Below are 55,982 nucleotides of genomic sequence, written 5' to 3'. Positions count from 1 at the left end.
GTGTTACGCACGAAAAGTGCCTTTCCTTGGTGGTACGACCCCTTGGGGCAAGGGGCGCGGCGCGAAGCGCCGTCGTTCTGGGGGTGGGGGTGGCCCGGGTCAGGCGACCTTGCTGATGTCGGCGGCGGCGGGTTCGCCGGCCTTCAGCAGGCGCAGCCTGGGTCCGGGTCCGGAGCGGGCTCCCCGGCGGTGCAGGGAGCGGGCCGCGTAGTCGCCGGCGAACTGGATCAGGGAGATGACGACGGCGAGCAGGGCCACGGTGACCCACATCAGGCCGGACTCGAAGCGCTGGTAGCCGTAGCGGACGGCGAGGTCGCCGAGTCCGCCGCCGCCGACGGTGCCCGCCATGGCGGAGTAGCCGATGAGGGCGATGACCGTGGTCGTGGTGCTGGCGATCAGCGAGGGCAGCGCCTCGGGGACGAGGACCTTGCGGACGATCGTCCAGGTGCTGCCGCCCATCGACTGGACCGCCTCGACGAGCCCGTGGTCGACCTCGCGCACGGCGGTCTCGACGAGCCGGGCGAAGAAGGGGATGCCGCCGATGGCGAGGGGCACGATGGCGGCCTCGCTGCCGATGGTGGTGCCGGTGACCCAGCGGGTGAAGCTCATCAGGGCGACCATCAGGATGATGAACGGCATGGAGCGGCCGACGTTCACGATCTGGCCGGTCACCTTGTTCACGACCGTGTTCTGGATCAGGCCGCCCTTGTCGGTGAGGACGAGGAGCACGCCGATCGGCAGGCCGACGACGACGGAGATCGCGGTGGACCAGCCGACCATGATCAGCGTCTCGACGGACGCCTGCTCCAGCAGCGGCTGCATCTCGGACCAGGTCACTTGGCGCCCTCCTTGACGAGTTCGGGCCGGTCCTGGCCGATGACGTCGATGTGCAGGCCCTGTTCGCGCAGGAAGCCGACCGGGACGACGTTGTCCTCGTAGCGGCCGGGCAGTTCGATGCGCATCCGGCCGACCTGGAGACCGCCCACGGTGTCGATGGCGGCACCCAGGATCGATATGTCGATGTTGTAGGTGCGGGACAGCTGGGAGATGACCGGCTGGGTGGCGCTCTCGCCCTGGAAGGTCACGTCGACGACGGTGCGTTCCTCGCCGGTCGCCTCGCCGCCGAGCGGGAACAGTGCGGCGGCCAGTTCGGAGCCGGGGGTGGCGAGCAGGTCGGTGACCGTGCCGGACTCCACGATGCGGCCGCGGTCCATGAGGGCGGCCGAGTCGCAGATGGACTTCACCACGTCCATCTCGTGCGTGATGAGCAGGACGGTCAGACCGAGCTGGCGGTTGAGGTCGCGCAGCAGGGCCAGGATGGAGCGGGTGGTCTCCGGGTCGAGCGCGCTGGTCGCCTCGTCGGAGAGCAGCACCTTGGGGTCGCCGGCCAGGGCGCGGGCGATGCCGACGCGCTGCTTCTGGCCGCCGGAGAGCTGGGCCGGGTAGGCCTTGGCCTTGTCGGCGAGGCCGACCAGGTCGAGCAGTTCCAGGGCCCTGCGGGAACGTTCCTTCCCCGACTTCCCGAGGATCTCCAGGGGCAGTTCGACGTTGTCCTGCACGGTGCGCGAGGACAGCAGGTTGAAGTGCTGGAAGACCATGCCGATGCGGCTGCGGGCCCGGCGCAGCTCCCGGCCCGCACGGGGGCCGCGGCCGGCGAGGGCGGTGAGGTCCTGCCCGGCGACGGTCACGGTGCCGGAGGTGGGGCGCTCCAGCAGGTTGACGCAGCGGATCAGCGAGGACTTGCCGGCGCCGGACTGGCCGATGACGCCGTAGACCTCGCCTTCACGGACGTGCAGGTCGACGCCGTCCAGGGCGGTGACCTCGCGACCGCGTGAGCGGTAGACCTTGGTCAGGCCGGAGGTGGTGATCACGTGGGTATCCGTCACTCTCGAGTGCGCGGCGCGTCGCGGGCACCGGGCACGTGGCGTTCGGGGATCGGGGGCGGCCGGGGCGCGGCAGGGTGCTCCCGGGCGGGCCGGAGGGATCCGGGGCGCGGAAGGATGCGCGCGGGCGTGGCTCGGGCGGGCATGCGGGGCATGCGGCCGGACGCGAGCCGGCTCTCGCTTCGGGGCGCGAGGCTCAGGTGGTGCGGGGGCCCTCTAGAAGGCGCACATTCGGAGCGGACACATACAACGAGCACCGGGCGGCTGATGCGCCTCGGTCGCAGGAGTGCGGTCGCTCGTCGTGGTCATACGAGCAGTAAACCAGACGTCTGCTCCTGACCCGCCCCCGCTGTCCAGCATGTGGACCCACGTGGACACGCATCCGCGCACTTCAGTGGCCTGCCGTGATCTCCATGCCCGCGCCGGTGACCTGTACGGACACGGCCGACAGGTCGGGGACCACCAGGTCGGCGGTGAGTTCGCCGGCCTCGTGGGTTGTGGCCAAGGCCACGGTCCGCATTCCGGCGGCGCGGCCGGCCCGCAGCCCGGCGGGCGCGTCCTCGAAGACGACGCAGTGCTGCGGCTCCACCCCGAGGGTGCGCGCGGCCAGCAGGTAGGGCTCGGGGTCGGGCTTGCCCCGGGTGACGTCGTCGGCGGCGAGTGTCTTGGGCAGGATGCCGACCGCGTCCAGACGGGCCTCGGCCAGCCGCCGGGTGGCGGAGGTGACCACGGCCCAGCGCTCCGCGGGCAGGGCGGCGAGCAGCTCACGGGTGCCGGGCAGCAGCCGCACTCCCCCGTGGGGGACGTCCTCCACCTCGAGGTCCTCGATGCGCGCGACGGCCTCCGGGACGACGTCGGCGGGCAGCAGGTCGGCGGCTATCTCGGCGGCGGTCCGCCCGTGCAGCTCGACGGCGCCGAACCGCTGCGCCGTGATCCCGTACTCCGCGGCCCACCGGGTCCAGCAGCGGCGCACGGATTCCAGGGTGGACACCAGGGTTCCGTCGTTGTCGAACAGGAGGGCTTGCGCATGGATGGTCATGCCATCGACCTTACGGGTTCGAGGGGTGGCGACCTCGAACGGCGACGCCCTCCCGCACCCCCGGCACCCGGCGGCCGGGCCCTTGCGGCGCCCCGGGCCGGGGCCGGGCACGGCGGGGGTTTTCGGGCGTAATAAGGTCGCTGCCATGCTTGATGTCCTGACGCTGGTGACCGGCGTCGCCGCGCTGCTGCTGGCCGCCTGGTGCGGCTGGGCCGCCTACCGCGACCAGCCGACCAAGGACTGGCACTTCATCGGCATGGCCGTGGTCACGCTGCTGGCGCTGGTGCAGCTGATCGCCGGGATCGTGCTGCTGGCCCGGGGCGAGAAGCCGGAGCAGGGGACGACGATCTTCGTCGCGTATCTGCTGGGCGCCTTCGCGTGCGTGCCCGCGGCCGGCTTCATGTCGCTGGGCGAGCGCACCCGGTGGGGGTCGGTGACGGTCGCGGCGAGCGGCTTCGTGCTGGCCGTGCTGGAGGTCAGGCTCTATGACATCTGGGGAGGCTGAGGTGACCGTGACGCGGGAGAAGCCCGCCCGGGCGCGTCTGATCGGCGGCCCCGGCATGCTGCTGGTGTGGCTGTACGGCGTGATGGTGGTCGGCGCGGTCTCGCGCTCGGTGTACCAGATCGCCACCGAGTTCGACCGGGCACCGCTCGCCTACACGCTGTCGGCGGTGGCCGGCGTGGTCTACGGGTTCATCACCTACACGCTGGTCCGCGGCGGGGAGACCGCCCGCAGGGCGGCGCTGGTGTGCTGCGCCGCCGAACTGGTGGGCGTCCTGACGGTGGGCACCTGGACCCTGGCCGACCCGTCCGCCTTCCCCGACGCGACCGTGTGGTCGGACTACGGCATGGGCTACCTGTTCATCCCCGTGCTGCTGCCGCTCACGGCGATGTACTGGCTGCGCCGGGCCCGCACCCCGTAACCCGCCGCGGCCCCGGCCCGGGACCGACGAGGCGTCAGGACCCGGGCGTCGCAGGCCGACGGGGCGTCAGGCCGTGGTCGCGTACGACTCGGCCGTCTTCTCCAGGACGATCATCGGTACGCCGTCGGCACCCTGGGAGGTGCCCACCCGCTGGTAGCCGACCTTGCTGTACAGCCGCAGGTTGCTCTCGCTGCGGTGTCCGGTGTGCAGGCGGAAGGTGCGGGCGCCGCGCTCCTCGGCGAGGGCAGCTTCGGCCGCTCGCAGCAGCCGGGCACCGATGCCGTGGCCCTGGAGGCGGGGGTGGACGCAGAGCTTGCCGATGGCGGCGGCGCCCTCCTCGGTGATCGTGCCGCGCACCGAGCCGACCACCTCCTCGCCGAGGCGGGCGACGTAGACGCAGTCGGCGGCGACCTCCGCGCGGACCGATTCGAGGGTCTGCACCAGCGGGTCGATGCGGTAGTTGCCGTAGAGGGCCGCTTCGCTCTGGAAGCACAGGTACTGCAGCCTGAAGATCTGCTCCGCGTCCTGCTCGGTCGCCGCAGAGATGGTCACGCTCATGCCCATGTGCGCACGCCTCCCGCTCACCTGATCACCTGTTGTCCCCCACTCCTATCCCCCACGTCCGCCCCCCGCAACCTCCGGCGCAAGCAAACGACGCAGACATCCCAGGCATCGGGAACGTTCCGGCCCAAGACTGCCCTGTGACATAGCCAACTCGCCTGCGATTTCCTGATATGTCAGGTCCTGCGGTGACAGCAGCGCCTCCAGCAGCCGGGGACAGCGGCCGGGGAGCCGGCGCACGGCGTCCCGCAGCGCCCGGCCGCGGGCCGCGCTGAGCGCGAGCCGTTCCGGTCCGGGGTCCGCCGGGTCGGCGGGGTCCGTGCCGAGCGGTGCTTCGCGGCGGGCGGTGCGGCGGCTGCGGCGGGCCTCGGCGCGGACGGCCCGGCGGAGCCAGCCGCCGGGGTCGGGCGGCGGGCCGTCGGTGTCGAGGCGTTCCAGCAGCCGCAGCCACACGGCCTGTTCCAGGTCGGCCGGTTCGCCGCCGGAGGCGTGGGCCTCGGCGGACGCCTCCGCGGTGAGCAGCGGACGCAGGGAGGTGACGAGGTCGTGCGTCATGTCACCGACGACGCGGCCGTCCCGGGCGGGGTTGCCCGTGACGGCCGCACCTCACCCCGACGGGGAGGACACCGGTCAGCGGTTGACGAAGTCCTCGCGGGCCAGGATCCCGGTGTCCGGCTGGTCGGTGAAGACACCGTCGATGCCGGTGGCGAAGTAGGCGCGGTAGGCGCCGAAGACGTCTCCGTAGGCGTCCGGCTCGGAGCCCTTGCGGAAGTCGGCGGGCAGGAAGGGGTTCTCGTTGCGCAGCGTGTAGGGGTGCAGGACGAGGCCCGCCCGGTGGGCGTCGCGGACCAGGGTGGTGGGCTCGGTGAGCCGGCCCGCCGAGTCGCGCGGGATGACGAGGTCCAGGGTGGGGCCGATGCCCTGGGCGTAGGAGGCGATCTCCTCCAGGCCCCGGCGGGTGATCAGGTCGGCGACGGTGCGCGGGTCGCCGGACTGGACGAAGTCCCAGGGGCGGGTGTCGGCGCCGGACAGGAGCACCACGAGCGGATTGTCCACCAGTCCGTCCAGGCGCTGGATGCTGGTCGGTTCGAAGGACTGGAGGATGACCGGGGAGTTCCTGCGGTCCTTGCGGTGCCTGCGCAGCAGCCGGGCGACCCGTTCCTCCAGGCCCAGGCCGAGCGCCCGGAAGTAGGTGGGGTGCTTGATCTCGGGGTAGATCCACACCTGCTTGCCCCGCCTGCGGGTCTGCTCGTCCTGCCAGCGCAGCACCTCCTCGAAGGTGGGGATCTCCCAGCGGCCGTTGTAGAGGGTGTTGTGCGGACGGTTGGCCGGGATGCGCTCGACCGCGCGCAGCCGCTTCAGCTCGGCGAGCGTGAAGTCCTCGGTGAACCAGCCGGTGACGGACACGCCGTCCAGGGTCTTGGTGGTGCGCCGGCCGGCGAACTCGGGGTGGTCGGCGACGTCCGTCGTGCCGCCGATCTCCGGTTCGTGGCGGCAGACGAGGTGACCGTCCCGGGTGGGGACCAGGTCCCCGGCCTCGACGATGTCGGCGCCCAGGTCGAGGGCGAGCTGGTAGGCGCCGAAGGTGTGTTCGGGCCGGTAGCCGCTGGCACCCCGGTGCCCGATGACGGTCGGTACGGGCAGGTCCTTCAGCCCTCTGCCGCGTCCGCCGCGGTGCGCCCCGCCGGCCGCCGCCGCGGTGCCGCCGGCTCCGAGGACCGTCGCCCCGGCGCCGGCCACAGCCGCGCCGAGGAGCGCCCGCCGTCCGGTTCCGCCCGCCTGCTCGTTCGACTCCCGCGTTGTCATGAGCGCTCTCTCCTGCCGTCGGCTGGTCCGGTGCGGGGCCGATCGTAGGTGGGGGCGCGTGACCGGCGGGAGACCCCGGGCCGAACACATGGGTGATGTCGCGTGTCGTCTTCTGTCGTAGGTCCGCCGTACGGACTCAGGGGACATGACGTCTCGTCCGATTCGGCGGGGCGGATCGGGGAACGCGTCCGGATACAGGGGTGCGGGCGAATTCCGTCACACGGTGACAGGAGTGTTGCCGCCGGGCCGCGGGGAGCACCGCAGGTAAAGCAGTGTCAATAGTGAGTAAGACCTCGGTGAACCCCATGAGCCCGATGTGCGCAACCCCCTGGGCCGCGAGTAATGTCCTCACCTGCACAGACTCGTACGCATCGACATACCGTTCCCACCGGAGGGCCCGTTGTCCCGCTTCGCGCTCATCAAGGCAGTGCTCGGACCGATCATGCGCCTGATGTTCCGCCCACGGGTGGAGGGCGCGGAGCACATTCCGTCCGACGGTCCGGTGATTCTCGCCGGTAACCACCTGACGTTCATCGATTCGATCGTCCTTCCCATCGTCTGCGACCGGCAGGTCTTCTTCATCGGCAAGGACGAGTACGTCACCGGCAAAGGGCTCAAGGGCCGGCTCATGGCGTGGTTCTTCACCGGCGTCGGCATGATCCCGGTCGACCGCGACGGCGGGCGGGGCGGGGTCGCGGCGCTGATGACCGGCCACCGGGTGCTGGAGGAGGGCAACGTCTTCGGCATCTACCCGGAGGGCACGCGCTCCCCCGACGGCCGCCTCTACCGGGGCCGCACGGGCATCGCCCGGCTGACGCTGATGACTGGTGCGCCCGTCGTGCCGTTCGCCATGATCGGCACCGACAAGCTCCAGCCGGGCGGCGCGGGTCTGCCCCGGCCGGGCCGGGTCACGGTGCGCTTCGGCGAGGCGATGGAGTTCTCCCGCTACGAGGGCATGGACCGCGACCGCTATGTGCTGCGCGCGGTGACCGACTCGGTGATGACCGAGGTGATGCGGCTTTCGGGGCAGGAGTACGTCGACATGTACGCGAGCAAGGCCAAGGCGGCCTGACGCCGCCCCCGCCGCCCGCCCGGCACCGGCCCGGGGGTCAGTGCGCGGCGTCCCCTTCGAGGCGCTGGCCCCGGAGCATGAACCAGGCCGCCACCGCCGCCGCCAGGAGGACCGTGGCGCCCACGCCCGCGGCGAGCACCAGCCCGTCCACGAAGGACTGCCGGGCCGCGTCGAGCATCGCCGCGGCCGTGTCGGGGGGCAGTGTGCCGGCCGCTTCGACGGCCCCGCCGAGCGACTCGTGGGCGGCGGCCGGCGTGCCGGGCGGGCCGGTGAAGCCGCGGTAGACGCCGGTCACGACGGATCCGAGCACGGCGATGCCGAGGGCGGCGCCGAGTTCGTAGGCCGTCTCGGACACGGCGGAGGCGGCGCCCGCCTGGTCCTTGGGCACGCTGGAGAGGATCACGTCGGCCGTCACCGTGAAGGCGAACCCGGCGCCGAGTCCGACCACCAGGAGCGCGGCCCCGAGCAGGGGGTAGCCGGTGGATCCGTCGAGGGCCGTGAGGGCGGCCAGCGACAGGCCGATGGCGGCGAGTCCCCCGGAGACGACCGCGCGCACCGACAGCCGGCGGGCCGCCCGGCCGGCGACCAGTCCGGCCGCCACCGCCCCGATCGCGGCGGGCAGTTCGGCCAGTCCGGCTTCCAACGGGCGCCTGCCCTGCACGAGTTGCAGGTACTGCGAAAGGAAGAACACCAGTCCGGACAGGCCGAGGATGGTCAGCAGGTCGGCGAGCACGGCTCCGCTGAAGCCGCGGTGCCGGAACAGTCTCATGTCCAGCAGCGGGACCGGGAGCCGGAGCTGGCGGCGGACGAAGCCGCGCAGGGCGCCCGCGCCGAGCAGTCCGGCGGCGACGGTGACCCAGCCGAAGCCGTGGGAGGCGGTCTCCTTGACCGCGTAGACCACGGCGACCATGCCCACCAGGGACAGCAGGACGCTGGCCAGGTCCCAGGGGCCGGGGTTCGCGGTGCGGGACTCGGGGAGCAGCCGGGCGCCGACGAGGACCAGGACGGCCATCACGGGCAGGTTGATCAGGAAGACCGAGCCCCACCAGAAGTGTTCGAGCAGGAACCCGCCCATGATCGGTCCGACGGCGGTGCCCGCGGAGGCGGTCGCGCCCCAGATGCCGACCGCGAGACTGCGTTCGCGCGGGTCATGGAAGAGATGGCGGATCAGCGCGAGGGTGGCCGGCATGAGCGTCGCCCCGGCGACGCCGAGGAGGGCCCGCGCGACGATCAGCATCTCGGGGCTGGTGGCGTAGGCGTTGAGCACGGAGACGGCGCCGAACGCGGTGGCGCCCACGAGCAGGATCCGCTTGCGTCCGATGCGGTCCCCGAGACTGCCCATGGAGACGAGCAGACCGGCGATGACGAACGAGTAGATGTCCCCGATCCAGAGCAGCTGGCTGCCGGAGGGTGCGAGGTCCTCACTGATGTAGGGGGTGGCGAGGCCGAGGACGGTCGCGTCGACCGCCACCAGCAGCACGGCGAGCACGAGCACGCCGAGCGCCAGCCACCGGCCCGGCCGCTGGGTCACCTCGTCGGTCCGGGGGGTGTGGACGGTGCCGGTCATGCGTGGTTCCTCGCCTGCGCGGTGTCGGGGCGCCGGACGCCGCCGAGCAGCAGTTCGACGATCATGTGGGTGAAGTCCTTGGGGGCGACCCGGCCCTCGGCCACCGCCCAGGCGGCGGAGGCGAGCAGTCCGTAGAGCGCCTCGGTGAGCCAGGCGGGGCTCAGGTCGACGCGGAACTCGCCGTTCTCCTGGCCCCGCAGGAAGAGGGCGGCGAAGGCGTCGTCGATGCGGGTCCAGCCGTCGTTCTGCTCCTCGCCCTCGAAGAGCTGGTTCTCGGTGTAGAGGAAGGCCAGCAGGCCGGCGTGCGGTTCCATCCGGGCGACCAGACGGCGCACGGCGTCGCTCGCGGAGCCCTCGTGCGTCCGGGCGGTCTCCAGCGCGGCCTCGCACTCATCGATGGCGAGTGCCTCCAGCGCCCGCACCAGCGCGTCGCGTCCGGCGAACTGCCGGTGCAGGGTGGCGCGGCTGATGCCCGCCGACCGGGCGACCTCGTCCAGGGTCGAGGTGGGTTTGCGGGTCAGCAGGGAGGCGGCGGCGCGCAGCACCTGTTCACGATCGACGGCCATGAGACGAGGTTAGCGCAACTGAGACAGTGATGTCTCACCCGGGGCATGCCTGTCTCAGGATGAGGGCAGCGTCACAGAGCGCGGGCCGTGGCAGCACCGCGCGGGGCGGGCGGGGGTGGAACGGGGGCTCAGTGCCAGGGCAGCTGTCCGCGCCGTTCCCAGTAGGTGTCCGGGTGCTCGGCGAGCGCTTCGAGACCCGCGAGGCGGTCGTCGTCGAGGTCGACCACCGGGGCGTGCAGGTTGGAGGCCAGCTGGACCACGGTCGCGGCCCCGGAGAGCACCACGCCCGCCCAGGGCCGGCGCAGCACGTAGGCGAGGGCCACCGCGTCGCACCCCAGGCCGGCCTCCTCGGCGACCGCGCGCAGCGGCTCGGGGGCGTCGGGCCCGGCCAGCCGCCCGTTGGCCATGCCCTCCTTGACGATCACGGTGAGCCCGGCGTCGTGCGCCTCGGCCAGCGCGGGCCCCGCGGACGTCTCCAGCACGTTGTACGTCGACTGGACGGTACGGAAGAGCGGCTCGCCGTCCACGGTGACCGCGAGCGCGGCGCGGATGGCGTCGGCCTGGGCCGGGCCGCTGGTGGAGAAGCCGACGGTGAGCCCGCCGGCCGCCTCCTCGGCGAGCCGGGCGTGCAGTTCCTTGTCGGTGAGGGCGGGGCTGTCGGGGGTCACCGAGTGGATCTGGTACAGGTCGAGCCGGTCGCCGAGCAGGGCCGCCGACTCGGCGCGCTGGCGTTCGAAGGCGGCGAAGGAGTGGTCCTTGACCTCGTGCCGCTCGGCGTCGGTGGACCAGTCGGCGGTGTAGGTGTAGCCCCACTTGCTGCCGATGACGACGTCGTCGTGCTCGGGGTGCGCAGCCAGCCATGCGGCGAGGAACTCCTCGGCGCGGCCGTAGGAGCGGGCCGTGTCGATGTAGCGCACGCCCTGGGCGTACGCCGCGTCGAGCAGTTCGTGGGTGCGGGCGCGCAGGTCGTCGACGGTGCGGCGGTCGCCGAGGTCATGGTCCCGCCCGAGGTTGATGTAGCCGGGGCGGCCGACCGCGGCGAGGCCGAGGCCGATGTGGCAGGTGGGGGTCGTCGCTGTGGCCAGGCGGGCGAAGGGCATCGCGGGCTCCGTCGGTCGGCTCAGGTACGGACGTCGGACCCAACGTAACCCGCGCCGCCCGTTCGCTCCGCCGGACGGAGTTGGACCGCCCGGCCGGGGGTGCGCCCTGCCCGCCCCGGGCGGCCCGGCGGGTGTCCGCCGGGCCGCCCGGTCAGCTCCGCCGCTTCGCGGTCGCCCACGCGTGCTGGGCCGCCACGTCGGCCTTGACCTCCGCCAGCTGCACGGCGACCGCGTCGGGGGCGGTGCCGCCCCGGCCGTTGCGGGAGGCCAGGGCGCCGGGGACGTCGAGGACCGAGCGCACCTGGGGGGTGAGGTGGGAGGAGATCTCCGCGAACTGCTCGTCGGTGAGCTGGTCGAGCTCCTTGCCCTCGGCCTCGGCGGCCTTGACGCACTCGCCGGCCACCTCGTGCGCGACACGGAACGGCACTCCCTGCCGGACCAGCCACTCGGCGATGTCGGTGGCCAGCGAGAAGCCGGCCGGGGCCAGTTCCTCCATGCGTTCGCGGTGCACGGTGAGGGTGGCCATCATGCCGGTGAAGGCCGGCAGCAGGATCTCCAGCTGGTCGATGGAGTCGAAGACCGGCTCCTTGTCCTCCTGCAGGTCGCGGTTGTAGGCGAGCGGGAGGGCTTTCAGGGTGGCCAGCAGGCCGGTCAGGTTGCCGATCAGGCGCCCCGACTTGCCGCGCGCGAGCTCGGCGATGTCCGGGTTCTTCTTCTGCGGCATGATCGACGACCCGGTGGAGAAGGCGTCGTGCAGGGTCACGAAGGAGAACTCCTTCGTGTTCCAGATGATGACCTCCTCGGCGATCCGGGAGAGGTTCACCCCGATCATCGCGGTGATGAAGGCGAACTCGGCGGCGAAGTCGCGGGAGGCCGTGCCGTCGATGGAGTTGGCGGCGCTGCCGTGCTCGAAGCCGAGGTCCTTCGCGACCGCCTGAGGGTCCAGCCCGAGGGAGGAGCCGGCCAGCGCGCCGGAGCCGTACGGCGAGACGGCGGTGCGCTCGTCCCACTGGCGCAGCCGCTCAGCGTCCCGGGACAGCGCCTGGACGTGGGCGAGGACGTGGTGGGCGAAGAGGACCGGCTGGGCGTGCTGGAGGTGGGTGCGGCCGGGCATGGCCACGTCCGGGTGGGCCTCGGCGAGGCCGATCAGCGCGTCCTGGAGTTCGGCGATCAGGCCGCCGATGATCCGGGCGTGGTCGCGCAGGTACATCCGGAAGAGGGTCGCCACCTGGTCGTTGCGGGAGCGGCCCGCGCGGAGCTTGCCGCCGAGGTCGGGGCCGAGACGCTCCAGCAGGCCGCGTTCCAGTGCGGTGTGCACGTCCTCGTCGGCGATGGTGCCGGTGAAGGAGCCGTCGGCGACGTCCGCCTCCAGCCGGTCGAGGCCGGCGATCATCCGGGTCAGCTCGTCCTCGGTGAGGAGTCCCGCGGTGTGCAGCACGCGCGCGTGGGCCCGCGAGCCGGCGATGTCGTACGGCGCCAGGCGCCAGTCGAAGTGGACGGACGCGGACAGTTTCGCCAGGGCCTCGGCGGGACCGTCGGCGAAACGGCCGCCCCAGAGCCGTACGTCACCGCTGTTGCTGCTCACTTGCGTTGCTCCTCGAAGGCTGTGGATGTGCCACCGCCTCCTCACGGTGGGTGAGGAGGCGGCAGTCAGGCTACTGCGGGGGAGGCCCGCCGGGCGCCTACGCCAGGTCCCGCTTCGCCGCGATCTTCGACGACAGGCTGTAGATGTCGATGAAGCCCTTGGCGGCGGACTGGTCGAAGCTGTCGCCGGTGTCGTACGTGGCCAGGTTGAAGTCGTACAGCGACGACTCGGAGCGGCGGCCCGTGACGACGGCCCGGCCGCCGTGCAGGGTCATCCGGATGTCGCCGTCGACGTGCTGGTTGGCCTCGTCGATGAAGCCGTCCAGGGCGCGCTTGAGCGGGGAGAACCACTGGCCGTCGTAGACCAGTTCGCCCCAGCGCTGCTCGACCTGCCGCTTGTAGCGGGCCAGTTCGCGCTCGACGGTGACGTTCTCCAGCTCCTGGTGGGCGGTGATCAGGGCGATGGCGCCGGGCGCCTCGTACACCTCGCGGGACTTGATGCCGACGAGGCGGTCCTCGACCATGTCGATCCGGCCGACGCCCTGGGCGCCCGCCCGCTCGTTGAGCTGCTGGATCGCCTGGAGCACGGTGACCGGCTTGCCGTCGATGGCCACCGGGACGCCCTGCTTGAAGGTGATGACGACCTCGTCGGGCTCACGGGCGAGGGCCGGGTTCTGGGTGTACTCGTAGACGTCCTCGATCGGGGCGTTCCAGATGTCCTCGAGGAAGCCGGTCTCGACGGCGCGGCCGAAGACGTTCTGGTCGATGGAGTACGGGGACTTCTTGGTGGTCGCGATGGGCAGGCCCTTGTCCTCGCAGAAGGCGATGGCCTTGTCGCGGGTCATGGCGTAGTCGCGGACCGGGGCGATGCACTTCAGGTCGGGGGCGAGGGCGACGATGCCGGCCTCGAAGCGGACCTGGTCGTTGCCCTTGCCGGTGCAGCCGTGGGCGACCGTGGTCGCGCCGTGCTTCTGCGCGGCGGCCACCAGGTGCTTGACGATGGTGGGCCGCGACAGCGCGGAGACCAGCGGGTAGCGGTCCATGTAGAGGGCGTTGGCCTTGATCGCCGGGAGGCAGTACTCGTCGGCGAACTCGTCCTTGGCGTCCGCGACCTCGGCCTCGACGGCGCCACAGGCCAGGGCGCGCTTGCGGATGACGTCCAGGTCCTCGCCGCCCTGGCCGACGTCGACCGCAACGGCGATGACCTCGGCGCCCGTCTCCTCGGCGATCCAGCCGATGGCGACGGAGGTGTCCAGACCGCCTGAGTAGGCGAGTACGACGCGCTCGGTCACGGGTTTCTCCTCACAGTGCATTCGCTGATATGCATGAGTATGCAGGAGGATGCATGATTCGTCAATCCGCCCGGCCGGAGCCCGGAATCCGAGGGCTCGCCGCCTGCGGCCCGGACGGTCGCGGCAGCAGCGGTTCCCCATCGACCCAGGACGGGCGGTGCGGTCGCCTCACGCGCCCGCATCCGTGACGGCGGGGGTTACTACGGCGGCCCGCCAGGACTCCGGCCCGCCAGACGGCCGCTCAGCGCCACGGAGCCCCCACGCCCCGCGGGACCCGCCCCGCCCGCGACTGAACACCTCCGGCCGCTCCCCCGTATGGCTCTGCGACACAGGCGCCGCGTCGGCCCCGGTCCGCACCCGGGCCTCCGCAGTGCCCGGCCCCCGGCCGCCTGCACGTCCATCGCGTGACGTGACAGGCGCCGTGGCCGCCCCGTGTACGCGCCGGCCGGGGCGGCCACGGACTTCCCGGCGGCAGGCGGACCGGGGCCGGCCGGCCCACGAATTCCTTAGACAGCCGAAAGACTTTCGCTCATACTCATGACCATGGGAAAGACCTATGAGCGCATAGACGGACGGCTGCGCACCTTCATCGAGGAGCAGCCGGTCTTCTTCACCGCCACCGCTCCCCTGTCCGCCGACGGCACGGTCAACCTCTCACCCAAGGGACTGCGCGGATCCTTCGCCGTCCTCGACGAACACACCGTCGCCTACCTCGACTTCGCCGGTTCCAACGCCGAGACCATCGCCCACCTCCGGGAGAACGGCCGGATCACCCTCATGTGGTGCGCCTTCCAGGGCCCGCCCAACATCGTGCGCGTCCACGGCCGCGGGGAACCCGTCTTCCGGGACGACCCCCGCTTCCCCGGTCTGCTCGCCCGCTTCCCCGACATCGACCACGGCTCCCACGGCCTGCGCGCCGTCATCGTCGTCACGGCCGAACTGATCCGCGACACCTGCGGGTACGCGGTGCCCTTCATGGCCTACGAGGCGGAGCGCGATCTGCACGCCAAGCGGTTCGCCCGCGAGGACGACGCCTCCCTCGACGCCTACTTCACCAAGAAGGAGCACATCGCGACGAGCATGGACGGACTTCCCGGGCTGCCGTTGCCGCTGCCCCCGTCTACCGTCTGAGCCATGCGCCCAGGTGCCGCCCCCGCCGCCGTCCTGCTCTGCCTCTCCCTCCTCGCGCTCGGCGCGGGCCGCCCGCCCGCCGGAGGGCCGGCCGCCGCACCGCTGCCGGACCGGATGGCGGACACCGGGGGCGGCACCCAGCTCATCACCGCGGTGGCCCCGGACACCTCCTCCACGTCCGGCACGCTCACCTGGTGGGACCGCCGGGACGGCCGCTGGGTGGCGGCCGGTTCCGCCCCGGCCCGCTTCGGGGCCAACGGGCTGGCCGAGGGCACCACCCGCCGCCAGGGCACCAGCACCACACCCACCGGCCTGTACCGGCTGCCGTACGCCTTCGGCATCCGCCCGGCACCGGCCGGGACCACGTACTCCTACCGGCCGGTGCGCGAGGACTCCTGGTGGTGCCAGGACAACGCCTCCCGCCACTACAACCGCTGGAGCGAACCCCGGGCCGCCGACTGCCGGGCCGCCGAGGCCGAACACCTGATCACCTACCGCGAGCAGTACGCGCACGCCCTCGTCGTCGGCTTCAACTACCGCGAGCCGGTACGCGGCCGGGGCGCCGGAATCTTCCTGCACGTCAACGGGAGCGGGGCCACCGCGGGGTGCGTGTCCGTGCCCGCGGAGGCCATGCGGCGGATCCTGCGCTGGGCCGAACCCGGGCGGCGCCCGCACCTGGCGATCGGCACCCGGGACGGGGCCACCGCGATCACCCGCCACTGACCTCGAAACAGGCTGAACGCTGCAGCGTCACGGCACGTATCTGTGGGCCAAGGGCCAAGTCCCCACGGAGGAACCGTGACCACCACGCTCGCCGGCGGCCGTGCCGCCCGCCGCCAGACGATGCGCCGCATCCGCCCGCGCCGCTCCCCCGCCGTGCCCCTGCTGCTCGCCGTGGGGGCGGGCGCGGTGGCCGTGCTGTGGCTGTGGTGGACGAACACCCCGTCCATCGCGGACACCACCGGCCGGGTGGTCGCCGCCGGCCGGATCACCGGCCTGCTCGCCGGCTACCTGATGGCCCTCGTGGTCCTGCAGATGGCGCGGGTGCCCGCCCTGGAACGCCGGGTCGGCTCCGACCGGGTCGCGCGCTGGCACGCCATGAGCGGCCGCTACACCGTCAGCCTGGTCATCGCCCACGTCTTCCTCATCATGTGGGGCTACGCCCTCCAGGCGGGCAAGACGCTCGGCGACATCGTCCAGCAGACGATCACCTCGGTGAACGAGCTGCCGGACATGGGCAAGGCGGCCATCGGCACCGGCCTGCTGTTCGTGATCGCCTTCATCTCGATCGGCCCGGTCCGGCGCCGGCTGCCGTACGACGGCTGGTACCACGTGCACCTGCTCACCTACGCGGCGGTGTACCTGACGTTCTGGCACCAGATCACCACCGGCAACGAGTTCGCCGTCGAACCGACCGCGAAGACGTTCTGGTACGGGCTCTACGGCACCGTGACCGCACTGGTCCTCTGGTACCGCGTGATCACCCCCGTCCGGCTGAACCTGCGGCACCGCATGCGGGTCGCGGCGGTCATCGAGGAGACCCCGGGCATCACGTCGGTGCTGATCAGCGGGCGCAGGCTGCACCGGATGGGCGCGGAGGCGGGCCAGTTCTTCCGCTGGCGCTTCCTGGCGCCGGGCATGCGGTTCAGCTCCCACCCGTACTCGCTGTCGGCGGCCCCCCGCCCCGACATGCTGCGCATCACCGTCAAGGCGATCGGCGACCACAGCTCCCGGCTCCGCGAACTGGAGCCCGGCACCCGGGTCTGGGCGGAGGGCCCCTACGGCGCCCTCACCGCGCAGCGCCGCAGCCGCGGCAAGGTGCTGCTGGTGGCGGGCGGCGTGGGCATCACCCCCATGCGGGCGCTGTTCGAGACCCTGCCCGGCGCGGCGGGGGACATCACCCTGCTGTACCGGGCGAACACCACCCAGGACCTGGCCCTGTGGGGTGAGCTGGCCAAGATCGCCGACGAGCGCGGCGCGCGCCTGATGTACGCGGTGAACAGCCCGGAGGGCGAGCGGCCCGACATCTCCGCGGAGAGCCTGCAGCGCAAGATCCCGGACATCGACCACCACGACGTCTTCATGTGCGGTCCGCCCGGATTCGCGCAGTCGGTCTACGAGGCACTGCGCGGCGCGGGGGTCCCCGCTCGCCGTATCCACCACGAGTCGTTCGAGATGTGAGCGACGGGCCGTCCACACCCCTTCAGGAGCTTGGAAAACGATGAGGAAGTCTCACCCCGTCCGGCGTGTCGTGCTGGCCACCGCCGCCACCGTCTCGGGCATCGTGCTGCTGCTGTCGCTGAAGCCCGGCTCCGACCCGGGCTCGGCCGACGCGGCCGGCGGCGCGGTCCCGCCCGCGGCGGCGCAGTCCCCGCAGGGCGGGGCCCGGGCCATCGGGGACGGCACGGTCACCGGCAACGCGGAGCAGACCCAGTACGGCGCGGTCCAGGTCCGGCTGACCGTGAGCGACGGCAAGATCACCAAGGCCGAGGCGGTGCAGGCCCCCAAGGGCGGCCAGAGCGACCAGATCACCGCCAACGCCGTACCCAAGCTGAACCAGGCCGCCGTCGCGGCGCAGAGCGCCGACATCGACAGCGTGTCCGGGGCGACCTACACCAGCGACGGCTACAAGAAGTCGCTGCAGTCCGCGCTCGACAAGGCGGCGAAGTCGGCGGCCGGGTCCGGGCAGGGCGGCGGCGCGCAGGCCCGCACGGTCACCGGTGACGCCGCCCAGACCCAGTACGGCGCCGTGCAGGTCCGCATCACCGTCGCCGACGGGAAGATCACCAAGGCGGAGGCGGTCCAGGCCCCCAAGGGCGGCCAGAGCGACCAGATCACCGCCAACGCCGTACCCAAGCTGAACCAGGCCGCGGTGGCCGCCGGGACCGCCGACATCGACGCCGTCTCCGGGGCCACCTACACCAGCACCGGCTACAAGAAGTCCCTCCAGTCCGCGCTCGACAAGGCGAAGAAGGAGGCGCCCCCGGCGTCCTCAGGCTCCTCGGACGCGTCGGGCTCGTCGGGCGGCGGCGCGGGCTCCTCGGGCTCGGACGGGGCGTCCGGCTCGGACGGTGCGGGGAAGCAGCAGGGCGGCGGGGCGAAGGCCCTGGAGAACGGCACCTTCACCGGGGACGCCGAGAAGACCCAGTACGGGACGGTGCAGGTCCGCATCACCGTAGCCGGCGGGAAGATCACCAGGGCCGAGGCGGTGCAGGCGCCCAAGGGCGGGCAGAGCGACCAGGTCACCTTCAACTCCGTGCCCCGTCTGAACCAGGCCGTCGTCGAGGCCGGGAGCGCCGACATCGACGCCGTCTCCGGGGCCACCTACACCAGCGCCGGCTACAAGAAGTCCCTCCAGTCGGCCCTGGACCAGGCCGGTGGCTGAGACGGTGACCGGGTCGGCACAGGCTCCCGCCGCGGTACGTCACGTGGAGGAGACGATGGGGACCGTCTTCTCCTTCGACGTCCGCGGCGGGCAACCCGACGCCGTGCGGGAGGCGTTGGCGGACGCGGTGGCCGGACTGCACCGCGTCGACGAGGTGTTCAGCACCTACCGCGACGACAGCCAGATCTCCCGGCTCGCGCGCGGTGAACTCACCGTCGAGGAGTGCGATCCCGAGGTCGCGGAGGTCCTCGCGCTGGCGGAGGAGGCGGAACGGCTCAGCGGGGGCTGGTTCAGCCCCCGCTACCGGGGCCGGCTCGACCCGACCGGCATCGTCAAGGGCTGGGCCACCGAGCGGGCCGCGCGAGCCCTCGCCGAGGCGGGGGCCGCGGGCGTGAACGTCAACGGGGGCGGCGACGTCCAGCTCCTCGGCGCGCCCGGGCCGGAGCGGCCCTGGCGGGTGGGCGTGTCCGACCCGGTACGGCCCGGCGGACTCGCGGCGGTGGTGTCCGCGGCGGGAGTGGACGAACTGGCCGTGGCGACCTCGGGCACGTCCGAGCGGGGCGACCACATCGTCGACCCGCGCACGGGGCGCTCCGCGGTGACCGACCTGGTCGCGGTGACGGTCGTCGCCCCGAGTCTTACCTGGGCGGACTGCTGGGCCACCGCGGCGTTCGCGATGGGCTCGCGGGCCGGGCTCGCCTGGCTGGAGTCGCTGCCGGGGGTGGAGGCGCTGCTCATCACTGCGGGGGACGAGGTGCGTTGTACGGCGGGGTTGGCGGGGAGGCTGGGGTGAGGTGGCCTGCGGGGCGTGGGCGGGTTTTGCGCAGTTCCCCGCGCCCCTGAGGAGCGGGGGCTGCTAGTCGTGGTGACCTGCGGGTCGTGGTGGGTCTTGCGCAGTTCCCCGCGCCCCTGGGCAGCGGGGCGCTGCCGGCCGTGGCGTCCTGCGGGTCGTGGTGGGTCTTGCGCAGTTCCCCGCGCCCCTGGGCAGCGGGGCGCTGGCGGCCGTGGCGACCCTGCGGACCGTGGGCGGTTGTCGCGGAGTTCCCCGCGCCCCTGGGGAGCGGGCGCTGCCGGTCGTGGTTCTGGGATCCGCGGGGGATGTGCCTTCCCCTGCCCCGCCCAAGGGGCGCGGGGAACTGCGCGAACAGCCAGAGCCGACCCGCACGTCACCACCCACCGAACCACCCACCCCCCTCAGGGGCGCGGGGAACTGCGCGAACCGCCGCAGCCGACCCGCAGGTCGCGACCGACGTAGCGGCCGGGGCAGCGCCGTCTTCCGCCTGACCCGCGGAGCGCTCAGTGGCCGTTCTGCGCCAGCCGCAGCAGATGGTCGGCCAGCGCCTGACCCCCCGTCGCCTCCCGGCTGATCAGCAGCAGCGTGTCGTCGCCGGCGATCGTGCCGAGGATGTCGTGGAGTTCGGCCTGGTCGATGGCCGAGGCCAGGAACTGGGCGGCGCCCGGCGGGGTGCGCAGGACCACGAGGTTGGCGGAGGCCTCCGCGGAGATCAGCAGCTCCGCCGAGAGCCTGCGCATCCGCTCCTCCTTCGCCGACTCCCCCAGCGGCGCGCGCGGCGTGCGGAAGCCGCCCTCGCTGGGCACCGCGTAGATGAGGTCGCCGTCGGTGTTGCGGATCTTCACCGCGTTCAGCTCGTCCAGGTCCCGGCTGAGCGTCGCCTGGGTGACGGTCAGCCCGTCGTCGGCGAGCAGCTTCGCCAGCTGGCTCTGGCTGCGCACGGGCTGCCGGTTGAGGATGTCCACGATCCGGCGGTGGCGTGCGGTGCGGGTCTGCGGTACGGCAGGCCCGGCGTGCGGTGCGTGGTCCCGCTCCTGGCTCATCGTCGTCTCATTCTCCGGATCGTCCTTCCCCGCCCGCCGGGTGGCCGGCCTCGTCCAGGATGCCGGGGAGTGCCCCGAGGAAGGCGTCCACCGCGTCGTCCGCGAGGGTGAGCGGCGGCATGAGCCGTACGACATCGGGGGCGGGCGCGTTCACCAGGAATCCGGCGTCCTGAGCCGCCTGTTGCGCCTGCGGCGCGAGCGGCTCGGTGAGCACGATACCCAGGAGGAGCCCGGCGCCCCGGACATGGTCGACGAGCGGGTGGCCGAGCGCCTCGATGCCGGCGCGGAGCCGTTCGCCCTGGCGCTTGACGTTCTCCAGTAGTCCGTCGCGCTCGATGGCCTCCAGGACGGCGAGGGCGGCGGCGCAGACGACGGGGTTGCCGCCGAAGGTGGTGCCGTGCCCGCCCGGTGCGAGGAGGTCGGCGGCCCGGCCGAAGGCGACGGTGGCGCCGAGCGGCAGTCCGCCGCCGAGGCCCTTGGCGAGGGTGACGACGTCGGGCAGGACGCCGTCGTGCGCCTGGTACTCGAACCAGGTGCCGGTGCGGCCGATGCCGGTCTGCACCTCGTCGAGGACGAGCAGCGCGCCGGTGGCGGCGGTGATGGCGCGGGCGGCCTTGAGGTAGCCGGGCGGCGGGACGACGACGCCGTTCTCGCCCTGGATCGGCTCGATGATCACCATGGCGGTGTCCTCGGTGACCGCGGCGGCCAGGGCCTGGGCGTCTCCGTAGGGGACGTGGGTGACGTCGCCGGGCAGCGGCAGGAACGGGTCCCGCTTGCCGGGCTGGCCGGTGAGGGCGAGGGCGCCCATGGTGCGGCCGTGGAAGGCTCCGTCGGTGGCGACGACGTGGCCGCGTCCGGTCATGCGGCCGATCTTGAAGGCGGCCTCGTTGGCCTCGGCGCCGGAGTTGCAGAAGTAGACCTTGCCGTCGCGGCCGAAGAGCTGCAGCAGCCGTTCGGCGAGGGCGACGGGCGGCTCGGCGACGTAGAGGTTGGAGATGTGGCCGAGGGTGGCGATCTGCGCGGTGACGGCCTCGACGACGGCGGGGTGGGCGTGGCCGAGCGCGTTGACGGCGATGCCGCCGACGAAGTCCGTGTAGGCGGTGCCGTCGGCGTCCCACACGGTGGCGCCCTCGCCGCGGACCAGGGGCAGGCGCGGCGTGCCGTAGTTGTTCATCAGCGCGCCCTGCCAGCGCGCCGTCAGTTCCTCGTTGCTCACGACTCCCCCTGGGTGACCGGTGTGTCCGGTGTGTCGTCGGGCACGACCATGGTGCCGATGCCCTCGTCGGTGAAGATCTCCAGCAGGATCGAGTGCTGGACCCGGCCGTCGATGACGCGGGCGGTGGTGACGCCGTTGCGCACGGCGTGCAGGCAGCCCTCCATCTTCGGCACCATGCCGGAGGAGAGCTCCGGCAGGAGTTTTTCCAGCTGGGACGCGGTGAGGCGGCTGATCACCTCGTCGGAGTGCGGCCAGTCCTCGTAGAGGCCCTCGACGTCGGTGAGGACCATGAGAGTCTCGGCGTCGAGCGCCGCAGCGAGTGCCGCAGCCGCCGTATCAGCATTGACGTTGTAGACATGTCCGTCGTCCTGGGAGCGGGCGATCGAGGAGACGACCGGGATGCGGCCGTCGGCGAGCAGCGCCTGGACGGCGCCGGTGTCGAGCTCGGTGATCTCGCCGACGCGGCCGATGTCGACACGTTCGCCGTCGATCTCGGGCCGGTGCCGGGTGGCGGTGATGGTGTGGGCGTCCTCGCCGGTGAGGCCGACGGCGAACGGGCCGTGCTGGTTGAGCAGCCCGACGAGTTCGCGCTGGACCTGGCCGGCCAGCACCATGCGGACGACGTCCATGGCGTCCTCGGTGGTGACGCGCAGCCCGGCCTTGAACTCGCTGACGATGCCGTGCCGGTCGAGGGCGGCGCTGATCTGCGGGCCGCCGCCGTGCACGACGACGGGCTTGAGTCCGGCGTGCCGCAGGAAGACGACGTCCTGGGCGAAGGCGGCCTTGAGGTCCTCGTCGACCATGGCGTTGCCGCCGAACTTGATGACGACGGTCTTGCCGTGGTGCCGGGTCAGCCAGGGCAGCGCCTCGATGAGGATCTGCGCCTTGGGCAGCGCGGTGTGCTTCCGCGTGGGTGTGTCGCTCATGAGGAGTAGGCGCTGTTCTCGTGGACGTAGTCGGCGGTGAGGTCGTTGGTCCAGATGGTGGCGGTGGCGTCGCCGGCGCCGAGGTCGGCGACGATGTGCACCTCGCGGTAGCGCATGTCGACCTTCTCGCGGTCCTCGCCGACGCCGCCGTTCTTGCACACCCAGACGCCGTTGATGGCGACGTTCAGTGCGTCGGGCTCGAAGGCGGCCTGCGTGGTGCCGATCGCGGAGAGCACCCGGCCCCAGTTGGGGTCCTCGCCGTGGATCGCGCACTTGAGGAGGTTGTTGCGGGCGATGGAGCGGCCCACCTCCACGGCGTCGTCCTCGGTGGCGGCATGGACCACCTCGACCCTGATGTCCTTGCTGGCGCCCTCGGCGTCGCGGATCAGCTGCTGCCCGAGGTCGTCGCAGACGGCCCGTACGGCCTCGGCGAAGGTGCCGTACTCGGGGGTGACGCCGGAGGCGCCGGAGGCGAGCAGCAGCACGGTGTCGTTGGTGGACATGCAGCCGTCGGAGTCGACCCGGTCGAAGGTGACCCGGGTGGCGTCGCGCAGGGCGCGGTCCAGGCTCTCGGCGTCGAGGTCGGCGTCGGTGGTGAGGACGACGAGCATGGTGGCGAGGCCGGGGGCGAGCATGCCGGCGCCCTTGGCCATGCCGCCGACGGTCCAGCCGTCGCGGGTGACGACGGACGTCTTGTGGACGGTGTCGGTGGTCTTGATGGCGATGGCGGCCTTCTCGCCGCCGTGCTCGGTGAGCTGGCCGGCGGCGGTCTCGACGCCGGGGAGCAGCTTGTCCATGGGGAGCAGGACGCCGATGAGTCCGGTGGAGCAGACGGCGATCTCGCCGGCGCCGGTGCCGAGGACCTCGGCGGCCTTCTCGGCGGTGGCGTGGGTGTCCTGGAAGCCCTTGGGTCCGGTGCAGGCGTTGGCCCCGCCGGAGTTGAGGACGACGGCGGTCAACTGCCCGCTCTTGAGGACCTGTTCGGACCAGAGCACCGGGGCGGCCTTGACGCGGTTGGAGGTGAAGACACCGGCGGCGGCGCGGCGGGGACCGTTGTTGACCACGAGGGCCAGGTCGGGGTTGCCGTTCTCCTTGATCCCGGCGGCGATGCCCGCCGCCGTGAATCCCTTCGCTGCCGTCACACTCACGGCGCAACTCCGATCGTCGTCAGCCCGGTGGTCTCGTCGAGACCCAGGGCGATGTTCATGCTCTGGACGGCACCGCCGGCGGTGCCCTTGGTCAGGTTGTCGATCGCGGCGATGGCGATGATGCGTCCCGCGTCGGCGTCGTGGGCGACCTGCACGGCCACGGTGTTGGAGCCGTACACGGAGGCCGTGGCCGGCCACTGGCCCTCGGGCAGCAGGTCGACGAAGGGTTCGTCGGCGTAGGCCTTCTCGTAGGCTGCCCGCACGGCGTCCGCGCCGACGCCGGGCCTGGCCGCGGCGGTGCAGGTGGCGAGGATGCCGCGGGGCATCGGCGCGAGGGTCGGCGTGAAGGAGACGGTGACCCGCTCCCCCGCCGCGGCGGAGAGGTTCTGGATCATCTCCGGGGTGTGCCGGTGGCCGCCTCCGACGCCGTAGGGCGACATGGAGCCCATGACCTCGCTGCCCAGCAGGTGCGGCTTGAGCGCCTTGCCGGCGCCGGACGTGCCGGAGGCGGCGACGATCACCGCCTCGGCCTCGGCGAGTCCGGCCGCGTAGGCCGGGTAGAGGGCGAGCGAGACGGCCGTTGGGTAGCAACCGGGCACCGCGATGCGCCTGGACCCCTCCAGCGCGGCGCGGCGGCCCGGCAGTTCGGGCAGGCCGTAGGGCCAGGTGCCGGCGTGCGGGGAGCCGTAGAAGCGTTCCCAGTCGGCGGCGTCGGAGAGCCGGAAGTCGGCTCCCATGTCGATCACGAGCACGTCGGGGCCGAGCTGCTCGGCGACGGCGGCGGACTGCCCGTGCGGCAGGGCGAGGAAGACCACGTCGTGCCCGGCGAGGACCTCCGCGGTCGTCGGCTCCAGGATCCGTCCGGCCAGCGGTCGCAGGTGCGGCTGCAGCGCACCGAGCGGCTGCCCGGCGTTGGAGTTGCCGGTCAGGGCGCCGATCTCGACCCCGGGGTGGGCCAGGAGCAGACGCAGCAGTTCCCCGCCCGCATATCCGCTCGCCCCGGCCACTGCCACTCGTACCGTCATGGAACCTCCTCCTGAGAGGCATGACTATACGCTTGCCCGCAGTTTTATGCAACGAAATGCGGGAGGCACAGCCGCACGGCAGTGCGACGCCGGGGCGCGCACACCGACCCCTCCAGGGCCCGGCACCGGGGCCCGCGCCCGGTCGCGGCAGGATGGTGCGCGGGAAGGAGGACCGCATGGAGGAGTTCTGGCCGGTGCCGGACGTGCTGGCGTTCCTGCGGGGGACGTGGCGGGTGGAGCGGGTCGTGCGGGACATGGCGAGCGGGGAGACCGGCACGTTCGCCGGGACCACCGCCTTCCTGCCGGATCCGGCGGGCGGGCTGCGGCACGAGGAGGCCGGCGCGTTCACCTGGCGCGGGGAGACCCGCCCGGCCGAGCGGACGCTGCACTTCCTGCCGGGGCCGCACGGCACCGCCGACGTGCGGTTCGCCGACGGCCGCCCGTTCCATCACCTGGATCTGACCGCGGGACGGCACCTGGCCGACCACCCCTGCTCGGCGGATCTCTACCGGGGCGAGTTCACCGTGCGCGATGCGGACCACTGGCGGACCGTGTGGCGGGTGCGCGGCCCCGCCAAGGACCTGGAGCTCACCACCGGCTACGCGCGCAGCGGCTGAACGGACACCGGGTCCAGGCGCAGGCTCCAGCGGCCCGCCCGTCCGGCGACGGTGGTCGTCGACAGGGAGCGGACGTCGATGCTCCAGTACGTCGCGGGCGGCGCATTCAGCACGTACACCAGGGCGGCCCGGATGACGGAGGGCTCGGCCACCGCGACGACCCGGCACCCGTCCTCGGCGGGCCGGGTGTCCAGCCAGCCGCCGACGCGGGCGATGAAGTCGAGCAGCGACTCCCCGCCGTGGGCGGTCGAGCGCGGGTCGGCGAGCCAGGCGTCCACGGCCTCCGGTTCCCGCGCCATGGCCTCGCCCAGGCTCATCCCCCGCCAGCGGCCCATGTCGCAGTCGCGCAGGGCGAGCTGCACGAGGGGGGCGTAGCCGAGGCCGTCGCCCGTGGCCCGGCTGCGCGGGTTCGGGGAGCAGTAGCGCAGGTCGGACGCGGCGAGCGGGAGCAGTTCGTGAGCCACGCGCTGCACTTCGTGCCAGCCGGCCTGGCCCAGGGGCCGGTCGTCCTGGAAACGCTCGGTGAGCAGCGAGGAGCTCCCCGCGGCGGCGACGAACGTGACCCGGACTGCCATGCCGCGATGGTCGGCCCGGGAAGTCGGCAGGTCAAGGGGCACAGCCCGGCCGTCACCCCAGGTGACAGCGACCGTACCCACCGGTCAGGACCTGTCGGGCAAAAGCCCCGAAAGTGCTGGTGGGCGCCGTGGTGCCGGCCGTTCGGGCGCGAGGGCCGTCGGCGGGGCGGGCCGGTCCGGTGGCCGGAAATCGCCGCTGACGGTCCCGGTGGCCGCGCTGGCGCCGGCGCACGAGCCCGTCCGGCTCACGGCGCACAGCGTGACCGGGCTGCTGTGGGTGGCCGCCGGTTCGCAGTTCCTGGGGCTGGTCCTCTGGTACCGGGGCATGGCCGTGATCGGCATCCCGCGGGCCAGCCGGCTGCAACTGGCGCAGCCGCTGCTGACCCTGGTGGTCGGTACTGCTGCTGGGCGAGCACCTGCCGGTGGCCGCGCCGCTGACGGCGGCGGCGGTGCTGGTGTGCATCGCCGTCACCCGGCGGGCGCGCGGGTGAGGGCCGTACCGCCTCGCGCAAGCGGCGTCCGGCCCGCTGCCGGGCGGCGGTCCCGGCCGTAGACTCGTCAGGACGGAACGCTGCTCCCGCACGTGATGAGGAGAGACCGATGCGCGCAACCGTGGGCGACCAGCTTGTCCAGCACGGCAGGGTGGTCGGTCAGCACGACAAGGTCGGCGAGATCGTCGAAGTGATGGGTCCGGAGGGCAGCCCGCCCTACCGGGTGCGCTTCGAGGACGGGCACGAGACCGTGTGCTCGCCCGGGCCCGACTCCGAGATCCGGCACAGGGTGCACCACCAGCACTAGGCTCTTTCGTTTGATCAGGCCGGGGGGTCCGCCGGCCGGCCGTAGTGGTCGGCGACCACCCGGGCCATCGCCCCGGCCGGGTCCGCCGCCACCTCCCGCGCGGCGAAGTACACGTGCCCGCGTGCCTCCGGGTGGCGGGCGGCGAGCGTGAGGTGCCGGGACAGTTCGGCCGGGTCCTGCCAGGCCGCGGGCTGGGCCGGATCGCCGGCCTTGTACAGCGCCTCGCCCACGTACAGGCGGGTGCCGGTACCGCGGACGGTCTCGGCCCACCAGGGGAGCAGCTTCGCGTAGTCGGCCGCGGGAAAGCCGATGTTCCAGTACAGCTGCGGGCAGATGTAGTCGATCCAGTTCTCGCGCGCCCACCGGCGCGTGTCCGCGTACAGGTCGTCGTAGGTCTGCACGCCCGCGGTGGTGTCCGAGCCGAGGGGGTCGGTCCCGGCGTTGCGCCACACGCCGAACGGGCTGATGCCGAACCGGGTGCCGGGCCGGATCTGCTTGATCCCGGCCGCCGTCTCACGCACCAGCCGGTCGATGTTGTCCCGCCGCCAGGCGGCCCGGGTCGGGAAGCCGCCGCCGTGGGCGTCGTAGGCGGCGGTGTCGTCGAAGATCTGGCCCGGGACGGGATACGGGTAGAAGTAGTCGTCGAAGTGCACCGCGTCGACCGGGTAGCGGCGCACCGCGTCGAGCATCGCCTCCCGGACGAACGCCCGGACCTCGGGCAGCCCCGGGTTGTAGTAGAGCCGCCCCCCGTACCGCACGACCCAGCCGGGGTGGCGGCGGGCGGGGTGCGAGGGCAGCAGCCGGCCGGGATCGGCGTGCAGGGCGACGCGGTAGGGGTTGAACCAGGCGTGCAGTTCCAGTCCCCGGGCGTGGGCCTCCTCGACGGCCGTGCCCAGCGGGTCCCAGCCGGGATCCCCGCCCTGGGTGCCGGTGAGGTACTGCGACCAGGGCTCGTGGGGCGAGGGCCACAGGGCGTCGGCGGTGGGCCGTACCTGGAGGATCACCGTGTTCAGCCGCCGGCGCACGGCGGTGTCGAGGTGGGCGATCAGCTCCGCCCGCTGGCGTGCGGCGCTCAGTCCCGGCGCGGAGGGCCAGTCGCGGTTGCTCACGGTCGCGACCCAGACGCCTCGCATCTCCCCGCCGGCGGCGCCGCCCCGCTCCGGCCCCGCGGCGGGCGCCGGCTCCCGCCGGCCGCGCGCCGTCGACGCCTCCGGCAGCATGGTCAGCACGGACAGTGCCGCCGCCGCGAACGTCCTGCGTGACACTTGTCGCATACGTACGCCCCGAAAACACAGCGGATCCGCCGGTCGCGGACCGTTCAGTGCCCCAGGATGCCCGACCCCGGCGATCGATCATCGATACCTCGGAGTAACGTGCACGAACGGAGCAGGCACCGGGACCCGGCAACCTGCCACCGCCATAACGGATGAGTCGCCCGAACAAGAGCGAAAGGGACGATGTGACCGACATCGAACGCGTCGGAGTGGTGGGCTGCGGTCAGATGGGCGCGGGAATCGCCGAGGTGTGCGCCCGGGCCGGCCTGGACGTGATGGTCGCCGAGACGACCGGCGAGGCCCTGGAGTTCGGCCGCACCCGGCTGTTCACCTCCCTGTCGAAGGCGGCCGAGCGCGGCAAGATCACCGAGGAGGAGCTGGAGGCCACGCAGGCCCGGCTGACCTTCACCACGGACCTCGGCGAGTTCGCCGACCGTGACCTGGTGATCGAGGCCGTCGTGGAGAACGAGCAGGTGAAGACCGAGATCTTCCAGGTGCTCGACCAGGTGGTGACCCGCCCGGACGCGATCCTCGCCTCCAACACCTCCTCCATCCCGCTGGTGAAGCTGGCGGTGTCCACCGCGCGGCCCGACCACGTGATCGGCATCCACTTCTTCAACCCGGCCCCGGTGCAGCGGCTGGTCGAGCTGATCCCGGCGCTGACCACGTCCGAGGGCACCCTCGGCCGCGCCCAGCTGTTCACCGAGAAGGTGCTGGGCAAGCACGCCATCCGCGCCCAGGACCGCTCCGGTTTCGTGGTGAACGCGCTGCTGATCCCCTACCTGCTCTCCGCGATCCGGATGTTCGAGTCCGGCATCGCCAGCCGTGAGGACATCGACAACGGCATGGAGATGGGCTGCGCCCACCCGATGGGCCCGCTGAAGCTGTCGGACCTGATCGGCCTGGACACGGTCGCCTCGGTCGCGTACTCGATGTACGAGGAGTACAAGGAGCCGCTGTACGCCGCTCCTCCGCTGCTCCAGCGCATGGTCGACGCGGGGCGCCTGGGCCGTAAGACCGGCTCGGGCTTCTACACCTACGACTGATCCTCCCGCCCTACGACTGACCCTCCCGCCCGGCGCGGGGAGCCTGCCCGCCGCCCCCGGGGTCCGGCACCGCGTGCATCCGGTGCCGGACCCCGGGGCGGCTGCGCCGTCGGCGCGTGCTGGGCCGGCCGCCGTCAGGGCATGGCGTCGTGGCCCAGGCGGAGGTGGTGCAGCAGCAGTAACGCCGCCGCCATCGAGCCGCCGGGGACCTCCCCGTGGGCGACCAGGTCGGGGACCAGTTTGAGGGGCACCCACTCACGGCGGTCCGACTCGAAGTCGTCGACGGGGTGGCCGACGTACTCGCCCTCGTCGGCCCAGTAGACGTGGTGCCGGGCGTCGGTGAGGCCGTTGGACGGCTCCACGGTCAGCAGGTGGCGCAGCGGGCCGGGCCGCCAGCCCGTCTCCTCCTCCAGTTCCCGCGCCGCGGCCCCGGCCACCTCCTCGCCGTCCTCGACGACGCCCGCCGCCAGCTCCCACCCCCAGCTGTCGGTGATGAAGCGGTGGCGCCAGAGGAGGAGGACCTCGTTGGCCTCGTTCACCACGGTGGCGACGGCGACGGGCCGCAGCCGAATGAGGAAGTGGTCGAGGTGCCGGCCGTCCGGGAGTTCGACGTCCGCGAGATTCACCTGGAACCAGCGGTTGGCATACACAGTTTTTTCGTTCTGCTTCGTCCACTGCACGGTTCTGCCACCTTCCGATGAGTAAGGGGCAATATCGCAGCAGGAACAACCCGGCAGCAGGCGCACGGGTGGCCGCCCGCGATGCAGTGGACAGCGCTCGGTAGGCGCACGCAGGAGCGCGCGGGGCCGGGAACGCGTCGGCCCGGCCGTGGAGGCCCGCGCCTACAGCGGCACGCGCAGGGCCCCGTCGATGAGTTCGGCGGCTTCGTCCGTGCCGGCGCAGCCGCTGCGCACCAGGTGGTCCCGGACCGCGCGCAGGCGGTCGCGCAGGCGCTGCGACTCCATCCCGCGGGCCTGCTCGGCCATCTCCACCGCGATCGCGACCGCCCTGTCGGCGTTGCCCTGGCGCAGTTCGATGGTGCTCAGCATGGCCAGCCGGTGCACCCGGCCCCGGTCGTGCGCGGGGGTGTCCACGGCGGCCGCCGCGTGCTCCCCGGCCGCCGCCAGCTCGCCCAGGCTGAGCAGCGCCTCCGCCACCTGCACGTTGACCAGGCCGGGCTGGACATACCCGGTCTCCTCGGGTTCATGACCGCGCCGGATCCGTTCGGCGGCCTGCTCGGCGCGCCGGATGCAGGCCAACGCACTGCTGCCGTCGCCGAGATGGGCGTACGCCTTCGCCTGCATCGCGTACAGGTCGGAGGCGAGCGCGGGGGTGATGTGGGTACCTGCGGCGCGCAGCGCGGCCTCCGCGAAGGCGACGGACTGGCGGAACTCCCGCATGAACAGCGACTGGTTGACGAGCAGCGCGATGACGTACGCACCCAGTCCCCGGTCCCCGCTGGCCTTGGCGAGCCGGAGCGCCTGGTGGAAGTAGCGCTGGGCGAGGCCGTGGGCGTCGGAATCGTAGGCGCAGATGCCGGCGATGGCGACCAACCCGCCGGTGGCGCGGTGCAGTTGACGGCCGGTGGAGTCGGTGTAGCTGCCGCGCAGCAGCGGCGCCGCCTCGGCGTTGAGGAAGCCGACGATGCGGGCGCGGGTCGCCACTCCCCCGGCCTTGCGGTACAGCTGCTCGTAGTGCGCGCGGGCCGCCCGCAGCATGGACAGGTCGCCGGCCGTGACCCGGTGGCGGCCGCCGCGGGAGACGTCCACGTCCTCGGGCGGGTTCTCCCACTCCCACACGGGCATGACCGCGGGCGTGCCCGTGACGGCAGGGGCGCCCATCAGATGGGGGCGCTGCTGCTGGTCGGACCGCCACAGCGCGGTGGCCCGCTCCACGAACCCGGACAGCGAACCGGTGTGCGGGGCGGACGGTTCGCCGGGGACGCCGAGACCGACGTCGTCGAGGGTGACGGGGCGGTGCAGCCGCCGGGCGAGCACCTCGCAGATCAGGTCGGGCACCTGGCCCCGGGGGCGCTGGCCCTTCAACCAGCGGGCCACCGCGGTGTGTTCGTATCTCAGGGACAGTCCCCGCGTGCGGCCCGCCTGGTTGACGTGGGCGGCCAGGCCCGCGTGGGAGATCCCCGCTTCGTCCAGGATCGCGTCGAGCAGAGTGTTGGGCTGCATGTCGGGCCCCCCGGTGACTCAGTGCCGGACAGAGTAGTGGCACCGCGTTCACACGGGGTGTGAACCGAGTGCTCGAATCCGTAGGGTGTGCGCGCTGTCGCGGAGAGTTTCCGGCCGCTTGACTGAAGGGCCTCGAAAGAGGCCGGCCGGGCCGTCGGCTCCCCCTCGTACAGTGCGACGGCCCGATCCCGCCGTCCGCCCAGCTGCCTGCCCGACATTCCGTGGCGGGGCGGACGGCGTACGGCCCTGTCCCGGACCGCGCGCGGCGGCACGGTACGCGGCACGGCCGCTCACGGCGCGGGGCGGTGCCCGGGCGAGGCGACGTCGCGGGGAGGCGGGCGCGGGCCCGACAGGTGGTGCGGCTTGCTCAGGTCCGCCGCGCACCCGGCGCGGTGCGCGGGCTGCGGCGGGCGTTCGCTGGTGAGGACGAGCAGGGCCACGTCGTCCTGGGGCGGCCCGCCGGTGTGAAGCATCAGCGCCGTCAGGACGGTACGCAGGACGCCCTGCGGGGTGAGCGGGGTGTCGCGGGCGGCGTCGGCGAGGACCCGCTCCAGCGGGAAGAACCGGCCGTCGGCGTCACGGGCGTCCTCGGCGCCGTCGGTGTGCAGCACGACGGCGGTGCCGGGGAGCAGTGGCGGGCAGCGGACGGCCGGCAGCTCGGGCGGCAGGGGGAAGAGGCCGAGCGGCGGCAGCGGGTCGGTCCGGGCGAGTGCTTCGACGCCTGTGCCGCTCAGCAGTCGGGGCCAGGGGTGGCCGCAGTTGAGGGCCCGGGTGGTGCCGTCGGGGAGGATCTCCAGCAGCAGGACGGTGACGAAGTCCTCGTCGGGCGGGTCTGCGTGGCCCGGGGCGGCGGGTTCCTCCCCCGTCCGGGCCCGGATGCGGCGGGCCATCGCCCGCTCCAGCCGGCGCAGCACTCCGGCCAGGTCCCGCTCGTCGTGGGCCGCCTCGCGGAAGCAGCCGAGGACGGTGGCGGCGGTCCCGGCGGCGTCGGGTCCGTGTCCGCGCACGTCGCCGATGACGGCGCGCACGCCGTGTTCGGTGGCGACCACCTCGTAGAGGTCGCCACCGATCCGGGCCGCGGTGTCGGCGGACAGCTGGATCGCGGCGACGGCCAGTCCGTCGACGCGGGGCGGGGGCGGCCGCAGCAGCACGCTGTGCGCGGCCTCGGTCGCCCGGCGGGCCCGGCGCAGTTCCCGCAGCAGGGTGCGGCGGACGTGCAGCACGATGCCGGTGCCGATGGCGCAGAGCACGGCGCTGCTGACGAGCCGGGCACTGAGCCGCTCGTCGTGGGCGAGGGGGCAGGTGAGCCGGTGGGCGACCGCGGCGGCGGCCCAGGCCGTGGGGACGCCGACCGCGAGCAGCCGACTCCCCCGGGTCGTCTCCGGGGTACGGGTGGCCGGGAACCGGCCGGGGCGGCGACGACGGGGCGCGCGGACGGGCACCCGTGTGGTGGTCGGGGTCCGTCCCCTGCGGGGCACCCCAGCCTTGAAGCGGATCATGCAGCCGGCCCCCCAGATAGGCCTCTGACAGCGCGCGGACCGGCCCCGTGAGGCCGGTCCGATTCTGTCGACCGCTGCACCGCATCCGGACGTATCACCCGGAATTGTCACCCGAATGAGTGAGGTGACCGGGGGGAGGGAGCAGAAGGGGCGCACATGCTCCCGAGGCAAGCCCCGGGTGCACGCGCGCCCCCCGGTGCGCTCAGGCGCGCAGGACCGCTCCGGTGCGCTCGCCCGCCAGGGCGACCGCCGACTCCCGGGCCGCCGACGCCTCGTCGACGGTCAGCGTCCGGTCGGCCGCGCGGAACCGCAGCGCGTACGCCAGGGACTTGCGGCCCTCGCCCAGCTGCTCGGCGTTCTCGTAGACGTCGAACAGGCGGATGGACTCCAGCAGTTCACCGGCGCCCTCGCGCAGCGCGGCCTCCACGTCGGCCGACGGCACGAACGCGTCCACGACGAGCGCGACGTCCTGCGTGGCGACCGGGAACGTGGAGATGGCCGGCGCCTGCGGGATGTCCTCGCCGGCACCCGCCACCGCGTCCAGATCCAGTTCCGCCGCGCAGGTGCGCTCGGGCAGCCCCAGGGTCTTCAGGACGCCCGGGTGCAGCTCACCGGCGTGGCCCACGACCCGCTCGGCGCCGTCGACGACGACCGCGAGCTCCGCGCAGCGGCCCGGGTGCCAGGGCCCGTACTGGCCCTTGCGGACGATCAGCTCGGCGCCGGCCTCGCGGGCGACGGTCCGGGCGGCCTCGACCGCGTCCGCCCAGTCGGCCGGGCGGCCCTTGCCCCACCAGCCGTCCCGCTCTCGGGCACCGGCGAGGACCACCGCGACGTGCCGCGGCTGCTCCGGCAGGGCGGCGTCCAGCCCGGCGAGTTCCTCGTCGGTGGGCCGCCGGTCCACGGGCAGCCGGACGGCCTTCCGCTGCTCGGCGCGCGGGTGGAAGACCAGGCCGGTCTCGAAGAGGGCCAGGTCGTGGGAGCCGCGGCCGTCGTTGCGCCGCAGCGCGCCGAGCAGACCCGGCAGCAGCGAGGTCCGCAGGGCGGGCTCCTCGTCGCTGAGCGGGTTGGTCAGCCGCACCACGCGGCGGGCGGGGTCGTCGGCGGCCAGGCCGAGCTGGTCGAAGACCTGCTCGCTGACGAACGGGTAGTTCGGCGCCTCGACGTATCCGGCGCCGGCCAGGGCCCGGCCGATGCGGCGGTGCAGCCGCTGCCGGCCGCTCAGGCCGCGCCCGGCGGGCGGCCGGGGCAGGGTGGCGGGCAGGTTCTCGTAGCCCTCCAGCCGGATGACCTCTTCGGCCAGGTCGTTGGGGTCGGTGAGGTCGGGCCGCCAGGACGGCACGGTCACGATCAGCTCGTCCTGGCCGTAGACGTCGCAGCCCACCTCCTGCAGCCGCCGGACGACCGTCTCCCGCCCGTAGGCGACGCCCGCCACCTTGTCCGGGTGGTTCGCCGGGAGGGTGATGGTGCGCGGCGCGCTGGGCGCGACGACCTCGGTGACCCCGGCCTCGGCGGTGCCGCCGGCCAGCAGCACGAGCAGGTCGACGGTGCGCTGCGCGGCAGCGGCGGCGGCCTGCGGGTCGACGCCCCGCTCGAAGCGCCGGGACGCCTCGGAGGACAGCCGGTGGCGCCGGGCGGTGCGGGCGACGGACACCGCGTCGAAGTGCGCGGCCTCGATGACCACGTCGGTCGACGCGCCGCCGCCTCCGTTGCCGTCGGCGATCTCCGTGTCGGCGCCGCCCATGACACCGGCGAGGCCGATCGGCCCGCGGTCGTCGGTGATCACCAGGTCCTCGGCGTCCAGGGTGCGTTCGACACCGTCGAGGGTGGTGAGCTTCTCGCCCGGCTCGGCGCGGCGCACCCCGATGGTGCCCTGGACCTGGGCGCGGTCGTAGGCGTGCAGCGGCTGGCCGAGCTCCATCATCACGTAGTTGGTGATGTCGACGGCCAGCGAGATCGGGCGCATGCCGACCTTCTGCAGGCGGCGCTGGAGCCAGATCGGGGAACGCGCCTCGGGGCTCAGACCGGTCACCGTGCGGGCCGTGAAGCGGTCGCAGCCGGCCGGGTCGGAGACCTTGACCGGGTAGCCGAAGGCGTTCGGGCCGGGCACGTCGAGCAGGGCCGGGTCGCGCAGCGGCAGACCGTAGGCGGTGGCGGTCTCACGGGCCACGCCGCGCAGCGACAGGCAGTAGCCGCGGTCGGGGGTGACGGCGATGTCGAGGACCTCGTCGACCAGTTCGAGCAGCTCGATGGCGTCCTTGCCGACCTCGGTCTCCGGCGGCAGCACGATGATGCCCTTGCTGCCGTCGTCGCCCATGCCCAGCTCGTCGCTGGAGCAGATCATGCCGTGCGAGACCTTGCCGTAGGTCTTGCGGGCGGAGATCGCGAAGCCGCCGGGCAGCACGGCGCCCGGGAGGACCACGACGACCTTGTCGCCAACGGCGAAGTTCCGGGCGCCGCAGACGATCTCCTGCGGTTCACCGGTGCCGTTGGCCGTTCCGACGTCGACGGTGCAGAAGCGGATCGGCTTCTTGAAGCCCTCCAGCTCCTCGATGGTCAGCACCTGACCGACGACCAGCGGGCCCTTGAGGTCGGCGCCGAGGTGCTCGACGGTCTCGACCTCGAGGCCCGCGGCGATCAGCTTGGCCTGTACGTCACGGCCGGTCTCGGTGGCCGGCAGGTCGACGTACTCCCGCAGCCAGGAAAGCGGGACCCGCATCAGATCTCCATCCCGAACGGCCGGGTGAACCGGACGTCACCCTCGACCATGTCTCGCATGTCCTCGACGTTGTGGCGGAACATCAGCATCCGCTCGATGCCGAACCCGAAGGCGAAGCCGCTGTACTTCTCGGGGTCGACGCCGCAGGCGGTGAGCACCCGCGGGTTGACCATGCCGCAGCCGCCCAGCTCGATCCAGCCCTCGCTGGAGCAGGTGCGGCAGGGACGGTCGGGGTTGCCGACGGACGCGCCCTTGCAGACGTAGCAGAGCATGTCCATCTCGGCGCTCGGCTCGGTGAAGGGGAAGAAGTTCGGCCGCAGCCGGGTCGTCATGCCCTCGCCGAACAGGGACTGCACCATGTGGTCCAGCGTGCCCTTGAGGTCCGCCATGGTGAGGCCCTCGTCGACGGCGAGGAGCTCCACCTGGTGGAAGACGGGCGTGTGGGTCGCGTCCAGCTCGTCGGTGCGGTACACGCGGCCGGGGCAGATCACGTACACCGGCAGCTCGCGGTCGAGCAGCGAGCGGATCTGCACCGGGGAGGTGTGAGTGCGCAGGACGACGCCGGACTCGGTGCCGCCCTCGGGGCCCTGCACGAAGAAGGTGTCGTGCTCGCCGCGGGCGGGGTGGTCGGGGCCGATGTTGAGGGCGTCGAAGTTGAACCACTCGGCCTCGACCTGCGGACCCTCGGCCACCTCGTAGCCCATGGCCACGAAGATGTCCTCGATGCGCTCCGACAGGGTGGTCAGCGGGTGCCGGGCACCCGGGGCCGTCCGGTCGTAGGGCAGCGTGACGTCCACGGACTCCTCGACCAGGACGCGGGCGTCCCGCTCGGCCTCCAGCTCGGCCTGGCGGGCGGCGAGGCCCTTGTTCACGGCACCGCGCGCCTGGCCCACCCGCTTGCCGGCCTCGGCCTTGGCGTGCGGGGGCAGGGCGCCGATCTCGCGGTTGGCGAGGGCCAGCGGGGAGGCGGGGCCGGTGTGGGCGACCTTGGCCTCGTGGAGCGCGTCCAGGGAGTCCGCGGCGGCGAAGGCGGCGAGCGCCTCGTCCCGCATGCGCTCGATCTCTTCCGGTTTCAACGCCTCGACCTCGACAGGGTCGTACGACTTATTGGGTGCCGACATCTCTTCCCGTACTTCCGATTTGTCCCCCAGTTGCCACTGGGAGGTGCCCCCGGGGCTGATGGTCCCCGCCACCGGCTCGTGCACGACACGTCCTGGCGCGGGGACACAAAGGTGCCAAGGGTCGAGTCTAACGGGGCGGGGATGGACGAAGGCGCCCGTGGGGGTCCGGGCCCGCCACTCCTAGCGCGCGGTGCGCGGCAGGTCGCGGGCGAAGGCCGGGGCCCCCACGGGCAACGTAAATCGGAACTGAGCACCGCCGGCGCGGGCCCGCCCGACCGTGATGGTGCCGCCGTGGGCCTCGACGATGCCCTTGACGATGTACAGCCCGAGTCCGGTGCCGCCGCGCTTGCTGCCCCGCCAGAAGCGGGTGAAGACGCGGTTCATGGAGTCCTCCGGGATGCCGGGGCCCTCGTCGCTCACCGTGACCGACGTGGCCGCGTGCTCGCCGTGCTCCGGTTCTCGCGGGGACGGCGCGGGCGTGAGGTCAATGGTGACCGTTCCCTCGCCGTGGCGCACGGCATTTTCCAGCAGGTTGCTCAGCACCTGGTCGATCTTGTCCGGGTCCGCCCACAGGTCGGGCAGCGGGTGCTGGATGCGCAGCAGGAACCGGTCGGCGGGCTGTCCGGCGGCCACGTACGCCTGGATGTGGCGGCCGACGGCGGCGCCGATGTCGACGGGCTGGCGGCGCACCTCCAGGCGGCCGGAGTCGATGCGCGATATGTCGAGCAGTTCGGCGATGAGCCGGGTGACCCGGTCGGCGTCCGCGTCGACGGTCTCCAGCATGAGCCGCTTCTGGTCGTCGGTGAACCGCTCCCACTTCCTGAGCAGGGTGGCGGTGAAGCCCTTGACGGAGGTGAGCGGGGAGCGCAGTTCGTGGGCGACGGTGGCGATCAGCTCGGCGTGGCTGCGCTCGGTGCGGCGGCGGGCCTCGGTGTCGCGCAGGGTCACGACGAGGCGGCGCAGCGGTCCGGTGGGCCGGGTGCGGACGTAGCGGGCGGCGACCAGGACCTCCCGACCGCCGGGCAGCAGCAGGTTGCGTTCGGGCTGGCCGTTGCGGATGGCGAGGCCGCCGTACGGGTCGGTGAGCTGCCACCAGTGGCGGCCCTCGAGGTCCTGTAAGGGCAGCGCGCTCTCGATGCGCCGGCCGAGGGCCTGTTCGGCGGGGAGGGCGGCGATGCGGACGGCGGCCCGGTTGAAGCAGATCACCCGTCCGTGTTCGTCGGCGACGACGAGTCCGTCGGGCAGCTGGTCGGGGTCGATGCCGAGGTCGCCGAGATCACCGGGCCGGGGGGCGGGCGGTCGCGCCACCTGACGTGATCCCGGTGCGCTGCCCGTGCCGACGCTCATCCCCGTACCCCGCCTCTCGACTTGCCTTGGGGGCTCTCCGAGCTGGTCACCCTACTAGTTCCCGGTGACGGAGCGGCACCCTCCGGCGGCGCGCTGTGCACGCGCCGACGCGTAGAGACATACGGCGGCGGCGGTGGCGAGGTTCAGACTCTCGGCCTTCCCGTGGATCGGGACGCGGACGACGGCGTCGGCGAGCACCCGGGTCTCCTCGGGCAGCCCCCACGCCTCGTTGCCGAAGACCCAGGCGGTGGGGCCGCCCATGGTGCCGCGGTCGAGCTCGTCGTCGATGTCGCGGTCCCCGGCGCCGTCGGCGGCGAGCACCCGGATGCCGGCGGCGCGCAGTCCGTCGACGGCCTGCTCGACGGGCACGCCGACGGCGACGGGCAGGTGGAACAGCGAGCCGACGGAGGCGCGTACGGCCTTGGGGTTGTACAGGTCGACGGAGGCGTCGGTCAGCACGACAGCCTCGGCTCCGGCGGCGTCCGCGCTGCGCAGCACCGTGCCGGCGTTGCCGGGGTCGCGGACGTGGGCGAGGACGGCGACGAGCCGGGGCCGCGCGGCGAGGATCTCCTCGAACGGGGTGTCGAGGAACCGGCAGACGCCGACCAGCCCCTGGGGGGTGACGGTGGTGGAGATGTCGGCGACGACCTGCTCGGCGGCGAGGTGGACGCGGGCGCCGGCCTCCCGGGCGGCGCCGACGATGTCGGCGTAGCGGTCGGCAGCCTCGGCGGTGGCGAAGAGTTCGACGAGGGTGGCGGCGCCGTCGGCCCGGTGCGCGGCGGCCTCCCGTACGGCCTGGGGTCCCTCGGCGAGGAACAGCCGCTCCTTGCCCCGGAAGTTCCGCTTGGCCAGCCGCCGGGCGGCCAGCACCCGGGTGGAACGGGGGGAGATCAGCTCGGGGCCGACGGGGGGCATCTTCTTCGTCACCTTCGTGGAGTCCCGGACGCGCGGCGTCGGGGACGCTTGCGCGGGCGCGCGGCGCGGGGGCCGGGGCCGCCGTCCGGTCGGGGGCGGGGCGGGGATGGACACGCGGCTGCGCGGCAGGGGACGCGGAGCCGCCGCGGGCCCGCGTCCCGTGCCGGTGCGTCGCGCAACAGCAGGACCCGCAAGCCATGCAGCCTGCGGGTCCTTCAGTCACGTCGGCTCAGGGCCGGCGGGGCGTCACGCGGCCTTGGGCGCGTTCACGTCCGCGGGCAGGGCCTTCTGCGCGACCTCGACGAGCGCGGCGAACGCCGTCGCGTCGTTCACGGCCAGCTCGGCCAGGATCTTGCGGTCGACCTCGATGTTCGCGGCCTTCAGACCCTGGATGAAGCGGTTGTACGTGATGCCGTTGGCGCGGGCAGCGGCGTTGATGCGCTGGATCCACAGCTGGCGGAAGTCACCCTTGCGCTTCTTGCGGTCGTTGTAGTTGTAGACCAGCGAGTGGGTGACCTGCTCCTTGGCCTTGCGGTACAGGCGCGAGCGCTGACCGCGGTAGCCGGAGGCCTGCTCGAGGATCGCCCGGCGCTTCTTGTGGGCGTTGACTGCCCGCTTGACGCGTGCCACTTGTTAACTCCTTGTAGCGGGGCCGCGGTTGTCGCTCACACGGCCCGAAATCGATTGGGTCCCGGTCCTGACTGTCGGACGGCGCCTGCGGGGCGCCGACGCGTCACTTGCCGAGAAGCTTCTTGATCTTCTTGGCGTCGCCCGGGGCCATCTCGGCGTTGCCGGTGAGGCGACGCGTCACACGGGACGACTTGTGCTCGAGCAGGTGGCGCTTGCCGGCGCGCTCGCGGAGCACCTTGCCGGAGCCGGTGACCTTGAAGCGCTTGCTGGCACCGCTGTGCGACTTGTTCTTCGGCATAGCGCCGTTCTCTCCTCGTCGGTGGCGCTCCGATGCCCGGTCACGAAAACCGGGCACGGTGGAGCGTCGTACTTGTTTCGGTTGCTTCCTGGGGCTCGCGCCCCGGGGAGTCACGCCTCGGCAGGCTCCTCGGCCGCCACGGCGGCCTCGGACTCCGCGGCATTCTGCGACTTGCCGGGGTTGGCCTTCGCGTCTGCCTTACGGGCTTCCTGCGCCTGGCGAGCCTCGGCCATCGCCTCGGTCTTCTTCTTGTGCGGACCGAGGACCATGATCATGTTGCGGCCGTCCTGCTTCGGGTTCGACTCCACGAACCCGAGGTCGGCCACGTCCTCCGCGAGACGCTGCAGCAGCCGGTAGCCGAGTTCCGGCCGGGACTGCTCGCGACCACGGAACATGATCGTGATCTTGACCTTGTCGCCCTGCTTGAGGAACCGGACGACGTGACCCTTCTTGGTGTCGTAGTCGTGCGGGTCGATCTTCGGCCGGAGCTTCATCTCCTTGATGACCGTGTGCGCCTGGTTCTTGCGCGCCTCACGGGCCTTCATGGCCGACTCGTACTTGAACTTCCCGTAGTCCATGAGCTTGCACACGGGCGGACGGGCGTTCGCCGCGACCTCGACCAGGTCCAGGTCGTACTCCTGCGCAAGCTCCAGTGCCTTGGCCAGCGGGACGATGCCCACCTGCTCGCCACTGGGACCGACAAGTCGCACCTCGGGAACGCGAATCCGGTCGTTGATGCGGGGCTCGGCGCTGATGGATCCTCCTCGGTAGCACCACACGGCGGTCTGGCGGACAGCCGCGTAACGTCTGTGTTCTCTCGTGAGACCTAACCGCGCCGAAGCAACAAAAATGCCCCGGACGATCACAGGCGGGTTCCTCGAACTACCGGAACACCGCCGCGGTGACCGCGGGGCGCACTTTCGGGCGGTTCGCCGTGGAGCGGCACCGCCTGACCGGTGACCCGCCGCCCTGGGGGCGGAAGGTGGGAGTTCGAAGCCTCCACTTGTGGGCCGGGCTCGCGCGCCTGAAGGCATGCGGGTCCGACCGGTCGTTACACAAGGTTAGCAGCTCCCGGGGGGTCGCGCTAACCGCCCGGTGCGCGCCTCCTGCCGTCGGGCGGCAGGCGGGCAGCGCATATCGTGAGGGGCATGAGTGACACCCCCGCCTCGGAGACCCCCGAGACCACCCCCGACAGCCCGGACTTCGACGCCATGGCCCGCGACATCGCGGAGGTCCCGGCGGTCGAGGTGATCGTGACGGTCGCCGTGAACCTGATGAGCGCCGCCGCCGTGAAGCTGGGGCTGACCGAGGAGGGCGACCAGCACAAGGACCTCGACGAGGCACGCAAGCTGGTGCACGCGCTGGCCGGTCTGCTGGACGCGTCCACCACCGAGATCAGCTCCTTCCACGCGGCCCCGCTGCGCGACGGCCTGAAGTCGCTGCAGCTGGCGTTCCGCGAGGCCTCCCTCGTCCCGGACGAGCCGGGCCAGGGTCCGGGCGAGAAGTACACGGGCCCCCTCTACGCCTGACCGTTCGTCTCCCGCTTCGCGTGCCGGGTCCGCGTGCCGTCCCATGCCCGGACGTACAGGGGCTCGCCCGGTGGCGTCACCTCGGCCGGCAGGACGGCCAGGTCGAGGCCGCGCACCAGGCGGGCCCTCAGTGTTTCGTCGGCCGCGAGCCGCTGGGCCACGTCCCGGGCGGTGGTGGCGACGGACGCGGCCGGGTCGAGGACGAGGGCGAGGGTGCCGTCGGCCTGTCCCGGGCCGAGGTGAGCGCGCAGCACGGCGGGTTCGGCGGCGACGGCGGCGCGGACGGCGTCGGTGACCGCCGGGTCGGCCAGCGGGTCGGTCGTCGTCCGCCCCTCGGCCAGCGCGAGCAGTGCCTGGCCGGTCAGCTCGAAGGGCACCGGTCCGGCCACGTCGAGGACGACGGTGTCGGCCTTCTCGTGGGCGGCGGCCTGGAGCGCCTGGTGCAGCGGGACGGCGACGGGGCGGGCGTCCGCGTCCCAGCGGGCGAGCGCGTCGGTGGAGGTGAAGGCGGGCAGCGCGGTGCGGTTCCCGGCCTTCAGGGTGGGGACGGCCATGTCGCTCGTCTTCTCGCGCCGCAGCCCGTTCTCATCGGTCTCCACCTCCCCGAGGACGGCCACCACGGGGACCAGCAGACGGGTGCCCTCGAGGGCCTCCAGGACGGGGCCGACGGCGTCGCGGTCCTCGGCCCAGGCGGCCAGTGCCGCGCTCAGCCGGGGGTCGGCGGAGCCGTCGTCGTCGCGGTAGCCGGGGTCGGGAATGTTCTTGTTCGCCACGGTCCCCGACTGTATCGGCCGCCTGTGGCGCGCTCCGACGCGGGCGGCCGGGGGAGGGACGGTTCAGGAGGGGGTCGGCGGTGACGGAGGGCGGTGGAGGCTCGGTGCCGGTGAAGGCCCGGGAGGAAGCAGTGGGTGCCGGGCGGCCGCACGGGGTGGGCCGGGTGCGGGTGTCGGTCGCCGCCACGGACCTGGTGACCGGGGAGAGCGTCCGCTGTGGGGGCGGGGTGTTCGTCTCCGCGAGCGTCGTGAAGGCCGACATCCTGGCGGCCCTGCTGCTGCGGGCCCAGGACACCGGGCGCGGGCCCACCGCGGCGGAGCGGTCCCTGGCCGCGGCCATGATCGAGCACAGCGACAATGACGCGGCGTCGGCCCTGTGGCGCACGGTCGGCTCGGCGGCCGGGCTGGACGCGGCGTGTGCCCGTCTGGGGCTGACGGAGACGGTGGGCGGCGAGGGCGGCTACTGGGGGCTGACCCGGACCACGGCCGCCGACCGGCTGGTCCTGCTGCGCCGACTGCTCGGGCGGGACGGGGAGGAGGGCGCGGACCTGCTGGGCGGGGGTGCGCGGGCCCTCGCGCGCACCCTGATGGGACAGGTGGTCGCCGCTCAGGCGTGGGGGGTGCCGGTGGTGGCGGACGGCCCGGCGTGGGCGGTGAAGAACGGCTGGATGCCGCGCGACGCGACCGGCCTGTGGGTGGTGCACAGCTTCGGCCGCGTCACGTCCGGGGGACGGGACTGCCTGCTGACGGTGCTGTCCGACGGCCACGCGACGATGGCCGAGGGCGTCGCACGGGTGGAGGCCGCGGCCCGGGCCGCGATGGCGGCGCTGCGGCCGGCGGCGGAGGGCGGGCGACGGCCGGCCGGGTGATCCGTCCGGGGATGGTGAGGGGCGGCTCCGTGTCGGGCGGGGCGGCGCGGCGCAGTAGGCGGCGAGGGCCTGCGGTGCGGGGTGGTGCGGCGCAGAGGTCCTCGGGGACCGGCGGGGCAGTGCGGTGCAGAGGTCCTCGGGGACCGGCGGGGCAGTGCGGCGCAGTAGGCGGCAAGGGCCTGCTGCGGGGTGGTGCGGCGCAGAGGACGCCGGGGACCGGCGGGGCAGTGCGGTGCAGAGGACGCCGGGGACCGGCGGGGCAGTGCGGCGCAGAGGCCCTCGGCGGCCGGCGGGGCGGTACGGCTCAGTGGTCCTCGGGGGCCGGGCGCCGGCCGCGCCAGAGGACGACGGTGGCCACGAGGAGCACCACGCCGGCCCCGCCGGCCAGCGGGGCGGCCCAGGCGGTGGCGCCGCCGTCGGAGCCGGCGGTGTCCGGGCCGGGACCGAAGTACCGGTCGCCGTGGGACGCCGGCTCAAGGCCCTTCGGTTTGAGCCGGTCCGCGGCCCGCAGCGCGGCGGCCGGGTCGACGAAGCCGAAGCCCCGCGAGTCGTCGCGGCCGCCGGCCGGGGCGTTGCGGGCGGTGTCCGCCAGGAGGGTCTTGAGCTGCGCCGGGGTGAGGTCGGGGTGGGCCGAGCGCAGCAGGGCGACGGCGCCGGAGACGAACGCGGCGGCGGCACTGGTGCCCCAGCCCTCGTAGTACTTGCGGTCGGGATCGGCGATGATCACGTCCACCCCGGGGGCGCTGACCGTGGCGTACCAGCGGCGGGTGGAGAAGGCCGCGCGGGTGCCGTAGCGGTCGACGGCGGTGGCGGTGATCACCCCGGGGTAGGCGGCCGGGTAGGAGATGCGGTCGCCCTTCTCGCCGCCGTTGCCCGCCGAGGCGACCACGGCGACGCCCTTGCGCAGGGCGTACTGGATGGCCTCGTCCTCGCCGGAGTCGGGGTGGGCGGAGGCGGAGTCGTCGCCGAGGGAGAGGTTGATGACGTCGGCGCCGTGGTCGGCGGCCCAGCGGATGCCCTCGGCGAGGGCGTTGCCGCGGGTGCTGCGGGCCTTGGACCGGGAGGAGTCGCCGTCCTCCAGGATGACGCGGACGGGCAGGATCTTCGCCTCGGGCGCGATGCCCATGACGCCCTCGGTGTTGCCGGAGCCGTGTCCGTGGCCGGCGATGATCCCGGCCATGGCGGTGCCGTGCCGGGCCCAGGCCCGGTCGCCGGGGCCGGCGCCGAAGCCGACCAGGTCCTTGCCGGGGAGGACGTTGCGGGCCAGGTCGGGGTGGTCGGCGTCGACGCCGGTGTCGAGGACGGCGACGGTGACGCCCGCGCCCGTGGTGGTCTGCCACGCCTCCTGGGTGCGCATGGCCTCCAGGCCCCACTGGCGGGCGCGGATGCCGTCCGCGTGGGCGGGGGCGGCGGGCAGCAGGGCGAGGGCGGCGGCGAGCAGGACGCCGAGGGCGGCGGTGCCGCGCCGGGGGGTGCGGGAGAGGCTCATGAGGGTCGCTCCGTGGCCGTGCGGACGTGCCCGCGCATACCGCGTTCGACGCGGTCTGCGAGGCCCTGCGCCTCGTGCCCGAGGCCGGCCTCGGCGACCGCGCCGGTGGCGCCGGACTCCATGGCCTCCTTGGCGGACTGCGGTTCGGCGACGGTGCGGCCGTCGGCCCAGCCGGAGACGGCGTACACGACGACGGGGGCGTCGGTGAGCACGGAGATCACCCAGGCCGCCCGCTGCCGGGCGCCGAAGTCCTCGGCCGCGGTGCCCTTCGCCGTGTACGGGAGGGGCATCAGGTCGCTGCGGCCCTCCAGGCCCTCTGTGTCGAAGCGTCCGGCCAGGGCGGTCATGCCGGCGGCGTCGGCCTTGGTGAAGAGCAGTCCGACGGTGGTGACATGGCTCTGGGTGGCATCGGTGTAGGTGGCGCGCAGCAGGCGCTCGCAGCCGACGGTGCCGAGCACCTTGCGCAGCAGCGGGTCGAAGGCACCTTTGCAGCCGCTGTCGGGGGCGACGGCGATCCGGGTCCAGGTGCGGTCGGCGCCACCGGGGCCCGCCCCCTTGCCTTCGAGGGTGGGCGGGAACAGTTCGTCGACGGGGACGCTGTGCCACAGGGCACCGGCGGAGGCGAACCCGCCGCCGGTGCCGGTCTCGCCGGAGTCCCCGGCGAGCCAGCTGCCCGTGGCGGCGCCGCCGATGAGTCCCGCTCCGAGGACGAGGCAGACGGCGGCGGCCACGACCTGGGACCGGGGCCGCCGTCCGAGGAGCCGCGGCCGGGCCTGCCCGTCGTAGCCCTCGGGCTGCCCGAAGGACACGGCCGGCCGCCCGGCGGGCGGTGTGCCGCCCGGGGCCGAGGGGGCGCACCAGGACAGGGCCGGGTCCGGGGAGCCGTGGGGCGGGCCGGCCGGTGCGGTGCGGTACGCCCGCGGGTCGCCGTCGGTGCGGGTCCCTGCGGAGGCGGTGGGCCGGGGTGCGGGGACACCGGTGCCGGTGCCGGGGACGGGACGCAGGCGGGTGGTCGTCTCGGACGGCGCCTCGGGGCGGGCGGCGGGCCGGTCCGCCGGGCGGTGGGCGGGCGGCGGCGGGAGGAGGGACGTGTCCTCGGCACCGCCGCGGCGGCCGCTGTCGCCGGTCCCGTCGGCGGGGGTGTGCCGGGTGCCGGGGCCGCCGACGGCGGGCGGCGCGTCCGGGAAGCGCGCGGAGGCCCGCGGCGGGGGCGGTGCGGCGGGCCCGTCGGCGGCGGGGGCCGGGCGCGGGGCGCGGGCGCCGTGGGTGCTCGCGGGCGGGCGGGCGGACGCGGGGGCGGCCGGGGTGGCGGAGGACGGGGCAGAGGGAGGCGCGGAGGACGGGGCGGGGCCCGGGACCTCGGACGTCCTCGGGGCGGAGGGCGCGGCGTCGGGAGCCGGGGGCTGGGCCGCGGGCGCGGAGACCGGGCGGGACGGGGCGCCGGCTGCCCGGGAGGCCGGGGTGTCGGCCGGGCGGGCCGAGGTTCCGGCCGGGCGGGCCGGGGTTCCGGCCGGGTGGATCACCGGAGCTTCGGCCGGGCGGGCCGAGGTCGCGAAGACCGGGCGTGACGGGGGCGGGGAGACCCGACTGGCCCGGGCATCAGCCGCCTGGGCCCCCGCAGTTTCGGCCGGACGGGCCGGGGCATCAGCCGCCCGGAATGCCGCAGCTTCCCCCGGGCGAGCCGAGGTCGCGGTCGGGCGGGACACCGGAGCTTCGGCCGGACGGGCCGGGGCATCGGCTGCCCGGGACACCGGAGCTTCGGCGGGGCGAGCCGAGGTCGCGGTCGGCCGGGACCCCGGGGCTTCCGCCGGACGGGGCGGGGCATCGGCGGGGCGGCGCGGGGCGAAGGCGCCGGTGCCGCCCGAGGTGCGGGCGCGGGGGGCGGTGGCGGACGGCACGCCGTCGCCGGGCGCGGTGCCCCCCTCCTCCGTTCGAGGGGGATGCGACGGGCGCGGCGGTGCGGCCGGCGGCGCAGCCGGCAGAGGCGGGGCTGCAACCGGCGGAGGCGGGGCTGCGGCCGGCGGGGTGGTGGGGCGCGGGGGGTGGGAGGCGCGCTGTGCTTCCGTGCTCATGCACCCCCCGTTCCTCGTGCCCGCGTTCCTCGTCGCGGGCCGGTGTGTCGCTGTCGCACCCGGCGCGGAGCCGTCCCGGGCAGAGATACCCGCACGGGTGAGGCGTCATCCCGGCGCGGCCCGGGCCCGGTGTCCTCCGTCCGGGCGTGCGCGTCACTCTACGGCGTGATCCGGGCCGGGCGGGAACCAGTCCGCGCAGCCGCGGCATCTGCCCGGAACGTCCCCCTACCCTGCGGTAATCCTGTCTGGCAGGCTTCGTTCATGACTGTGCGCGCCTCCGACCGGGCCCGTTACGACCGGGCCACCGCCCACCTCGACGCCCCGCTGGCGATCGTGGACCTGGACGCCTTCGACGCCAACGCCGACGACCTCGTCCGCCGGGCCGGGGGCAAGCCGGTCCGGGTGGCCTCGAAGTCCGTGCGCTGCCGCGCCCTGCTCGAACGGGTCCTGGCCCGGGAGGGGTTCGCGGGGGTCATGTCGTTCACGCTCGCCGAGTCGCTCTGGCTGGCCCGGTCGGGCTGCGACGACGTGCTGCTCGCCTACCCCTCGGCCGACCGGGCCGGTTACGCCGAGCTGGCCGCCGACCCCAAGCCGGCGGCGGCGGTCACCGTGATGATCGACGACCCGGCCCAGCTGGACCTGATCGACTCCGCGCGCGCCGGCGGGGGCGAAGTGGTGCGCGTGTGCCTGGAGTTGGACACGTCGTTGCGGCTGTTCGGCGGCCGGGTGCGGGTCGGCGCCCGGCGTTCCCCGCTGCACTCCCCCGCCGAGGTCGCCGAGGTGGCGCGGGCGGTGGCCCGGCGCCCCGGGTTCCGGGTCGTGGGCCTCATGGCGTACGAGGGGCATGTCGCGGGCGTCGGCGACGCGGTGGCGGGCAGGCCGCTGCGCTCGCGGGCGGTGCGGCTGATGCAGGCCGCGGCCCGGCGCGAACTGGCCGAGCGGCGCGCGGCGGTGGTGCGGGCGGTGCGGGAGGTCGTCCCGGACCTGGAGTTCGTCAACGGCGGCGGCACGGGCAGCGTGCAGCACACGGCCGGGGAGGACGCCGTGACGGAGGTCGCGGCCGGGTCGGGGCTGTACGTGCCGCGGCTGTTCGACAACTACACGTCGTTCACCGGCCGTCCGGCGGCGCTGTTCGCCCTGCCGGTCGTGCGGCGCCCGGGGGTCGGCGCGGTGACCGTGCTGGGCGGGGGCTACCCGGCGTCGGGCGCGCCGGGCGCCGACCGGCTGCCGGTGCCGTATCTGCCCGAGGGGCTGCGCTACGACCCCCAGGAGGGTGCCGGTGAGGTGCAGACGCCGCTGCTGGGCTCCCCGGCGGACGACCTGCTGATCGGTGACCGGGTGTGGTTCCGGCACGCCAAGGCGGGTGAGCTGTGCGAGCGGTTCGACGCGCTGCATCTGGTCGAGGGCGACACGGTGACGGACACCGTGCCGACATATCGCGGTGAGGGCATGACGTTCCTCTGACGCCCGGGGTGCCCCGGCGGGCCCGTGAGGGCCGGGGTGCTCAGTGCGGGGTACTCACTCCGTGGGGCCGATGCTGCTGCCGACCCCGCCGCCGCTGCCGGTGTCGCCGATCGTGCGGATGCCGCGGGTGATGCGGTCCATGTCCGTCACGGGCGGCGCGTCCTCCCCTGCGTCGACGACGTAGCGGACGAGGACCGGGGACTCCGTGCCGACGCTGGAGGGGAACACCATCGACTGCACGTACCCGCCGGGGCCCTTGGCCGTCTTGACGCGCCAGCGCACGAGGTAGCCGGCCCGGCCCGCCACCGCGACCGGACCGGACTTCACGGTGGTGTGGGACGTGATGCCGCCGTAGGGGCGGTTGCCGATGAGGTCGCGGTCGAAGGCGTCGTCGGCCGCGTCGGAGATGTCCTCCTTGGCGAGCCGCTCGGGCGACGTCTTGTCGCTGCCGGTCACGGTGCGGGAGATGACCATGCCGTGCCGGCAGACCGAGCCCTCCCCGGGGCAGTCGTAGGTGCCGTCGGTGGTCATGATCACGTCGTCCTCGGCGATGTGCCGGGGCCGGACCCAGCCGTCGAGAAGCGGGAAGGTCACGCCGTTGAGCTGGTCCTCGACGACCGCCGGGTCGTCGGCGGACGGCGCGGAGGCGGAGGCGGAGGGCGACGGTGTGCGGCTGGGCGGGGCGGCGGCGGACGAGGTGGTGGTGGGCCCGGTCCGTACCGAGGTCCGGCCGTCGTCCTCGCGCAGGAGCACCACCCCGGTGACGATCGCGGCGACGAGCACGGCGCCCGCCGTGACGACGGCGATCACCCGGGCGCGGCCCGCCCCGCCCGTCCCGCCAGGACCGCCCGTCCCGCCAGGACCGGCGGTCCCGCCATGGCCGACCGGACCGGCCGGAGCCGGCACCGGACCCCCCGGGGCTCCCGGCACTCCCGGTGCCCCCGCGGCCCCGGGGGCGCGCCGGTGCTCGGTCCAGGCGGTGCCGTCCCACCAGCGTTCGAGGTGCGGGGCGTGCGGGTCGCGGTACCAGCCGGGTGGGGGCGTCATGCTCATCCCGGCACTGTAGGGGGACGGACAGGACGGTGACGACCGGCGCTAGATCGGTGTGACGTACGCCCCGGAGATCCCGCCGTCGACCAGGAAGTCGGTGGCGTTGACGAAGGAGGAGTCGTCGCTCGCAAGGAACGCGACGGCGGCGGCGATCTCCTCGGCCTCGGCGAACCGGCCCAGCGGAATGTGCACCAGACGGCGGGCGGCGCGCTCCGGGTCCTTGGCGAACAGCTCCCGCAGCAGCGGGGTGTTGACGGGGCCGGGGCACAGGGCGTTGACGCGGATGCCCTCCCGGGCGAACTGCACGCCGAGCTCGCGGGACAGGGCGAGCACGCCGCCCTTGGAGGCGGTGTAGGAGATCTGGCTGGTGGCCGCGCCCATCCGGGCCACGAAGGAGGCGGTGTTGATGATGGAGCCCCGGCCCTGGCGGCGCATGTGAGGGATGGCGGCCTTGCAGCACAGGTAGACGGAGGTGAGGTTGACCTCCTGGACCCGCTTCCAGGCGTCCAGGCCGGTCTCCAGGATGGAGTCGTCGTCCGGCGGGGAGATGCCGGCGTTGTTGAAGGCCACGTCGACGCTGCCGTAGGTGTCGTACGCGGTCCGGAACAGGGCCTCGACCTGCTCGGGGTCGGTGACGTCGACGTGCGCGTAGAGGCCGCCGGTTTCCTCGGCGACCGCCTTGCCCCGTGCCTCGTCCACGTCGCCGCAGACCACGTGGGCGCCCTCGGAGGCGAGCCGGTGGGCGGCGGCCCGGCCGATGCCACTGCCGGCGCCGGTGACGACGGCGGTGCGGCCGGCCAGGCGGCGGCAGATGACTTCTTCGCTCATGTGCGGTCAGGCCTCCGTGCTGATGAAGACGTTCTTGGTCTCGGTGAAGGCGTCCAGCGCCCCGGGGCCGAGTTCGCGCCCCACGCCGGACTGTTTGAAGCCACCGAACGGGGTCCAGTAGCGGACGCTGGAATGGGAGTTGACGGAGAGGTTCCCGGCGCGGACGGCCCGGGACACGCGCAGGGCGCGGCCGACGTCCCGGGTCCAGACGGAGCCGGACAGGCCGTAGTCGGTGGCGTTGGCCAGGCGGACGGCGTCGGCCTCGTCGTCGAAGGGCAGGACGACGGCGACCGGGCCGAAGACCTCCTCGACGGCCACCCGGGCGGCGGGGTCGACGCCGGTGAGCACGGTGGGCGGGAACCAGTGGCCGGGGCCCGCCGGCGCCTTGCCCCGGATGCCCGGCAGGTCGTCGGGGACGTAGGAGCGGACGCGGTCCAGCTGGGACCGGGAGATCAGCGGGCCCATGTCGACGCTCTCGTCGGCCGGGTCGCCCACCCGGACGGCCTCGACCGCCGGGGCGAGGAGGTCCAGGAAGCGGTCGTGCACGGAGCGCTGCACGAGGATGCGGGTGCGGGCGCAGCAGTCCTGTCCCGCGTTGTCGAGGAAGGACATGGGGGCGGCCGCCGCGGCGGCCTCCAGGTCGGCGTCGGCGAAGACGATGTTGGGGCTCTTGCCGCCCAGTTCGAGGGTGATGCGCTTGAGATGGTCGGCGCCCTTGGCCCACACCTGCTTGCCGACGGCGGTCGAGCCGGTGAACACGATCTTGGCTACGCCGGGGTGCTCGACGAGGGCGTTGCCGGTGACCGGGCCGTGTCCGGGCAGCACCTGGAACAGGCCCTCGGGGAACCCGGCCTCCAGGGCGAGGGCGGCCAGGCGCAGGGCGGTGAGGGGGGTGGCCTCCGCCGGTTTGAGGAGGACGGCGTTGCCGGCGGCGAGCGCGGGGGCGAAGCCCCAGGCGGCGATGGGCATCGGGAAGTTCCAGGGGGCGATGACACCGACGACGCCGACGGGTTCGGGGAAGGTGACGTCGATCCCGCCGGGGACCGGGATCTGGCTGCCCGTCAGGCGTTCCACTCCCCCGGCCGCGTAGTCGAGCAGGTCGCGGACGTTGCCGGCCTCCCAGCGGGCGTTGCCGAGCGTGTGTCCGGCCTCCCGGACTTCCAGGCGCGCCAGTTCCTCTCGGTGGGTGTCGACGGTGGCCGCGAACCGGCGCAGCAGGCGGGCCCGGTCACCGGGCGGGAGGGCCGCCCAGGCGGTCTGCGCCCGGGCGGCGCGCAGGACGGCGGCGTCCACACCGGCGGGGCCGACGGCGTCGACGGTGGCGATCACTTCCTCGGTGGCGGGGTTGGCGACCCGGAGCTCGGACGGGACCGGGAGCTCGGACGGGGCCTGGGGCTCGAACGGGACCCGGGGCTCGGACGGGACCCGGGGCTCGAACAGGGCCTGGGGCTCGGACGGGACCTGGGGCTCGGATGACTCGTGGGACACGGTTCGGGCCTCACATGCGTTCGAAGGAGCGGCGCAGTTCCCAGTCGGTGACCGCGGCGTCGAAGGCGTCCACCTCGACGCGCGCCATGTTCAGGTAGTGGGCGACGACGTCGGCGCCGAAGGCGTCCTTGGCGAGGGCGCTGGTCTCCCACAGTTCGGCGGCCTCGCGCAGGGTGGTGGGGACGTGTTCGTAGTCGGCGGCGTAGGCGTTGCCGGGGCAGGGGTCGGGCAGCTCCAGTCGCTGCTCGATGCCGTGCAGTCCGGCGGCGACCATGCCCGCCACGGCGAGGTGCGGGTTGACGTCGCCGCCGGGGAGACGGTTCTCGAAGCGCAGGGAGGGGCCGTGGCCCACCACGCGCAGCGCGCAGGTGCGGTTGTCGCGCCCCCAGGCGACGGCGGTCGGGGCGAAGGAGCCGGGCTGGAACCGCTTGTAGGAGTTGATGTGGGGGGCGTACAGCAGAGAGAACTCGCGCAGGGCGACGAGCTGCCCGGCGAGGAAGTGACGCATGACGTCCGACATGCCCTCCGGGTCCTCGGCCGACTCCGGCATGACGCTGCGGCCGTCGGCATCCGCGAGGGAGAGGTGGATGTGGCAGGAGTTGCCCTCGCGCTCGTTGTACTTGGCCATGAAGGTGAGGGAGAAGCCCTCCTGGGCGGCGATCTCCTTGGCACCGGTCTTGTAGACGGCGTGCTGGTCGCAGGTGACCAGGGCCTCGTCGTAGCGGAAGGCGATCTCGTGCTGGCCGGGGTTGCACTCGCCCTTGGCGGACTCGACGGTGAGCCCGGCGCCCGCCATCTCGTTGCGGATGCGGCGCAGCAGCGGCTCGATGCGTCCGGTGCCGAGCACCGAGTAGTCGACGTTGTACTGGTTGGCCGGGGTGAGCCCCCGGTAGCCGGCGTCCCAGGCCTGCTCGTAGGTGTCCCGGAAGACGATGAACTCCAGCTCGGTGCCGGCCTGGGCGGTGTGTCCGAGGGCGGCGAGGCGGTCCAGCTGGCGGCGCAGGATCTGGCGGGGCGCGGCGGCGACCGGGGAGCCGTCGGCCCAGGCGAGGTCGGCGACCGCCATGGCGGTGCCCTCGTTCCAGGGCAGGCGGCGCAGGGTGTCGAGGTCGGGGAACATGGCGAAGTCGCCGTAGCCCGTCTCCCAGGAGGACATGGCGTAGCCGTCGACGGTGTTCATGTCGGCGTCGACGGCGAGCAGGTAGTTGCAGCCCTCGCTGCCGTGCCGGAGCACCTCGTCGAGGAAGAAGCGCGCGGCGAACCGCTTGCCCTGGAGCCGCCCTTGCATATCGGGAAAGGCCAGGACGACAGTGTCGATCTCACCGCTCGCGACGAGGGCGCGCAGTTCCTCGACGCCGAGTGGTGGTGTGCGGTCTGCCACGGGGAGCCTCCTTCGGCTTCTTCGGCGGGCCGGGAGCCATAAGGTATTGCCGGGAACCATTGCTTGGGAAGGGGGCGCGACCACATGCGGGAGGAGTCGGCCGGAACGGTCGGGGACCGGCTCGCGCCGGTGCTGCGGCCGGTGCGCGCGGGCAACGGCTTCGAGGAGGCGCTGGAGCAGATCCTCCAGGTCGTGCGCCTGGGACTGGTGGCCGGCGGGGAGCGGCTGCCGGCGGAACGGGAGCTGGCGGAGCGGCTCGGCATCAGCCGGGTGACGCTGCGCGAGGTACTGAAGGTGCTGCAGGACCAGGGCCTGGTGGAGTCCCGGCGAGGGCGTTACGGGGGCACGTTCGTGCTGCCCCGGCCGACCGACACCGGGGAGGGCGAGCTGCGGCGGCGGATCGCCGAGGTGGACATCGAGGACGTGCTGCGTTTCCGGGAGGTGCTCGAAGTAGGGGCGGCGGGGCTGTGCGCGGCGCACGGCCTGACGGGCCGGCAGGCGGAGCGGCTGCGCGAGGCGCTGGCGGGCACGCGGGACGCGCCGCTGGCGGAGTACCGGCGGCTGGACACGCTGTTCCACCTGACGCTGGCGGAGCTGTGCGGGTCGCCGACGCTGACGGCGCAGTACGCGGCCGTCCGGGCCACCGTCAACGACCTGCTGGACTGCATCCCCCTGCTGGTGCGCAACCTGGAGCACTCCCAGCAGCAGCACACCGCCCTGGTCGAGGCGGTACTGGAGGGCGACGCGGACGGGGCGCGCGAGGTGATGCGCGAGCACTGCGCGGGCACCGCCGCGCTGCTGCGGGGGTTCCTGGCCTGAGGACGGCAGCACCCCGCAACGCGGTGTTTACCGCGCCTTGACGCGCGGAGGCTTGCGCTCCCGGTGTCCGCGCCAGGAAGGTATGGGCCCACAAAGGTCTGGATCCGCTCCATTGCCGGCGCCGCTCCATTGCCGGTGCCCTGCTTCCGTCGCCGCATCTGGGGAGTCCCCCGTGAGCCTTCCGTCCACCTCCCGTGTCTCCGCCCCCACCGAACCGGACGACTACCTGGACCGCCGCAGGCTGCGCCGCGGCAGCGCCGGCTGGCTGCTGCTGACCGGCCTCGGCGTCGCCTACGTCGTCTCCGGCGACTACTCGGGCTGGAACTTCGGCCTGGCCGAGGGCGGCTTCGGCGGCCTGGCGATCGCCATGGTGCTGATGGGCACCATGTACGCCTGCATGGTCTTCGCCCTGGCCGAACTGTCCTCGATCCTGCCCACCGCGGGCGGCGGCTACGGCTTCGCGCGCCGGGCGCTCGGCCCCTGGGGCGGCTTCCTCACCGGCACGGCCATCCTGATCGAGTACGTCCTCGCGCCCGCCGCGATCTCCATCTTCATCGGCGACTACGTGGAGTCGCTCGGCCTGTTCGGCCTGGAGTCCGGCTGGCCCGTGTACCTGGCCTGCTTCGTGATCTTCATCGGCATCCATCTGTGGGGCGTCGGTGAGGCACTGCGCTTCAGCTTCGTCGTCACCGGCATCGCCGTGGCGGCCCTGGTCGTCTTCGCGGTCGGCGCCCTGTCCGCATTCGACGCCTCTTCCCTGGACGACATCCCGGTCGACGCCTCGGCCTTCGGCGCGAACTCCTGGCTGCCGATGGGTCTGCTCGGCATCTGGGCCGCGTTCCCGTTCGGCATGTGGTTCTTCCTGGGCGTGGAGGGCGTGCCGCTGGCCGCCGAGGAGACCCGGGACCCCGCCCGCACCCTGCCGCGGGCGATCCGCTGGTCGATGGGCATCCTGGCGGTGCTGGCCGTGGTCACCTTCGTGGCCGCGGCCGGGGCCCGGGGCTCGGCCGCCGTCCAGGACGCGGGCAATCCGCTGGTGGAGGCGCTCCAGCCGGACGGCCGGGCGACCGGGCTCAGCCGGATCGTGAACTACGCGGGTCTCGCCGGTCTGGTCGCCTCCTTCTTCTCCCTGATCTACGCAGGATCGCGCCAGCTGTTCGCGCTGTCCCGGGCCGGCTACCTGCCCCGGTTCCTCTCCCTCACCAGCCGCCGCAAGGCCCCCTGGCTGGGGCTGCTGGTGCCCGGCGCGATCGGCTTCGCGCTGGCCGCCGGGACCGGCAACGGGGCGCGCATGCTGAACGTGGCCGTGTTCGGGGCGACGATCTCGTACGCGCTGATGTCGCTGTCGCACATCGTGCTGCGCCGCCGCGAGCCGGAACTGCCGCGGCCGTACCGCACCCCGGGCGGGGTGCTGACCTCGTCGGTCGCCCTGGTGCTGGCCTGCGCGGCGCTGGTGGCGACGTTCCTGGTGGACGTGACGGCCGCGTTCATCGCGCTGGCGGTGTACATCGTGGCCGTGGCCTACTTCGGTCTGTACAGCCGCCGGCACCTGGTGGCGAAGGCCCCGGAGGAGGAGTTCGCGGCACTGGCCGCGGCCGAGGCAGAGTTGTCCCGGGACTGACGGGAATGACGGGACGGATGGAGGCGGCATGGCGGACGACGGGCCACTGATCGGTATCAGCACCTACGCGGAGCCCGGGGTGCGCTGGGGCGCCTGGCAACTGGACGCGGCGCTGCTGCCGGCCGGGTACCCGCGGCTGGTGCAGCGGGCGGGCGGACTCGCCGTGATGCTGCCCCCGGACGCTCCGGAGCGTGCCGCGGCGACCGTGGCCCGCGTCGACGGCCTGGTCGTCGCGGGCGGCCCGGACGTCGAACCCGTCCACTACGGCGCCGAACCCGACCCGTGCACCGGCCCGCCCGCGCGGGCCCGGGACGCCTGGGAGCTCGCGCTGATCCGGGCGGCCCTGGACCTGCGGATCCCGCTGCTCGGCATCTGCCGGGGCATGCAGCTGCTGAACGTCGCCCTCGGCGGCACCCTCGTCCAGCACATCGACGGGCACGCGGGGGCACCGGGCGTCTTCAGCAGCCATCCGGTGACCCCGGTGCCGGGCACCCGCTACGCCGGGCTCGTGCCCGAGGAGAGTTCCGTCCCGGCCTTCCACCACCAGGCGGTGGCCCGCCTCGGCCGGGGCCTGCTCCCGTCGGCCCACGCGGCGGACGGCACGGTGGAGGCGGTCGAACTGCCCGCCCCCGACTGGGTGTTGGGCGTCCAGTGGCACCCGGAGATGGCCGAGGACCTCCGCGTGATGCAGGGCCTCACCCGAGCCGCCGCCCACCGCGTCGCGGCCTGAGCCGGAGCCGGCCGAGGCCGGGGAGCTGCCGCCCTGGCCGGCGAATCCCGGCCCGCACCGCAGCCACCGCCCGGCCGAGGACGCGGAGGTCCACGCGGACGTCCTCCCCGGTGAGCCGGAGGGCCTTCCGCACCGGTGGCCGGCGTCCGGCTCAACCCCGAGGCCGTCACCGGCTGACGGGCGCGGCGGTCCCGGGCCCGCCGCGCCCCCGGCTCAGAGCACTGCGGGGGGTCGGTTCCCGGCCGGCCGGGGGCGGGTGCGCTCGCCCGGGCTGCACCGGCCGACGCCGTCCCCGCGCCGCCAGGCCCGGCCCGCGGCGGGCCACCCCAACCGCACGCAGGCCGCCGACCCCGTGGCCCACCACCTCACCGGCCGCCCCCGGCGCCGCACCACACCCGGCCGAAGGGAGAGCGAACCACGCACCCGCCGCGCCGCTCGCGCCCGCCCCCGGCCACGGACCGCGGGTCCGCCGGACCGTCACGGCGCCCGGGGGACGGGCCGGGGCCCGGTCCCTCCGCCAATCCACCGTCGGCGACGACGCACCCCGGCCGAAGCCCCTGCGCCACCGCCCCGGACGGACAGCAGGTCGCGGGCCGGCGGTGGGGCGGTCGCCGGCGGGCCACCCGATCCGCACGCAGGCCGCCGACCCCGTGGCCCGCCACCTCACCGGCCGCCCCCGGCGCCGCCCCACATCCGGCCGAAGGGAGAGCGAACCACGCACCCGCCGCGCCGCTCGCGCCCGCCCCCGGCCACGGACCGCGGGTCCGCCGGACCGTCACGGCGCCCGGGG

General features: G+C 73.7%; 53 protein-coding genes and 2 pseudogenes (1 of these 55 only partly in view). 19 read left to right on the top strand and 36 right to left on the bottom strand.

From position 1 onward, the window contains the following. From ACIRPP_RS16330 to ACIRPP_RS16315, 4 genes are all read right to left on the bottom strand, one after another. A protein-coding gene (locus tag ACIRPP_RS16330; RefSeq protein WP_403642710.1) for a MetQ/NlpA family ABC transporter substrate-binding protein crosses the window boundary here: on the bottom strand, positions 1–11 show its 5' portion. 820 nt of this gene lie to the left of the window's left edge; the window shows 11 of its 831 coding nt (coding positions 1–11); the start codon lies at positions 9–11; the stop codon falls past the left edge of the window. Positions 12–99: 88 nt separating this feature from the next. After that, positions 100–837 (bottom strand): methionine ABC transporter permease, encoded by a 738-nt coding sequence (locus tag ACIRPP_RS16325; protein WP_164334018.1) that lies wholly within the window; start codon positions 835–837, stop codon positions 100–102. Beyond that, the gene (locus tag ACIRPP_RS16320; RefSeq protein WP_403642707.1) at positions 834–1,871 is read right to left on the bottom strand and encodes a methionine ABC transporter ATP-binding protein; all 1,038 of its coding nucleotides are present in this window, start codon (positions 1,869–1,871) and stop codon (positions 834–836) included. The genes ACIRPP_RS16325 and ACIRPP_RS16320 overlap by 4 nt, the downstream gene beginning before the upstream one ends. Before the next feature lie 403 nt (positions 1,872–2,274). Beyond that, a complete protein-coding gene (locus ACIRPP_RS16315; RefSeq protein ID WP_403642704.1) occupies positions 2,275–2,922 on the bottom strand; it encodes an HAD family hydrolase in 648 nt (215 codons plus the stop codon). A 145-nt stretch (positions 2,923–3,067) separates the two neighbouring features. Between ACIRPP_RS16315 and ACIRPP_RS16310 the strand changes: the two genes are divergently transcribed. Further along, positions 3,068–3,427, top strand: coding sequence for a hypothetical protein (locus tag ACIRPP_RS16310; protein ID WP_403642701.1), 360 nt, complete (start codon positions 3,068–3,070; stop codon positions 3,425–3,427). 1 nt (position 3,428) lies between these two features. Further along, entirely contained in the window at positions 3,429–3,845 is a 417-nt protein-coding gene (locus ACIRPP_RS16305; protein ID WP_343239545.1) for a hypothetical protein, read from the top strand. Between the two features lie 66 nt (positions 3,846–3,911). On the opposite strand, the gene ACIRPP_RS16300 is transcribed toward ACIRPP_RS16305, so the two are convergent. The 3 genes from ACIRPP_RS16300 to ACIRPP_RS16290 all read right to left on the bottom strand — a co-directional run bounded on the left by ACIRPP_RS16300 (position 3,912) and on the right by ACIRPP_RS16290 (position 6,212). Continuing rightward, positions 3,912–4,409, bottom strand: coding sequence for a GNAT family N-acetyltransferase (locus ACIRPP_RS16300; protein ID WP_403642698.1), 498 nt, complete (start codon positions 4,407–4,409; stop codon positions 3,912–3,914). A gap of 45 nt (positions 4,410–4,454) precedes the next feature. Further along, complete coding sequence (locus ACIRPP_RS16295) at positions 4,455–4,961, bottom strand: sigma factor (protein ID WP_403642695.1); 507 nt, start codon at positions 4,959–4,961, stop codon at positions 4,455–4,457. Between the two features lie 75 nt (positions 4,962–5,036). Continuing rightward, positions 5,037–6,212: a glycerophosphodiester phosphodiesterase gene (locus ACIRPP_RS16290; protein ID WP_403642692.1), complete on the bottom strand. Its 1,176-nt coding sequence runs from the start codon at positions 6,210–6,212 to the stop codon at positions 5,037–5,039. 400 nt (positions 6,213–6,612) lie between these two features. Between ACIRPP_RS16290 and ACIRPP_RS16285 the strand changes: the two genes are divergently transcribed. Beyond that, positions 6,613–7,284 carry a 1-acyl-sn-glycerol-3-phosphate acyltransferase gene (locus tag ACIRPP_RS16285; protein WP_164332592.1) on the top strand — a complete coding sequence of 224 codons (672 nt, stop codon included), beginning with the start codon at positions 6,613–6,615 and terminating at the stop codon, positions 7,282–7,284. 37 nt (positions 7,285–7,321) lie between these two features. On the opposite strand, the gene ACIRPP_RS16280 is transcribed toward ACIRPP_RS16285, so the two are convergent. From ACIRPP_RS16280 to ACIRPP_RS16260, 5 genes are all read right to left on the bottom strand, one after another. After that, on the bottom strand, positions 7,322–8,851 hold the full coding sequence (locus tag ACIRPP_RS16280; protein ID WP_403642690.1) for an MFS transporter: 1,530 nt from the start codon (positions 8,849–8,851) through the stop codon (positions 7,322–7,324). Then, a complete protein-coding gene (locus ACIRPP_RS16275; protein ID WP_403642687.1) occupies positions 8,848–9,417 on the bottom strand; it encodes a TetR/AcrR family transcriptional regulator in 570 nt (189 codons plus the stop codon). Before ACIRPP_RS16275 ends, ACIRPP_RS16280 begins: the two co-directional genes overlap by 4 nt. Positions 9,418–9,545: 128 nt before the next feature. Next, on the bottom strand, positions 9,546–10,517 hold the full coding sequence (locus ACIRPP_RS16270; RefSeq protein ID WP_403642685.1) for an aldo/keto reductase: 972 nt from the start codon (positions 10,515–10,517) through the stop codon (positions 9,546–9,548). 151 nt (positions 10,518–10,668) lie between these two features. Continuing rightward, positions 10,669–12,102 (bottom strand): argininosuccinate lyase, encoded by a 1,434-nt coding sequence (gene argH / locus ACIRPP_RS16265; RefSeq protein ID WP_403642682.1) that lies wholly within the window; start codon positions 12,100–12,102, stop codon positions 10,669–10,671. A gap of 97 nt (positions 12,103–12,199) precedes the next feature. Then, positions 12,200–13,393: an argininosuccinate synthase gene (locus tag ACIRPP_RS16260; RefSeq protein ID WP_403642680.1), complete on the bottom strand. Its 1,194-nt coding sequence runs from the start codon at positions 13,391–13,393 to the stop codon at positions 12,200–12,202. A 543-nt stretch (positions 13,394–13,936) separates the two neighbouring features. Between ACIRPP_RS16260 and ACIRPP_RS16255 the strand changes: the two genes are divergently transcribed. The 6 genes and pseudogenes from ACIRPP_RS16255 to ACIRPP_RS16230 all read left to right on the top strand — a co-directional run bounded on the left by ACIRPP_RS16255 (position 13,937) and on the right by ACIRPP_RS16230 (position 18,702). Further along, positions 13,937–14,524: a pyridoxamine 5'-phosphate oxidase family protein gene (locus ACIRPP_RS16255; protein WP_403642677.1), complete on the top strand. Its 588-nt coding sequence runs from the start codon at positions 13,937–13,939 to the stop codon at positions 14,522–14,524. Positions 14,525–14,527: 3 nt separating this feature from the next. Next, positions 14,528–15,247: a L,D-transpeptidase gene (locus ACIRPP_RS16250; RefSeq protein ID WP_403642674.1), complete on the top strand. Its 720-nt coding sequence runs from the start codon at positions 14,528–14,530 to the stop codon at positions 15,245–15,247. 75 nt (positions 15,248–15,322) lie between these two features. Beyond that, the gene (locus ACIRPP_RS16245) at positions 15,323–16,705 is read left to right on the top strand and encodes a ferric reductase-like transmembrane domain-containing protein (protein WP_403642671.1); all 1,383 of its coding nucleotides are present in this window, start codon (positions 15,323–15,325) and stop codon (positions 16,703–16,705) included. 40 nt (positions 16,706–16,745) lie between these two features. Next, positions 16,746–17,492, top strand: a pseudogene (locus tag ACIRPP_RS16240) (FMN-binding protein); the annotation flags it as partial. Positions 17,493–17,681: 189 nt separating this feature from the next. Further along, entirely contained in the window at positions 17,682–17,909 is a 228-nt protein-coding gene (locus ACIRPP_RS16235) for an FMN-binding protein (RefSeq protein WP_403643065.1), read from the top strand. After that, positions 17,902–18,702, top strand: coding sequence for an FAD:protein FMN transferase (locus ACIRPP_RS16230; protein ID WP_403642668.1), 801 nt, complete (start codon positions 17,902–17,904; stop codon positions 18,700–18,702). Before ACIRPP_RS16235 ends, ACIRPP_RS16230 begins: the two co-directional genes overlap by 8 nt. A 503-nt stretch (positions 18,703–19,205) precedes the next feature. On the opposite strand, the gene ACIRPP_RS16225 is transcribed toward ACIRPP_RS16230, so the two are convergent. From ACIRPP_RS16225 to argC, 5 genes are read right to left on the bottom strand one after another with little or no spacing between them, the layout of a single operon-like run. Then, positions 19,206–19,745 carry an arginine repressor gene (locus ACIRPP_RS16225; RefSeq protein ID WP_192230094.1) on the bottom strand — a complete coding sequence of 180 codons (540 nt, stop codon included), beginning with the start codon at positions 19,743–19,745 and terminating at the stop codon, positions 19,206–19,208. A gap of 7 nt (positions 19,746–19,752) precedes the next feature. Further along, positions 19,753–20,961, bottom strand: a complete 1,209-nt coding sequence (locus ACIRPP_RS16220; protein WP_403642665.1) for an acetylornithine transaminase — start codon at positions 20,959–20,961, stop codon at positions 19,753–19,755. Next, on the bottom strand, positions 20,958–21,887 hold the full coding sequence (argB, locus tag ACIRPP_RS16215; protein WP_403642662.1) for an acetylglutamate kinase: 930 nt from the start codon (positions 21,885–21,887) through the stop codon (positions 20,958–20,960). Before argB ends, ACIRPP_RS16220 begins: the two co-directional genes overlap by 4 nt. Further along, positions 21,884–23,035, bottom strand: a complete 1,152-nt coding sequence (argJ, locus tag ACIRPP_RS16210; protein ID WP_403642659.1) for a bifunctional glutamate N-acetyltransferase/amino-acid acetyltransferase ArgJ — start codon at positions 23,033–23,035, stop codon at positions 21,884–21,886. Before argJ ends, argB begins: the two co-directional genes overlap by 4 nt. Beyond that, a complete protein-coding gene (gene argC / locus ACIRPP_RS16205) occupies positions 23,032–24,060 on the bottom strand; it encodes an N-acetyl-gamma-glutamyl-phosphate reductase (protein ID WP_403642656.1) in 1,029 nt (342 codons plus the stop codon). Before argC ends, argJ begins: the two co-directional genes overlap by 4 nt. Positions 24,061–24,236: 176 nt before the next feature. Between argC and ACIRPP_RS16200 the strand changes: the two genes are divergently transcribed. Next, entirely contained in the window at positions 24,237–24,677 is a 441-nt protein-coding gene (locus ACIRPP_RS16200; protein ID WP_403642653.1) for a DUF6314 family protein, read from the top strand. On the opposite strand, the gene ACIRPP_RS16195 is transcribed toward ACIRPP_RS16200, so the two are convergent. Then, positions 24,659–25,252 (bottom strand): histidine phosphatase family protein, encoded by a 594-nt coding sequence (locus tag ACIRPP_RS16195; RefSeq protein WP_403642650.1) that lies wholly within the window; start codon positions 25,250–25,252, stop codon positions 24,659–24,661. The two genes, ACIRPP_RS16200 and ACIRPP_RS16195, sit on opposite strands and share 19 nt — an antisense overlap. Positions 25,253–25,445: 193 nt before the next feature. On the opposite strand from ACIRPP_RS16195, the pseudogene ACIRPP_RS16190 reads away from it, so the two are divergent. Both ACIRPP_RS16190 and ACIRPP_RS16185 read left to right on the top strand, forming a co-directional pair. After that, positions 25,446–25,743, top strand: a pseudogene (locus ACIRPP_RS16190) (EamA family transporter); the annotation flags it as partial. Between the two features lie 109 nt (positions 25,744–25,852). Further along, positions 25,853–26,050: a DUF1918 domain-containing protein gene (locus ACIRPP_RS16185; protein WP_403642647.1), complete on the top strand. Its 198-nt coding sequence runs from the start codon at positions 25,853–25,855 to the stop codon at positions 26,048–26,050. 14 nt (positions 26,051–26,064) lie between these two features. Here ACIRPP_RS16185 and ACIRPP_RS16180 read toward each other — a convergent pair whose 3' ends face one another. Continuing rightward, positions 26,065–27,324 (bottom strand): glycoside hydrolase family 10 protein, encoded by a 1,260-nt coding sequence (locus ACIRPP_RS16180; protein WP_403642644.1) that lies wholly within the window; start codon positions 27,322–27,324, stop codon positions 26,065–26,067. 152 nt (positions 27,325–27,476) lie between these two features. On the opposite strand from ACIRPP_RS16180, the gene ACIRPP_RS16175 reads away from it, so the two are divergent. Then, positions 27,477–28,370 carry a 3-hydroxybutyryl-CoA dehydrogenase gene (locus ACIRPP_RS16175; protein ID WP_164334095.1) on the top strand — a complete coding sequence of 298 codons (894 nt, stop codon included), beginning with the start codon at positions 27,477–27,479 and terminating at the stop codon, positions 28,368–28,370. Positions 28,371–28,504: 134 nt separating this feature from the next. Here the strand turns inward: ACIRPP_RS16175 and ACIRPP_RS16170 are convergent, their stop codons facing one another. The 10 genes from ACIRPP_RS16170 to infC form a co-directional block, all read right to left on the bottom strand. Beyond that, entirely contained in the window at positions 28,505–29,050 is a 546-nt protein-coding gene (locus ACIRPP_RS16170) for an NUDIX hydrolase (protein WP_403642640.1), read from the bottom strand. A 162-nt stretch (positions 29,051–29,212) separates the two neighbouring features. After that, on the bottom strand, positions 29,213–30,553 hold the full coding sequence (locus ACIRPP_RS16165) for a transcriptional regulator (RefSeq protein ID WP_403642637.1): 1,341 nt from the start codon (positions 30,551–30,553) through the stop codon (positions 29,213–29,215). 290 nt (positions 30,554–30,843) lie between these two features. Beyond that, positions 30,844–32,052 carry a PP2C family protein-serine/threonine phosphatase gene (locus ACIRPP_RS16160; RefSeq protein ID WP_403642633.1) on the bottom strand — a complete coding sequence of 403 codons (1,209 nt, stop codon included), beginning with the start codon at positions 32,050–32,052 and terminating at the stop codon, positions 30,844–30,846. Positions 32,053–32,254: 202 nt separating this feature from the next. Beyond that, entirely contained in the window at positions 32,255–34,768 is a 2,514-nt protein-coding gene (gene pheT, locus ACIRPP_RS16155; protein ID WP_403642631.1) for a phenylalanine--tRNA ligase subunit beta, read from the bottom strand. After that, positions 34,768–35,889, bottom strand: coding sequence for a phenylalanine--tRNA ligase subunit alpha (gene pheS / locus ACIRPP_RS16150; RefSeq protein WP_403642629.1), 1,122 nt, complete (start codon positions 35,887–35,889; stop codon positions 34,768–34,770). Before pheS ends, pheT begins: the two co-directional genes overlap by 1 nt. 180 nt (positions 35,890–36,069) lie before the next feature. Continuing rightward, positions 36,070–37,236: an ATP-binding protein gene (locus tag ACIRPP_RS16145; protein ID WP_403642626.1), complete on the bottom strand. Its 1,167-nt coding sequence runs from the start codon at positions 37,234–37,236 to the stop codon at positions 36,070–36,072. A 54-nt stretch (positions 37,237–37,290) separates the two neighbouring features. Next, on the bottom strand, positions 37,291–38,151 hold the full coding sequence (locus ACIRPP_RS16140; RefSeq protein WP_403642624.1) for a TrmH family RNA methyltransferase: 861 nt from the start codon (positions 38,149–38,151) through the stop codon (positions 37,291–37,293). A gap of 246 nt (positions 38,152–38,397) precedes the next feature. Further along, the gene (gene rplT / locus ACIRPP_RS16135; RefSeq protein WP_033531708.1) at positions 38,398–38,781 is read right to left on the bottom strand and encodes a 50S ribosomal protein L20; all 384 of its coding nucleotides are present in this window, start codon (positions 38,779–38,781) and stop codon (positions 38,398–38,400) included. Between the two features lie 103 nt (positions 38,782–38,884). Then, positions 38,885–39,079 (bottom strand): 50S ribosomal protein L35, encoded by a 195-nt coding sequence (gene rpmI, locus ACIRPP_RS16130; RefSeq protein ID WP_015661694.1) that lies wholly within the window; start codon positions 39,077–39,079, stop codon positions 38,885–38,887. 110 nt (positions 39,080–39,189) lie between these two features. Beyond that, positions 39,190–39,858, bottom strand: a complete 669-nt coding sequence (gene infC, locus ACIRPP_RS16125) for a translation initiation factor IF-3 (RefSeq protein ID WP_164349974.1) — start codon at positions 39,856–39,858, stop codon at positions 39,190–39,192. 369 nt (positions 39,859–40,227) lie between these two features. Between infC and ACIRPP_RS16120 the strand changes: the two genes are divergently transcribed. After that, positions 40,228–40,608, top strand: a complete 381-nt coding sequence (locus ACIRPP_RS16120) for a DUF1844 domain-containing protein (protein WP_403642618.1) — start codon at positions 40,228–40,230, stop codon at positions 40,606–40,608. On the opposite strand, the gene ACIRPP_RS16115 is transcribed toward ACIRPP_RS16120, so the two are convergent. After that, entirely contained in the window at positions 40,599–41,381 is a 783-nt protein-coding gene (locus tag ACIRPP_RS16115) for an SseB family protein (RefSeq protein WP_403642615.1), read from the bottom strand. The two genes, ACIRPP_RS16120 and ACIRPP_RS16115, sit on opposite strands and share 10 nt — an antisense overlap. An 80-nt stretch (positions 41,382–41,461) precedes the next feature. Here ACIRPP_RS16115 and ACIRPP_RS16110 point away from each other — a divergent pair, with 80 nt between their 5' ends. Further along, entirely contained in the window at positions 41,462–42,250 is a 789-nt protein-coding gene (locus ACIRPP_RS16110; protein ID WP_403642612.1) for a serine hydrolase, read from the top strand. A gap of 304 nt (positions 42,251–42,554) precedes the next feature. Here the strand turns inward: ACIRPP_RS16110 and mycP are convergent, their stop codons facing one another. Then, complete coding sequence (gene mycP / locus ACIRPP_RS16105; RefSeq protein ID WP_403642609.1) at positions 42,555–43,739, bottom strand: type VII secretion-associated serine protease mycosin; 1,185 nt, start codon at positions 43,737–43,739, stop codon at positions 42,555–42,557. Beyond that, positions 43,736–45,262 (bottom strand): hypothetical protein, encoded by a 1,527-nt coding sequence (locus tag ACIRPP_RS16100; RefSeq protein ID WP_403642606.1) that lies wholly within the window; start codon positions 45,260–45,262, stop codon positions 43,736–43,738. The genes mycP and ACIRPP_RS16100 overlap by 4 nt, the downstream gene beginning before the upstream one ends. An 810-nt stretch (positions 45,263–46,072) precedes the next feature. Here ACIRPP_RS16100 and ACIRPP_RS16095 point away from each other — a divergent pair. Then, positions 46,073–47,275, top strand: a complete 1,203-nt coding sequence (locus ACIRPP_RS16095; protein ID WP_403642603.1) for an amino acid deaminase/aldolase — start codon at positions 46,073–46,075, stop codon at positions 47,273–47,275. Positions 47,276–47,329: 54 nt separating this feature from the next. On the opposite strand, the gene ACIRPP_RS16090 is transcribed toward ACIRPP_RS16095, so the two are convergent. From ACIRPP_RS16090 to ACIRPP_RS16075, 4 genes are read right to left on the bottom strand one after another with little or no spacing between them, the layout of a single operon-like run. Beyond that, positions 47,330–48,322 carry a DUF2510 domain-containing protein gene (locus tag ACIRPP_RS16090; protein ID WP_403643062.1) on the bottom strand — a complete coding sequence of 331 codons (993 nt, stop codon included), beginning with the start codon at positions 48,320–48,322 and terminating at the stop codon, positions 47,330–47,332. Positions 48,323–48,370: 48 nt separating this feature from the next. After that, positions 48,371–49,153 carry a 3-oxoacyl-ACP reductase gene (locus ACIRPP_RS16085; RefSeq protein ID WP_403642600.1) on the bottom strand — a complete coding sequence of 261 codons (783 nt, stop codon included), beginning with the start codon at positions 49,151–49,153 and terminating at the stop codon, positions 48,371–48,373. A 6-nt stretch (positions 49,154–49,159) separates the two neighbouring features. Beyond that, positions 49,160–50,593, bottom strand: coding sequence for an aldehyde dehydrogenase family protein (locus ACIRPP_RS16080; protein WP_403643059.1), 1,434 nt, complete (start codon positions 50,591–50,593; stop codon positions 49,160–49,162). Positions 50,594–50,651: 58 nt separating this feature from the next. Beyond that, entirely contained in the window at positions 50,652–52,022 is a 1,371-nt protein-coding gene (locus tag ACIRPP_RS16075; protein ID WP_403642597.1) for a glutamine synthetase family protein, read from the bottom strand. An 84-nt stretch (positions 52,023–52,106) separates the two neighbouring features. Here ACIRPP_RS16075 and ACIRPP_RS16070 point away from each other — a divergent pair, with 84 nt between their 5' ends. From ACIRPP_RS16070 to ACIRPP_RS16060, 3 genes are all read left to right on the top strand, one after another. Further along, positions 52,107–52,841: a FadR/GntR family transcriptional regulator gene (locus ACIRPP_RS16070; RefSeq protein ID WP_403642594.1), complete on the top strand. Its 735-nt coding sequence runs from the start codon at positions 52,107–52,109 to the stop codon at positions 52,839–52,841. 172 nt (positions 52,842–53,013) lie between these two features. Beyond that, positions 53,014–54,462 carry an ethanolamine permease gene (gene eat, locus ACIRPP_RS16065; protein ID WP_403642592.1) on the top strand — a complete coding sequence of 483 codons (1,449 nt, stop codon included), beginning with the start codon at positions 53,014–53,016 and terminating at the stop codon, positions 54,460–54,462. 28 nt (positions 54,463–54,490) lie between these two features. After that, a complete protein-coding gene (locus tag ACIRPP_RS16060) occupies positions 54,491–55,192 on the top strand; it encodes a gamma-glutamyl-gamma-aminobutyrate hydrolase family protein (protein WP_403642589.1) in 702 nt (233 codons plus the stop codon). Positions 55,193–55,982 lie beyond the last annotated feature (790 nt).

It is taken from the genome of Streptomyces sp. NPDC101219, assembly GCF_044767675.1.
Classification (GTDB): domain Bacteria; phylum Actinomycetota; class Actinomycetes; order Streptomycetales; family Streptomycetaceae; genus Streptomyces.
This window is presented reverse-complemented; position numbering and strand designations above follow the sequence as displayed.

Coding starts and splice junctions, on each gene's coding strand:
- ACIRPP_RS16140 (WP_403642624.1), bottom strand. CDS start 38,151: ATGCCCCCCGTCGGCCCCGAGCTGATCTCCCCCCGTTCCACCCGGGTG.
- ACIRPP_RS16300 (WP_403642698.1), bottom strand. CDS start 4,409: ATGGGCATGAGCGTGACCATCTCTGCGGCGACCGAGCAGGACGCGGAG.
- mycP (WP_403642609.1), bottom strand. CDS start 43,739: ATGAGCCTCTCCCGCACCCCCCGGCGCGGCACCGCCGCCCTCGGCGTC.
- ACIRPP_RS16225 (WP_192230094.1), bottom strand. CDS start 19,745: ATGAGCCAGGAGCGGGACCACGCACCGCACGCCGGGCCTGCCGTACCG.
- ACIRPP_RS16250 (WP_403642674.1), top strand. CDS start 14,528: ATGCGCCCAGGTGCCGCCCCCGCCGCCGTCCTGCTCTGCCTCTCCCTC.
- rpmI (WP_015661694.1), bottom strand. CDS start 39,079: ATGCCGAAGAACAAGTCGCACAGCGGTGCCAGCAAGCGCTTCAAGGTC.
- ACIRPP_RS16060 (WP_403642589.1), top strand. CDS start 54,491: ATGGCGGACGACGGGCCACTGATCGGTATCAGCACCTACGCGGAGCCC.
- ACIRPP_RS16175 (WP_164334095.1), top strand. CDS start 27,477: ATGAGTCGCCCGAACAAGAGCGAAAGGGACGATGTGACCGACATCGAA.
- ACIRPP_RS16160 (WP_403642633.1), bottom strand. CDS start 32,052: ATGATCCGCTTCAAGGCTGGGGTGCCCCGCAGGGGACGGACCCCGACC.
- ACIRPP_RS16280 (WP_403642690.1), bottom strand. CDS start 8,851: ATGACCGGCACCGTCCACACCCCCCGGACCGACGAGGTGACCCAGCGG.
- ACIRPP_RS16095 (WP_403642603.1), top strand. CDS start 46,073: ATGACTGTGCGCGCCTCCGACCGGGCCCGTTACGACCGGGCCACCGCC.
- argC (WP_403642656.1), bottom strand. CDS start 24,060: ATGACGGTACGAGTGGCAGTGGCCGGGGCGAGCGGATATGCGGGCGGG.
- pheS (WP_403642629.1), bottom strand. CDS start 35,889: ATGTCGGCACCCAATAAGTCGTACGACCCTGTCGAGGTCGAGGCGTTG.
- pheT (WP_403642631.1), bottom strand. CDS start 34,768: ATGCGGGTCCCGCTTTCCTGGCTGCGGGAGTACGTCGACCTGCCGGCC.
- ACIRPP_RS16290 (WP_403642692.1), bottom strand. CDS start 6,212: ATGACAACGCGGGAGTCGAACGAGCAGGCGGGCGGAACCGGACGGCGG.
- ACIRPP_RS16315 (WP_403642704.1), bottom strand. CDS start 2,922: ATGACCATCCATGCGCAAGCCCTCCTGTTCGACAACGACGGAACCCTG.
- ACIRPP_RS16310 (WP_403642701.1), top strand. CDS start 3,068: ATGCTTGATGTCCTGACGCTGGTGACCGGCGTCGCCGCGCTGCTGCTG.
- ACIRPP_RS16070 (WP_403642594.1), top strand. CDS start 52,107: ATGCGGGAGGAGTCGGCCGGAACGGTCGGGGACCGGCTCGCGCCGGTG.
- ACIRPP_RS16255 (WP_403642677.1), top strand. CDS start 13,937: ATGGGAAAGACCTATGAGCGCATAGACGGACGGCTGCGCACCTTCATC.
- ACIRPP_RS16120 (WP_403642618.1), top strand. CDS start 40,228: ATGAGTGACACCCCCGCCTCGGAGACCCCCGAGACCACCCCCGACAGC.
- ACIRPP_RS16145 (WP_403642626.1), bottom strand. CDS start 37,236: ATGAGCGTCGGCACGGGCAGCGCACCGGGATCACGTCAGGTGGCGCGA.
- ACIRPP_RS16195 (WP_403642650.1), bottom strand. CDS start 25,252: ATGGCAGTCCGGGTCACGTTCGTCGCCGCCGCGGGGAGCTCCTCGCTG.
- ACIRPP_RS16090 (WP_403643062.1), bottom strand. CDS start 48,322: ATGACGCCCCCACCCGGCTGGTACCGCGACCCGCACGCCCCGCACCTC.
- ACIRPP_RS16200 (WP_403642653.1), top strand. CDS start 24,237: ATGGAGGAGTTCTGGCCGGTGCCGGACGTGCTGGCGTTCCTGCGGGGG.
- ACIRPP_RS16085 (WP_403642600.1), bottom strand. CDS start 49,153: ATGAGCGAAGAAGTCATCTGCCGCCGCCTGGCCGGCCGCACCGCCGTC.
- ACIRPP_RS16270 (WP_403642685.1), bottom strand. CDS start 10,517: ATGCCCTTCGCCCGCCTGGCCACAGCGACGACCCCCACCTGCCACATC.
- ACIRPP_RS16185 (WP_403642647.1), top strand. CDS start 25,853: ATGCGCGCAACCGTGGGCGACCAGCTTGTCCAGCACGGCAGGGTGGTC.
- ACIRPP_RS16180 (WP_403642644.1), bottom strand. CDS start 27,324: ATGCGACAAGTGTCACGCAGGACGTTCGCGGCGGCGGCACTGTCCGTG.
- ACIRPP_RS16295 (WP_403642695.1), bottom strand. CDS start 4,961: ATGACGCACGACCTCGTCACCTCCCTGCGTCCGCTGCTCACCGCGGAG.
- ACIRPP_RS16275 (WP_403642687.1), bottom strand. CDS start 9,417: ATGGCCGTCGATCGTGAACAGGTGCTGCGCGCCGCCGCCTCCCTGCTG.
- ACIRPP_RS16165 (WP_403642637.1), bottom strand. CDS start 30,553: ATGCAGCCCAACACTCTGCTCGACGCGATCCTGGACGAAGCGGGGATC.
- argB (WP_403642662.1), bottom strand. CDS start 21,887: ATGAGCGACACACCCACGCGGAAGCACACCGCGCTGCCCAAGGCGCAG.